This is a genomic window from Corynebacterium sp. H113 (genome assembly GCF_037572315.1).
In the GTDB taxonomy this organism is placed as follows: Bacteria; Actinomycetota; Actinomycetes; order Mycobacteriales; family Mycobacteriaceae; genus Corynebacterium.
This window is the reverse complement of record NZ_JBBHKZ010000003.1, coordinates 171724-229394: the sequence shown is the minus strand read 5'-3', so window position 1 is coordinate 229394 and position 57671 is coordinate 171724. Positions and strand designations below refer to the sequence as shown.

55 protein-coding genes and 2 tRNA genes (2 of these 57 only partly in view) are annotated in these 57671 nt (G+C 56.5%); 30 read left to right on the top strand and 27 right to left on the bottom strand.

Going from position 1 to position 57671, the window contains the following annotated elements:
• The 6 genes from WG938_RS07735 to WG938_RS07710 form a co-directional block, all read left to right on the top strand.
• Nucleotides 1-959, top strand: partial view of a sodium-dependent transporter gene (locus tag WG938_RS07735; RefSeq protein ID WP_339979410.1) — the 3' portion only. The gene continues 706 nt to the left of window position 1, outside the view; only the last 959 of its 1665 coding nucleotides appear in the window; its start codon lies off the left edge, out of view; it ends in the stop codon at nt 957-959.
• A gap of 3 nt (nt 960-962) precedes the next feature.
• Nucleotides 963-1130 (top strand): methionine/alanine import NSS transporter subunit MetS, encoded by a 168-nt coding sequence (metS, locus tag WG938_RS07730; protein ID WP_339979408.1) that lies wholly within the window; start codon nt 963-965, stop codon nt 1128-1130.
• Between the two features lie 50 nt (nt 1131-1180).
• On the top strand, nt 1181-2731 hold the full coding sequence (locus WG938_RS07725) for an AI-2E family transporter (protein WP_445292904.1): 1551 nt from the start codon (nt 1181-1183) through the stop codon (nt 2729-2731).
• 109 nt (nt 2732-2840) lie between these two features.
• Nucleotides 2841-4199, top strand: coding sequence for a DUF6542 domain-containing protein (locus WG938_RS07720; RefSeq protein WP_339979404.1), 1359 nt, complete (start codon nt 2841-2843; stop codon nt 4197-4199).
• 27 nt (nt 4200-4226) lie between these two features.
• The gene (gene xseA / locus WG938_RS07715; RefSeq protein ID WP_339979402.1) at nt 4227-5462 is read left to right on the top strand and encodes an exodeoxyribonuclease VII large subunit; all 1236 of its coding nucleotides are present in this window, start codon (nt 4227-4229) and stop codon (nt 5460-5462) included.
• Between the two features lie 77 nt (nt 5463-5539).
• Nucleotides 5540-5818, top strand: coding sequence for an exodeoxyribonuclease VII small subunit (locus WG938_RS07710; protein ID WP_339979400.1), 279 nt, complete (start codon nt 5540-5542; stop codon nt 5816-5818).
• 20 nt (nt 5819-5838) lie between these two features.
• Here the strand turns inward: WG938_RS07710 and WG938_RS07705 are convergent, their stop codons facing one another.
• Complete coding sequence (locus tag WG938_RS07705; protein WP_339979397.1) at nt 5839-6477, bottom strand: DUF4245 domain-containing protein; 639 nt, start codon at nt 6475-6477, stop codon at nt 5839-5841.
• Nucleotides 6478-6737: 260 nt separating this feature from the next.
• Here WG938_RS07705 and glpX point away from each other — a divergent pair, with 260 nt between their 5' ends.
• The 5 genes from glpX to WG938_RS07680 all read left to right on the top strand — a co-directional run bounded on the left by glpX (nt 6738) and on the right by WG938_RS07680 (nt 13978).
• Nucleotides 6738-7763, top strand: coding sequence for a class II fructose-bisphosphatase (glpX, locus tag WG938_RS07700; RefSeq protein WP_339979395.1), 1026 nt, complete (start codon nt 6738-6740; stop codon nt 7761-7763).
• A 156-nt stretch (nt 7764-7919) separates the two neighbouring features.
• Nucleotides 7920-9320 carry a class II fumarate hydratase gene (locus WG938_RS07695; protein ID WP_339979393.1) on the top strand — a complete coding sequence of 467 codons (1401 nt, stop codon included), beginning with the start codon at nt 7920-7922 and terminating at the stop codon, nt 9318-9320.
• A 188-nt stretch (nt 9321-9508) separates the two neighbouring features.
• Nucleotides 9509-11629 carry an MMPL family transporter gene (locus WG938_RS07690; RefSeq protein WP_339979390.1) on the top strand — a complete coding sequence of 707 codons (2121 nt, stop codon included), beginning with the start codon at nt 9509-9511 and terminating at the stop codon, nt 11627-11629.
• 115 nt (nt 11630-11744) lie between these two features.
• Nucleotides 11745-12407: a TetR/AcrR family transcriptional regulator gene (locus WG938_RS07685; protein WP_339979387.1), complete on the top strand. Its 663-nt coding sequence runs from the start codon at nt 11745-11747 to the stop codon at nt 12405-12407.
• Nucleotides 12401-13978: an MDR family MFS transporter gene (locus WG938_RS07680; protein ID WP_339979384.1), complete on the top strand. Its 1578-nt coding sequence runs from the start codon at nt 12401-12403 to the stop codon at nt 13976-13978. The genes WG938_RS07685 and WG938_RS07680 overlap by 7 nt, the downstream gene beginning before the upstream one ends.
• A gap of 93 nt (nt 13979-14071) precedes the next feature.
• On the opposite strand, the gene WG938_RS07675 is transcribed toward WG938_RS07680, so the two are convergent.
• The gene (locus WG938_RS07675) at nt 14072-14704 is read right to left on the bottom strand and encodes a GNAT family N-acetyltransferase (RefSeq protein WP_339979381.1); all 633 of its coding nucleotides are present in this window, start codon (nt 14702-14704) and stop codon (nt 14072-14074) included.
• Nucleotides 14705-14773: 69 nt separating this feature from the next.
• Complete coding sequence (locus WG938_RS07670) at nt 14774-15562, bottom strand: LysR family transcriptional regulator substrate-binding protein (RefSeq protein WP_339979379.1); 789 nt, start codon at nt 15560-15562, stop codon at nt 14774-14776.
• A gap of 37 nt (nt 15563-15599) precedes the next feature.
• Here WG938_RS07670 and WG938_RS07665 point away from each other — a divergent pair, with 37 nt between their 5' ends.
• The 5 genes from WG938_RS07665 (at nt 15600) to WG938_RS07645 (ending at nt 19541) form a co-directional block, all read left to right on the top strand.
• Complete coding sequence (locus tag WG938_RS07665) at nt 15600-15953, top strand: DUF5997 family protein (protein ID WP_339979376.1); 354 nt, start codon at nt 15600-15602, stop codon at nt 15951-15953.
• Nucleotides 15954-15992: 39 nt separating this feature from the next.
• Entirely contained in the window at nt 15993-16814 is an 822-nt protein-coding gene (pcaD, locus tag WG938_RS07660; RefSeq protein WP_339979373.1) for a 3-oxoadipate enol-lactonase, read from the top strand.
• Nucleotides 16815-17279: 465 nt separating this feature from the next.
• Complete coding sequence (locus WG938_RS07655; RefSeq protein WP_339979371.1) at nt 17280-18452, top strand: acyl-CoA dehydrogenase family protein; 1173 nt, start codon at nt 17280-17282, stop codon at nt 18450-18452.
• Nucleotides 18453-18563: 111 nt separating this feature from the next.
• Nucleotides 18564-18914, top strand: a complete 351-nt coding sequence (locus WG938_RS07650) for a DUF2200 domain-containing protein (RefSeq protein ID WP_339979369.1) — start codon at nt 18564-18566, stop codon at nt 18912-18914.
• 135 nt (nt 18915-19049) lie between these two features.
• Entirely contained in the window at nt 19050-19541 is a 492-nt protein-coding gene (locus WG938_RS07645) for a DUF1877 family protein (protein WP_339979645.1), read from the top strand.
• On the opposite strand, the gene WG938_RS07640 is transcribed toward WG938_RS07645, so the two are convergent.
• Together WG938_RS07640 and WG938_RS07635 are read right to left on the bottom strand one after the other, a co-directional pair.
• Entirely contained in the window at nt 19528-20178 is a 651-nt protein-coding gene (locus tag WG938_RS07640) for a YczE/YyaS/YitT family protein (RefSeq protein WP_339979366.1), read from the bottom strand. The two genes, WG938_RS07645 and WG938_RS07640, sit on opposite strands and share 14 nt — an antisense overlap.
• A gap of 58 nt (nt 20179-20236) precedes the next feature.
• Nucleotides 20237-21013, bottom strand: a complete 777-nt coding sequence (locus WG938_RS07635; RefSeq protein ID WP_339979363.1) for an enoyl-CoA hydratase/isomerase family protein — start codon at nt 21011-21013, stop codon at nt 20237-20239.
• A gap of 74 nt (nt 21014-21087) precedes the next feature.
• Between WG938_RS07635 and WG938_RS07630 the strand changes: the two genes are divergently transcribed.
• Complete coding sequence (locus WG938_RS07630) at nt 21088-21621, top strand: GNAT family N-acetyltransferase (RefSeq protein ID WP_339979361.1); 534 nt, start codon at nt 21088-21090, stop codon at nt 21619-21621.
• A 173-nt stretch (nt 21622-21794) separates the two neighbouring features.
• Here WG938_RS07630 and WG938_RS07625 read toward each other — a convergent pair whose 3' ends face one another.
• The 4 genes from WG938_RS07625 to chrA all read right to left on the bottom strand — a co-directional run bounded on the left by WG938_RS07625 (nt 21795) and on the right by chrA (nt 27376).
• The gene (locus tag WG938_RS07625; RefSeq protein ID WP_339979359.1) at nt 21795-22691 is read right to left on the bottom strand and encodes an anaerobic ribonucleoside-triphosphate reductase activating protein; all 897 of its coding nucleotides are present in this window, start codon (nt 22689-22691) and stop codon (nt 21795-21797) included.
• Entirely contained in the window at nt 22675-24474 is a 1800-nt protein-coding gene (locus WG938_RS07620; protein ID WP_339979357.1) for a ribonucleoside triphosphate reductase, read from the bottom strand. Before WG938_RS07620 ends, WG938_RS07625 begins: the two co-directional genes overlap by 17 nt.
• Nucleotides 24475-24789: 315 nt before the next feature.
• On the bottom strand, nt 24790-26091 hold the full coding sequence (glyA, locus tag WG938_RS07615; protein WP_339979354.1) for a serine hydroxymethyltransferase: 1302 nt from the start codon (nt 26089-26091) through the stop codon (nt 24790-24792).
• A 70-nt stretch (nt 26092-26161) separates the two neighbouring features.
• Nucleotides 26162-27376 (bottom strand): chromate efflux transporter, encoded by a 1215-nt coding sequence (chrA, locus tag WG938_RS07610; protein WP_339979351.1) that lies wholly within the window; start codon nt 27374-27376, stop codon nt 26162-26164.
• Between the two features lie 116 nt (nt 27377-27492).
• On the opposite strand from chrA, the gene coaA reads away from it, so the two are divergent.
• Nucleotides 27493-28419 carry a type I pantothenate kinase gene (coaA, locus tag WG938_RS07605; RefSeq protein WP_339979349.1) on the top strand — a complete coding sequence of 309 codons (927 nt, stop codon included), beginning with the start codon at nt 27493-27495 and terminating at the stop codon, nt 28417-28419.
• 15 nt (nt 28420-28434) lie between these two features.
• Here the strand turns inward: coaA and WG938_RS07600 are convergent, their stop codons facing one another.
• The 5 genes from WG938_RS07600 to mca all read right to left on the bottom strand — a co-directional run bounded on the left by WG938_RS07600 (nt 28435) and on the right by mca (nt 32498).
• On the bottom strand, nt 28435-28977 hold the full coding sequence (locus tag WG938_RS07600; protein ID WP_339979347.1) for a flavodoxin domain-containing protein: 543 nt from the start codon (nt 28975-28977) through the stop codon (nt 28435-28437).
• Nucleotides 28978-29070: 93 nt separating this feature from the next.
• Nucleotides 29071-29856: an isoprenyl transferase gene (locus WG938_RS07595; protein WP_339979345.1), complete on the bottom strand. Its 786-nt coding sequence runs from the start codon at nt 29854-29856 to the stop codon at nt 29071-29073.
• Nucleotides 29857-29927: 71 nt separating this feature from the next.
• Nucleotides 29928-31010, bottom strand: a complete 1083-nt coding sequence (locus WG938_RS07590) for a 3-deoxy-7-phosphoheptulonate synthase (RefSeq protein ID WP_339979343.1) — start codon at nt 31008-31010, stop codon at nt 29928-29930.
• 239 nt (nt 31011-31249) lie between these two features.
• A complete protein-coding gene (locus WG938_RS07585; protein ID WP_339979341.1) occupies nt 31250-31531 on the bottom strand; it encodes a hypothetical protein in 282 nt (93 codons plus the stop codon).
• Between the two features lie 103 nt (nt 31532-31634).
• Nucleotides 31635-32498 (bottom strand): mycothiol conjugate amidase Mca, encoded by an 864-nt coding sequence (gene mca / locus WG938_RS07580; protein ID WP_339979339.1) that lies wholly within the window; start codon nt 32496-32498, stop codon nt 31635-31637.
• Nucleotides 32499-32649: 151 nt separating this feature from the next.
• On the opposite strand from mca, the gene WG938_RS07575 reads away from it, so the two are divergent.
• The gene (locus WG938_RS07575) at nt 32650-33093 is read left to right on the top strand and encodes a DUF4307 domain-containing protein (protein WP_339979337.1); all 444 of its coding nucleotides are present in this window, start codon (nt 32650-32652) and stop codon (nt 33091-33093) included.
• A gap of 155 nt (nt 33094-33248) precedes the next feature.
• A complete protein-coding gene (gene greA / locus WG938_RS07570; protein ID WP_339979335.1) occupies nt 33249-33755 on the top strand; it encodes a transcription elongation factor GreA in 507 nt (168 codons plus the stop codon).
• Nucleotides 33756-33915: 160 nt separating this feature from the next.
• On the opposite strand, the gene WG938_RS07565 is transcribed toward greA, so the two are convergent.
• The 3 genes from WG938_RS07565 to WG938_RS07555 form a co-directional block, all read right to left on the bottom strand.
• Entirely contained in the window at nt 33916-34092 is a 177-nt protein-coding gene (locus WG938_RS07565; protein WP_339979332.1) for a hypothetical protein, read from the bottom strand.
• Between the two features lie 34 nt (nt 34093-34126).
• On the bottom strand, nt 34127-35602 hold the full coding sequence (locus tag WG938_RS07560) for an NAD(P)/FAD-dependent oxidoreductase (protein ID WP_339979329.1): 1476 nt from the start codon (nt 35600-35602) through the stop codon (nt 34127-34129).
• A 307-nt stretch (nt 35603-35909) separates the two neighbouring features.
• The gene (locus WG938_RS07555) at nt 35910-36740 is read right to left on the bottom strand and encodes a Bax inhibitor-1/YccA family protein (protein WP_339979326.1); all 831 of its coding nucleotides are present in this window, start codon (nt 36738-36740) and stop codon (nt 35910-35912) included.
• 362 nt (nt 36741-37102) lie between these two features.
• Here WG938_RS07555 and WG938_RS07550 point away from each other — a divergent pair, with 362 nt between their 5' ends.
• Nucleotides 37103-37426, top strand: coding sequence for a hypothetical protein (locus WG938_RS07550; protein ID WP_339979323.1), 324 nt, complete (start codon nt 37103-37105; stop codon nt 37424-37426).
• A gap of 72 nt (nt 37427-37498) precedes the next feature.
• The gene (locus WG938_RS07545; RefSeq protein ID WP_339979320.1) at nt 37499-39115 is read left to right on the top strand and encodes a succinic semialdehyde dehydrogenase; all 1617 of its coding nucleotides are present in this window, start codon (nt 37499-37501) and stop codon (nt 39113-39115) included.
• Between the two features lie 365 nt (nt 39116-39480).
• On the opposite strand, the gene WG938_RS07540 is transcribed toward WG938_RS07545, so the two are convergent.
• The 9 genes from WG938_RS07540 to WG938_RS07500 all read right to left on the bottom strand — a co-directional run bounded on the left by WG938_RS07540 (nt 39481) and on the right by WG938_RS07500 (nt 50242).
• A tRNA-Leu gene (locus WG938_RS07540) sits at nt 39481-39554 on the bottom strand.
• A 115-nt stretch (nt 39555-39669) separates the two neighbouring features.
• Entirely contained in the window at nt 39670-40665 is a 996-nt protein-coding gene (locus tag WG938_RS07535) for a Ppx/GppA phosphatase family protein (RefSeq protein ID WP_339979318.1), read from the bottom strand.
• Nucleotides 40658-41305 (bottom strand): DUF501 domain-containing protein, encoded by a 648-nt coding sequence (locus tag WG938_RS07530; RefSeq protein ID WP_445292903.1) that lies wholly within the window; start codon nt 41303-41305, stop codon nt 40658-40660. The genes WG938_RS07535 and WG938_RS07530 overlap by 8 nt, the downstream gene beginning before the upstream one ends.
• A gap of 126 nt (nt 41306-41431) precedes the next feature.
• Nucleotides 41432-42073 carry an FtsB family cell division protein gene (locus tag WG938_RS07525; protein ID WP_339979316.1) on the bottom strand — a complete coding sequence of 214 codons (642 nt, stop codon included), beginning with the start codon at nt 42071-42073 and terminating at the stop codon, nt 41432-41434.
• Nucleotides 42074-42232: 159 nt separating this feature from the next.
• Nucleotides 42233-43507: a phosphopyruvate hydratase gene (gene eno, locus WG938_RS07520; RefSeq protein WP_339979314.1), complete on the bottom strand. Its 1275-nt coding sequence runs from the start codon at nt 43505-43507 to the stop codon at nt 42233-42235.
• Between the two features lie 123 nt (nt 43508-43630).
• A complete protein-coding gene (locus WG938_RS07515; protein WP_445292902.1) occupies nt 43631-44473 on the bottom strand; it encodes a lytic transglycosylase domain-containing protein in 843 nt (280 codons plus the stop codon).
• Nucleotides 44474-44667: 194 nt separating this feature from the next.
• Nucleotides 44668-45825 (bottom strand): MazG nucleotide pyrophosphohydrolase domain-containing protein, encoded by a 1158-nt coding sequence (locus WG938_RS07510; protein WP_339979312.1) that lies wholly within the window; start codon nt 45823-45825, stop codon nt 44668-44670.
• A gap of 29 nt (nt 45826-45854) precedes the next feature.
• Nucleotides 45855-49472 carry a transcription-repair coupling factor gene (mfd, locus tag WG938_RS07505; protein WP_339979309.1) on the bottom strand — a complete coding sequence of 1206 codons (3618 nt, stop codon included), beginning with the start codon at nt 49470-49472 and terminating at the stop codon, nt 45855-45857.
• A gap of 71 nt (nt 49473-49543) precedes the next feature.
• Entirely contained in the window at nt 49544-50242 is a 699-nt protein-coding gene (locus WG938_RS07500) for a TetR/AcrR family transcriptional regulator (protein WP_339979305.1), read from the bottom strand.
• Nucleotides 50243-50300: 58 nt separating this feature from the next.
• Here WG938_RS07500 and WG938_RS07495 point away from each other — a divergent pair.
• The 6 genes from WG938_RS07495 (at nt 50301) to pth (ending at nt 54861) form a co-directional block, all read left to right on the top strand.
• A tRNA-Gln gene (locus tag WG938_RS07495) sits at nt 50301-50371 on the top strand.
• A gap of 86 nt (nt 50372-50457) precedes the next feature.
• Nucleotides 50458-51927, top strand: coding sequence for a bifunctional UDP-N-acetylglucosamine diphosphorylase/glucosamine-1-phosphate N-acetyltransferase GlmU (gene glmU, locus WG938_RS07490; RefSeq protein ID WP_339979303.1), 1470 nt, complete (start codon nt 50458-50460; stop codon nt 51925-51927).
• An 8-nt stretch (nt 51928-51935) separates the two neighbouring features.
• Nucleotides 51936-52913 carry a ribose-phosphate diphosphokinase gene (locus WG938_RS07485; RefSeq protein ID WP_339979300.1) on the top strand — a complete coding sequence of 326 codons (978 nt, stop codon included), beginning with the start codon at nt 51936-51938 and terminating at the stop codon, nt 52911-52913.
• A 377-nt stretch (nt 52914-53290) separates the two neighbouring features.
• Nucleotides 53291-53440: a hypothetical protein gene (locus WG938_RS07480; protein ID WP_339979297.1), complete on the top strand. Its 150-nt coding sequence runs from the start codon at nt 53291-53293 to the stop codon at nt 53438-53440.
• 13 nt (nt 53441-53453) lie between these two features.
• Nucleotides 53454-54086 (top strand): 50S ribosomal protein L25/general stress protein Ctc, encoded by a 633-nt coding sequence (locus tag WG938_RS07475; RefSeq protein ID WP_339979295.1) that lies wholly within the window; start codon nt 53454-53456, stop codon nt 54084-54086.
• Nucleotides 54087-54240: 154 nt separating this feature from the next.
• Nucleotides 54241-54861 carry an aminoacyl-tRNA hydrolase gene (gene pth / locus WG938_RS07470; RefSeq protein ID WP_339979293.1) on the top strand — a complete coding sequence of 207 codons (621 nt, stop codon included), beginning with the start codon at nt 54241-54243 and terminating at the stop codon, nt 54859-54861.
• Nucleotides 54862-54995: 134 nt separating this feature from the next.
• Here the strand turns inward: pth and WG938_RS07465 are convergent, their stop codons facing one another.
• Nucleotides 54996-56447, bottom strand: a complete 1452-nt coding sequence (locus WG938_RS07465) for a glyceraldehyde-3-phosphate dehydrogenase (protein ID WP_339979290.1) — start codon at nt 56445-56447, stop codon at nt 54996-54998.
• A gap of 243 nt (nt 56448-56690) precedes the next feature.
• Between WG938_RS07465 and WG938_RS07460 the strand changes: the two genes are divergently transcribed.
• Nucleotides 56691-57590 carry an HAD-IIB family hydrolase gene (locus tag WG938_RS07460; protein WP_339979288.1) on the top strand — a complete coding sequence of 300 codons (900 nt, stop codon included), beginning with the start codon at nt 56691-56693 and terminating at the stop codon, nt 57588-57590.
• A 9-nt stretch (nt 57591-57599) separates the two neighbouring features.
• On the top strand, nt 57600-57671 hold the start of the coding sequence (locus WG938_RS07455) for an SDR family NAD(P)-dependent oxidoreductase (RefSeq protein ID WP_339979285.1). It continues 864 nt past the right edge of the window; 72 of the gene's 936 nt are visible here — the first part of the coding sequence; its start codon is at nt 57600-57602; its stop codon lies beyond the right edge, outside the window.

Genomic DNA, 57671 nt, shown 5'->3' with positions numbered 1-57671 from the left:
GGATCGCCGCATACGGCCAGATCTTCTTCTCGCTGTCTGTTGCATTCGGCATCATGCTGACCTACGCGTCATACCTGAAGCCACGCACCAACCTGACCGGCTCCGGTCTGGTAACCGCATTCGCTAACTCGTCCTTCGAAGTTCTCGCTGGTATCGGCGTGTTCGCAACTCTCGGTTTTATGGCTGCACAGAAGGGTGTTGCCGTTGACGAAGTTGCCACCTCTGGCATCGGCCTTGCCTTCATCGCATTCCCGGCAGTCATCTCGCAGATGCCAGGTTGGCTTGGCTCGATGTTCGGCATCCTGTTCTTCTTGTCGCTTGCTATCGCTGGCTTCACGTCGTTGATGTCCCTCATCGAGGTCGTCATTTCTGCCGTCCAGGACAAGCTGAATCTCGGTCGCGTCCAAGCAACCATTTCCATCGGTGGCCTCATGGCAGTTGTATCCATGGTTCTATTCCCGACCACGTCGGGTCTGGTCACCCTGGACATCGTGGACAAGTTCACCAACAACATTGGCATCGTGGGCGTTGCCCTGATCACCATCGTCGCCGTCGACTGGATCATGCGCCGCACTGATGAGTTCGCGCTGCACTTGAACGCAGTGTCCTCATTCAAGGTCGGCACGTTGTGGCGCATCTTTGTCACCAACATCACCCCGGTTGTACTGGGCTTCATTCTGCTGCAGGAATTGATTGGCCTGATTTCTGAGAACTACGAGGGCTACTCGAATGCCCAGATCAATACCTTCGGCTGGGGCGTTCTCGCACTCATCGTGTTCGGCGCCCTGTCCATGGCACTGCTGCCATGGCGTGGCCAGCATCGTTTGGAAGGCCCTCCAGGTTCTGACTTCGGTGTCACTCCTGCATACCGTCAGGGCACTCACATTCCACGTAAGTACGACCCATCAGCTGTTCACGATGTCGATGACATTCGTACGACTGAATCTTCGGAGGTGTAACAAATGGACGGAATTGCAATCGTCATGATGGCAATGTTCATCATCGTCATCTGGGGTGGTTTGGCCATCGCTACGGTGAGCTTGATGAAAAACCCTGACGAAGCTGCCGGCGCCCTTGGCACTGGCGACGATGTCTCCAACGAAGTACTCGCTGCGCAAGAGCAGCAATAGTTTCAGTAATCGTCTCACAGCTCTCCCATGAATCCGTTTTGTGTTTCATAATGGGGAGCGTGAACGAAGAGAAACGAACTCCGAATCAGCCAGATCATCCAGATCAGAACGAGAAGGACTTCATCGACAAAGTGATTGGTTCTGACCCTCTGCGGTTGGACCAATCACTTTCTATCCCTTCAGATGAAGTTCGGGAAGAGTCCAGCACTCCGATCCTCCCCGAGCATGGGGAGGAGCTGCAGGAACTTAACCAGGATTCCGAGACTGAAGAACTGGACCGCGCCGATGTCATTGGCGAAGGCGCACGGTGGTTCGCTGGTTGGTGCTTGCGTTTCCTCATTGTGGTTGCCGCCCTTTATGTGGGCTTCCAATTCTTAGGAAAGGTTTGGACGGGACTGCTTCCCATCCTCCTCGCCCTCATCGTTTCCACTGTGCTCTGGCCACCGGCAGGGTGGCTTATGCGCCACAAGGTCCCCTCTGGGCTTGCCTCGATCGGCGTGATTTTGGCTGCCTTCAGCGTTATCGGTGGCACTTTTGCTCTTATGGCTCCTACCGTCAAGGATCAGGTTCCTGAGTTATCCCACCAGTTCGTCAAGGGTATCGAGAAAATTCAGGCGATCATCCAAGCGCCTCCTTTCAATGTTCAGGACGAGCAACTGCTCGATCTTCTCGACGAATCGACAAACTGGCTGAAAAACCAGTCCGGGGATATCGCGTCCACCGTCATGCAAGGTGTTTCAGTCGTATCTAGCGTCGCCGTCACACTCGGTGTGATGTTGGTTTTAACCTTCTTCTTCGTCAAGGACGGCAAGGACTTTCTGCCGTGGCTCCGTGCGATCACAGGTCGCCGTCTTGGCTGGCATCTCACTGAAGTTCTGACTCGATCCTGGAACACTCTTTCTGGTTTCGTACGTACCCAGGCCTTGGTGTCGCTGATCGATGCCATCTTCATTGGCCTCGGCTTGTGGCTATTGAATGTACCGCTGGCCCTGGTATTGGCAGTACTAACATTCTTTGCAGGCTTCATTCCAATCATCGGTGCATTTACCGCGGGCTTTATGGCGGTCGTCGTTGCCCTAGTGGCGGTAGACGTCACGGCAGCTGTCTTGACGTTGGTCCTGGTTATCGCTGTCCAGCAGATCGAGGGCAATATCTTGTCCCCGATGCTGCAGTCACGCGCAATGAACTTGCACGCAGCAATCGTGCTGCTGTCGGTCACGCTTGGTGGCACACTCTTCGGCATTATCGGTGCTTTCCTCGCTGTCCCTGTCGCCGCGGTCATCGCCGTGTGGCTCCGATACTTGGGCGATCTCACGGACTTGCGCACCGGCGACAAGACCGCAGCTGACATTAAGTTCGCTACCGAAGCTGGCTCCATTTCGGGTATCCGAATTGAGGAAGCAAGTCGGGCCATGCGAGACAAGCTTGCACTGCTTCGACTCGGTGGAAACTCTTCCACCGATCCTTCCGGAGAGAAAAGCTCTGACGACGAACTCGACGATCCAGGCAACGCTGTTGCAGCCGGAACCAACAACGAGGGGCCTGCTACCGGCGCATTTGGTCGCCTCACCAATGCGGTAACTAACAAGTTCCGTCGTTAAGCCACTACCGCAGACCAGCGCTTTCTACACTCCATATACCCGCAACGACACGAATTCCGCGTGTCGGCCATGCGGGTTTTTATGGTTTTAGACGGTAACATCGGGAGACGTGTCCGATAGATCAGCTTCAACCCGCGCGAACACCAACCGTCGTTCGCGATCTTTTCGGCTGCCTATCTGGGTTCCGCCACTGCTGCTTGTCATCAGTGGCATAGTCGGCCTGCTGTTCGCTATCCCCGCCGGATCCATTGGACTTCCCTACCTGATCGCATTCGCAATCGCTGCGATCGGTGGCACCATGTTCGTAGTCCCTCGCGGCTTGACTATTACGGTGGCGCAGCAGCCTGTGCTTTTTACAGTCATCACACCTCTGGTGTCATGGTTTACAGCTGAGTTCGCACACCAATCGGTCGGTGGCGCTACCGCGACTACTCCAAGTACGACGCGTTTAATTACTGCCGCGTATCCAGTGGTTCAGTACTTCCCGTGGATGATCATGATTCCGCTGATTTGTACTGCAATCGCTATTTGGCGCTATCTCGACCTCACTCGGGTTAATGCCAAGACTGATCGTCTGCGTCGCAAGGAATCTCGTCGTCGTGCGGAGGTCGACGCCGAAACTACGCGCACAGCTACTGAGGCACATCGCCGTTTGTCGGAGTCGGATAAGCGACGCCGTCGTCGTCCAGCGCATGCTGCGTCGAAGGAACGTGACGACGAGTCAGCAGTCAAGAAGCAGTCTGCAGCCGACTTGATCAAGGCTGCAGAAAAGCGTCGGTTGGCGAAGGCCGCGGAAGCTGAAGAAACTCGTAAGGCAGGCGGACGCCGGGCTGCACAGCCAAAGCGCTCGACCGAGCCACGACGTGGCGCAGATCGCCGTCGTGAGGCTGAACCTCGCCGTGTTGCTGAGCGTCGACGTGAGACTGAACGTCGCGAACCACGCCGTGCAACGGAGCCTCGTCGCGTAGGCACAGTTGGCAGCGTCGGGCCCGCAGCCGCTGCGACTGGTGCAGGTGCAGCAGCTGCGCGTCATGCAGCCACAGGACGTCCACAGCGTCGCGTCACTGATCGTCCGGCCGCTAAACGTCCACGCAATGACGATCGCCTTATCGCCAGTGCACGTCCAGCTGACGGTCCACGGCTGTGGGGTTCCGATACCGACTCATCGACGCCTCGCACACGTCCAGCGCAGTCGTCGCCATACGCTGGCACAGCTCGTCGCCGTTCCTCGGCGGGTCAGGGTGCGCAGCAGGTGCGTCGCGAAGCACAGCGTCGCACCGCGCAGCAGCGACGCCCGTCCGGCCAGTCCACTGCTTATGGGGAGCACGGCGTAACGACGAACCGTCGTGAAGCATCACCTCGCCCTGTTCAACCACGCCGGGTGGAGGAATGGCCGCCACGGTACGAGCGTCCGCGTCACGCTGCGCGGCATTCGCGTGATCGCGATCCGCGTCGACGCGATCGCTAATCCGCCGTATCGGGTAGAAGTAGGCACATGGCAAAGCTTGATTCGTCACCGGAATCTCCGGTGCAGGTACGCAATCTCAATAGTGCGGTAAAGGACTGGATTGAGCGCCTCGGCCAGATTTGGGTCGAGGGTGAGATCGCTCAGATCAGTTCGAAGCCGTCGTGGAAGTTGTCGTACTTAACGTTGCGGGATACGTCGGCGGAAGCGTCGGTGTCGGTGACGTGCTCGACGTCGGCGTTGCGGGCTAATCCTTTACAGACTGGCGATCGCGTTGTGGTCTGCGGCAAGCCCGCCTTCTATGCGGCGCGTGGTCAGTTTTCTTTGTGGGCCACGCAGTGGCGTCCGGTCGGCATTGGTGTGTTGCTCGCTCGCATCGAACATTTGCGGCAAGCACTGGGAGCAGAAGGTCTTTTCGATCCTCGGTTGAAGCGCCCGCTCCCCTTTCTCCCTCGACGTATTGGTTTGATTACCGGTCGTGGTTCGGCCGCAGAGCGTGATGTTTTGGCGGTGGCTCGGGGCCGGTGGCCTGAGGTCGAGTTCGAAGTTGTCAACACCATCGTCCAGGGCGCGAAGGCTGTGCCCGAGATCTTGGAAGCACTGGCTTCTCTCGATGCAAACCCTGATGTCGATGTCATCATTATCGCGCGCGGTGGTGGTTCGGTCGAGGATCTTCTACCTTTTTCGGACGAGGCCTTGGTGCGCGCGGTCAGCGCCGCAAAGACTCCCGTCGTGTCAGCCATCGGCCACGAGCCTGACAACCCTTTGCTCGATAATGTCGCTGATGTTCGCGCAGCAACACCGACGGACGCAGCAAAGCGAACTGTTCCTGATGTCGCTGAGGAACGTCGTCGGATAGCAGAAATGCGTGGTCGTTCTGCCGCTGCTTTGCGACGGTGGGTGGATCGCGAATCACGCATCCTCGCAGATTTGAAGTCTCGTCCTGTCTTGACCGATCCGATGACAGCTATCAGAGCTCATGAAGACGACATCGAGCGTCACCGTGAGCGGTTGGCCGCTCGGTTTACGTGGCTATTAGATCGTGAAGACGCAACGGTGTCCGCGTTGCGTGGCAAGGTGTCCGCACTTGGCCCGGCTGCCACGCTGGCTCGTGGCTACGCCATCGTTCAGGTGCAACAGCGGGATGGTTCGCCGGACGAGGTCGTCATGTCTATCGACCAAACCCAGCCCGGCTCGCAACTACGCATCCGAGTTGGAGATGGTTCGATTACGGCAGCAGCCCTCGGAATCCGGCGAGCAGATTAGACTGCAGCCACAGCAACCAAAAACCACAGGGCGAGTATTCAGCAAAGATTGATCAAGCGAAGAACTGAGAGAGGCCAATGACTACCAACGTGTACGGTTCCGGTGACCCAACTCAGGATGACCAGATTCCTGTAGAGCAGATGGGATACGAGCAAGCTCGCGACGAGCTCGTCGAAACCGTCAAGCTACTCGAACTTGGCCAAATGGGGCTCGACGAATCGCTAGCTCTTTGGGAACGTGGGGAGGCACTCGCCCACCGCTGTGAGCAGCACCTGGCAGGTGCCCGCGCCAAGGTTGAGCAGCGTCTTGCTCAACGTGACGAAAACGACGCCACCGATAACGGCGACGTCGATTAATGCGGGTGCGTGAAACCAAGTTAGTTCGTAGCTGGAGCTTCCGGCTGAGCTGGTTCCCCCGGCTGCTCGGGCTGGCCTGGCTGCGCAGGAGCATCGTCCAGGCCGGGTAACTTCTTCCCTGCCTGCAGTGCCTTGGCCAATGCCGTGTGCTCGTCTTCGTTCGCCGAGCCTTCTAACATTGCCCGAGCATCGCCGAGGTCGCCCACCCAGACCGTACGTTCTTTATTGTCAACAGCTTCATGCTTTGTCCATGTGACACCATCGACAGTGACTTCGCCTTCAGCAATCCGAGCGACTCCATCACCTGGTAGCGCATCCAGTGGCGCATCCGTCTGCGTCACCTGAATGAAATCCTGGTTAGCCGTGACATAACCAAGAACGGTTGCTTGATGCCCACCGGCCATACCGCCCCGCGTCGAATTGGCTGTCCACCCCTGAGGTACCTCTGGCACCCGAATCTTAAACGGCACCCGTCGCGATTCCATATCGAGGAACGATTGCGTATCTACCTGACGAACTGGGCCATTTTCCGGACGCCCCGGATTAAACGAACACAGTCCCGTAAAACCGACAGTAACGACCATCAAGACAGCCATCACCACCAATGTGAAAGTGATATCTCGACTGTCTTCCAGGATTTTTGGCTTCTCCGAACTCACGCGCCTTAGTATGCCAAAAACCGTGGATAATCCCGCATCGTCCCTTGAACTGGGTGAAAACGCTTGCATGACGACGTCGTAAAGCAAGCGAAATCCGCGACGAATTGTTGGTATTTATTCCCCCACAAATGACTTGTGCCACCCCCTATTACTGAAAAAGTGGAACACTAGAAGTTGTATTCCTCGTGGAATCTGTCTGAAGCCACGCGGAGCAGCAGAACGAAATCCAGATCATTAGAAATGACGGAGGCCATCCACCAATGAACGCAGCTAATCCTGAGGCACCAGATCGCAACCTCGCCATGGAACTGGTCCGTGTGACCGAGTCCGCAGCACTCGCAGCTGGCCAGTGGGTCGGACGTGGCCAGAAGGAAAAGGGCGACGGTGCGGCGGTTGATGCAATGCGTAAGCTCATCAACACTGTCCAGATGAACGGTGTCGTCGTTATCGGTGAAGGCGAGAAGGACGAAGCCCCGATGCTGTTCAACGGCGAAGAGGTCGGCACTGGCGAAGGCCCAGCAGTTGACATCGCAGTTGACCCAATTGACGGCACGACCCTGATGGCTGAAGGTCGCCCAAACTCGATCGCTGTTCTCGCGGCTGCGGACCGTGGCTCGATGTACGACCCATCGGCAGTTTTCTACATGGACAAGCTCGCGGTTGGTCCAGAGGCTGCGGGTGTCATCGATATTGAGGCTCCAGTCGAACACAACATCAAGGCTGTGGCAAAGGCTAAGGGCATCCGCAAGGAAGACGTCACCGTTGTTGTTCTGGACCGCCCTCGCCACGAGGACATGATCCGCGACATCCGCGCTGCTGGCGCAAAGATCCGCCTGATCGGTGACGGCGACGTTGCAGGTGCCGTTGCTGCAGCACAGGACACCAACTCCGTCGACATCATGATGGGCGTGGGTGGCACTCCAGAAGGCGTTATCACCGCATGCGCAATGAAGTGCATGGGTGGCGAGATCCAGGGCAAGCTGCACCCACGCGACGAGGCTGAGATCAAGAAGGCACTCGACGCAGGCCACGACCTGTCTCGCGTCCTCACCACCGATGACCTGGTTGCATCCGACAACTGCTACTTCGTCGCAACCGGCGTCACCAACGGCGACATGCTGCGTGGTGTTGCTTACCGTGGCAAGGGCGCTTGGACCCGTTCGCTAGTTATGCGTTCCAAGTCCGGCACCGTCCGCCACATCGAGGCTTTCCACTCGCTGGACAAGCTACGTAAGTACGCCGCGATTGACTACGGCGAGGGCCAGATGGCAGACGAGGACCTGTAAGCCTTAATACCGATGCTCCCCTGGGACTTTGTACAACCCAGGGGAGTTTCCTGAAGGTCGGGGGTAATCCATGGCACACCCTGATTCTTCTTCTCGTACATACTGGACTTGATCAAAATCTCTCGTAGAAAACTCCCCAAAGAAAGAGGATTTCGCATGACCGAGCAGCAGTTCCGCATTGAGCACGACACCATGGGTGAAGTGAAGGTTCCAGTCAACGCTCTGTGGCGTGCACAGACCCAGCGTGCTGTCGAGAACTTCCCAATCTCCGGTCGTCCGCTCGAATCAGCACAGATTCGTGCAATGGGCCTGCTCAAGGCTGCATGTGCACAGGTCAACAAGGATCGTGGCTTGCTCCCAGCTGAGCAGGCAGACGCAATTGTTGCAGCTGCGAAGGAAATTGCAGAGGGCAAGCACGACGCTGAGTTCCCAATTGACGTTTTCCAGACCGGTTCGGGCACCTCGTCCAACATGAACACCAACGAAGTTATTGCTTCGATTGCTAAGGCAAACGGCGTTGAGGTTCACCCAAATGACCACGTCAACATGGGCCAATCCTCCAACGACACCTTCCCAACTGCAACTCACGTTGCTGCAACCGAAGCTGCAATCAAGGATCTGATTCCAGGCCTGAAGGTTCTGCACGCTTCCCTCGCTAAGAAGGCAGAAGAGTGGAAGGACGTTGTTAAGTCCGGTCGCACCCACCTCATGGATGCTGTTCCGGTAACCCTGGGCCAGGAGTTCGGTGGCTACGCTCGTCAGATCGAAGCTGGTATCGAGCGCATCGAGGCAACCTTGCCTCGCCTGGGCGAACTGCCAATCGGTGGTACCGCAGTCGGCACCGGCCTGAACACCCCAGCTGACTTCGGTGCAAAGGTCACCGCGGAGCTGGTCAAGCTGACTGAGGTTTCTGAGCTGAAGGAGTGCGTCAATCACTTCGAAGCACAGGCTAACCGCGACGGCCTCGTCGAGTTCTCTGCTGCAATGCGTGGCGTTGCACTGTCCCTGAACAAGATCGCTAACGACATCCGCTGGATGGGCTCCGGGCCACTGACCGGTCTGGGCGAAATCCACCTGCCAGACCTGCAGCCAGGTTCGTCGATTATGCCAGGCAAGGTCAACCCAGTTCTGTGTGAAACCGCTACCCAGGTTTCCGCACAGGTCATCGGTAACGACGCAGCTGTGGCGTTCGCTGGTGCAAACGGACACTTCGAGCTGAACGTTTTCATTCCCGTGATGGCTCGCAACGTTCTCGAGTCTTCCCAGCTGCTGGCTAACACCGCACGTCAGTTCGCAACCCGCCTCGTCGACGGCATCGAGCCAAACGTCGAGCGCATGCGCACCCTGGCAGAGTCCTCCCCATCCATCGTTACTCCGCTGAACTCTGCAATCGGCTACGAGAACGCAGCAAAGGTTGCTAAGACCGCACTGAAGGAAGGCAAGACCATCCGCCAGACCGTCATCGACATGGGCTTTGTCGACGGCGAGAAGCTGACCGAGGAAGAGCTGGACAAGCGCCTCGACGTTCTTGCTATGGCAAACACCGACCGTGACTAATTCGCAGGTGTCTGTGCACTAGTTGTAAATGCACATCGCATACCTGCTACATGCGCATTAGCGTGACGTTAAAGGGGCTAGACCACGACTGGTCTAGCCCCTTTTTGCGCTTCCCAGTCATAAAATTCTTCGAAGATCTTCGTGAAGTGACTTTTCCCAATTCACATTCCTAATGAGATAATGTTGATATGAGAACATACGCCTTTCCGGTGCAGCATGTAGCAAAGAAATTCGTTGCCTGGATAACGCTGATTATCGGAATTCTCGCCGTTGGCGTTTTCCAAATGCTGACCTCGAGCCTCGAGCCTGGAAACTCGGCTCCAGCCACGCTGCCGCCAGATTCTGACTCCTACCAGGTCAAGGAACTGACTTCACAGTTTGAAGGTGGAGACGCAACACCTGCCATCGCGGTGTTTTCAAAGAATGATGATTCGCCACTGACACCTGCGGATCTTGGCGCGATTAACGAATCAGTCGCCGCCATGTCGGGAATAACCCTCCCAGAAGCTGCTCGCGAACAACTCGACACAGCTGTCGATGGCAGTGGCATCAAGGCAGTGTCACCCGTCATTCCACTGTCTGACAATGCTGCGCAGTCTGTTTTGGCACTTCCGGGCGACATCAACGGCACGGGTCTGTCCAAGACCGTCAAAGAAATGCGCGAATCTGGCAAGGACTCTTTACCAGAAGGCATCACGCTAGAGCTCTCCGGCCCTGCCGGCTTCGCCGCCGATACGGCTGCCGCTTTCGAAGGCGCAAACTTCACCCTGCTGGGCATTTCAGCGTTAGTCGTCGCTGTGTTACTGATTTTCACCTACCGCTCCCCGATCTTGTGGCTTGTGCCTCTGCTTGTCGTTGCCATTGCTGACCGGGTTGCCTCCATGTTCGTTGAGTTCGTCGCTGGCCACACTGCATTGTCGTTCGATGCCTCAACATCGGGAATTATGTCGGTGCTCGTGTTCGGTGCAGGCACTAACTATGCGTTGTTACTGATCAGTCGATACCGGGAAGAACTTCGCACTCACGACGATCACCGTGAAGCGCTTTCCGTCGCGCTCCGTGCATCGGTGCCAGCCATTGTGTCGTCGAACCTGACAGTTGTGTTGGCGCTGTTGGCTCTCATCGTCGCCTTGGTTCCGGCCTACAAATCGCTGGGCATTGCTCTATCCATGGGTTTGCTTGTCGCCCTTGCGTTTTCTCTCTTTGTATTGCCAGCAGCGTTGTCGCTGTGCGGCCGTGGCATCTTTTGGCCAAAGGTTCCGAAGGTCGATCCTTCCGACACAAAGCACGAGAATTCTTCAATCTGGTTCCGCATCGGTGGCCTGGTTTCGAAGGCACCTCGCCGCATTTTGGCCGCCATGCTCGTCGTTCTCTTCGCCCTCGCTTCGGGCATCGCAGGTGCTAACGTCGGATTGTCTACTACGGAACAGTTCCGCACAGAGTCGGAAGCCGTTGACGGTCTGGAGACAATTGCGAAGGCCTCCTCCCCGGGTGCTGCAGCACCATTGACTGTGATTGCTTCCTCGGAGTCGTCGGCACGCGTTCCGGAAGCAGTGGCAAGCGTTCCAGGGGTTTCGGTGCAGGGCCCGCCAACAGCTTCTAAAGACGGATCCCTACAGAAGTTCACCGTGATTGCTGATGCCGCTTCGGCGACTCCGGAATCGTACGAGCAGATTCGTCAGCTTCGAACCGCCGTGGAGAACGTGGATCAGAACGCCCTTGTCGGCGGCCAAAGTGCTGAGGCAATGGATACTCGCGATGCAACCAAGCGCGACACGATTGTGGTTCTGCCAATTATTCTCGTCATCGTCTTCGTGCTGCTGGTAGTGGTGTTGCGCAGCATTGTGGCACCAATTTTGCTGCTCTTTGCGACGTCGTTGTCAGCAGCAGCTGCCCTCGGCGCAGGAGCGTTGGTGTCAGAGCATGTATTTGGTTTCCCAGCGCTTGATGTGTCGGTGCCACTGTATGCCCTGATCTTCCTCGTAGCACTCGGCATCGATTACACGGTGTTCCTCGTGCTGCGTGCAAAAGAAGAGAAGAAGAACCACGGCACTCGTGACGGCATGACCCGAGCGGTTGGCCTCACCGGTGGTGTGATCACGTCAGCGGGCATTGTCCTGGCAGCGGTCTTCGCAGTTCTGGGCGTGCTTCCGCTGATCACGCTTGGTCAGGTCGGCATTGTCGTTGGTCTGGGTATTCTGATCGACACTTTCCTCGTCCGCACGCTGGTCGTCCCGGCATTGTTCGACATTTTCGGTGACCGCATGTGGTGGCCATCGAAGGCCAGGAAACCTCTTCCTAAGAACTAGTGATGTCAGTGGTGGCTACCGGAAGGGAGCCACCATATTTTCCTTTTGAGAGTGTGAAAAACAGCATCCACCTGCCCTATTGCCAAATAGTTGCACTGGGTGTAACTTTGCACTGGTGGAAAAACAACACACCTGCGATTGTGGCCTTCGCGAACTCAAGCGTCGCCGCACTCGCCGCGGAATTGAGGATGCTGCGACGGAGCTCGTCGTGAAGCGTGGCTACGACAATGTCACGCTTGACGATATTTGTGCCGTCGTCAGCATCAGTCGCCGCACCTTTTTTAATTACTTCGATTCAAAAGAGCTCGCAGTCTTTGGACCCGGGCTGCTGATCTTCACAGACGATGACGCGCGCGAGTTCCAGTCAGTTCGCCACGACGACCCGCTTCGTGCCCTTCTGCTCGTGATCGAACAGAATCTGGTCAATGCGCATCGCCGAGATGATGATCTGCCCGATCCAATTGCACGGCTCGAAGAGCTTCGTCGCACTCGTCGGGACATTGTGGACAACGAGCCATTCCTCGTAACGAAGAAGCTCAGCATTTTCGGCCCCGTCTTGCGACGAGTCCACCTGAGCCTCGTCGCAAGTTTTGAGGCATACCCGGACTCGCGTCAGTGCCCTGAACTCACGTTGAGCGAAGAAGCGTCCGTAGGCGCTGGCTTCCTCAGAGAGTGCATTTTGTTCACGGCAACACATATTGAACACCCATTTCATGGCACCCCATTGCAAACAGCAGCTGGTGCCATCAACAATTTCGCAAGGAGGATGTCATGGTAAAGGACACCACCACAACCGTGGAAGATACCTCGACGACAACCGTCGAGAAGAACAAGTCCCACATCACCATCATTTTCGTGGCGCTCATCCTCACAATGCTGATGAGCTCGCTCGGCCAAATGATCTTCGCTACCGCTTTGCCGACCATCGTTGGCGAACTCGGCGGCGTCAACCACATGTCGTGGGTTATTTCTGCATTCCTGTTGGCTCAGACGTGTGCAATGCCGATTATCGGCAAGCTCGGCGACATGATCGGCCGCAAGCACATTTTCCTTGCAGGCATCGCAGCGTTCATGGTCGGCTCGATCCTTGGTGCTATCACGCAGTCGATGGGGCTTCTCATCGCAGCCCGTGCCCTGCAGGGCTTCGCCGCCGGCACCTTGATGGTGTCGTCTCAGGCAATTATCGCTGAGGTTATTCCTGCACGTCAGCGCGGTAAGTACATGGGCATCATGGGTGCTGTATTCGGCCTCAACTCGGTGCTCGGCCCAGTCATTGGTGGCTGGCTCACCGACGGACCCGGCTGGCGTTGGGGCATGTGGATCAACGTTCCACTCGGCTTGATCGCACTGTTCGTGTCCGCACGCTACCTGCGCTTGCCTCGTCGCAGTATGGAGGCTCGTTACGATGTCCTCGGCACAGTCTTCCTGGTCATTGCGGCATCAACGCTGATTCTCACCACCACGTGGGGCGGCACTCAGTACGAGTGGACGTCACCAACCATCATGACGCTCATTGCCGTATCAATTGTTGCGTGGATTTCCCTCTACTTTGTCGAACGCCGCGCGTCTGCACCACTTATCCCAGTTGAGTTGTTCCGCGTCCGTAACTTCAGCTTGACGACGGTCGCAGGTCTGGCCCTCGGCATCGCTATGTTCGGCACGATGGCGTACTTGCCTACTTACCTGCAAATGGTTCATGGCATGACCCCAACGAACGCTGGCCTGATGATGACTCCGATGATGGTTGGTATGTTGCTGACCTCGATCAGCGTGGGCAACCTTATTTCGCGTACCGGCAAGTACCGCTGGTACCCGCCAGTTGGCATGACAATTATGGGCATTGCCTTGTACCTCATGTCCACCTTGCAGGCATCCACGTCGCTGGTCACTGTTGGTATCTACTTGTTCATCATGGGCTTCGGCCTGGGTCTTGGCATGCAGGTCTTGGTGCTAGTTGTGCAGAATTCCTTCCCAGTCGCCATGGTTGGTACTGCAACGGCTGCGAACAACTTCTTCCGCCAGATCGGTGGCGCTGTTGGTTCATCCGTTGTCGGCGCGATCTTCATTCACCGCATGGAGAGCCTTGTTCAGGAACGCCTGCCACAGGCAATGGCGCGAGTGCAGCAATCCGCTCCCTCAGCTGATGCCACGCCAGTCGATCCTTCTGCTCTACACAGCATGACCCCAGCAATTCTGGATAAGTTGCCAGCACCTATCCATGATGTGTTCGTCACCAGCTACAACGATGGCCTCGCGCCCGTTTTCCTCATGCTGGTGCCACTGATGGCCTTCTCGGTGCTTTTGCTGCTCTTCGTTAAGGAAGACGCATTGAAGGAAACCATCGAGTAATCCCCGCTAGAAACTAAAAAGACCGCCACAACCGTGGCGGTCTTTTTCACATCACGACGATCGTCGTCACGCTCTAAACCAGTAATGCTTACGCTAGGCACCAACCTGATCAGCGGCAGAATCGAGCTTCTCAAGCACTGGGCGAATCGGATCTCCTGCGGCCTCGGCTTCTTCCAAAGCACGCTTAATAGCGCGCTCTTCGGGCTTCTCCAAGAGCTTTTCCAAAATGATGATGTCGCGCCACTGCCCGGCCATCGGGCCGTACGTCATCTTCGCCATGTGGTGGTACACACCGACTTCGCGGAAACCGAGCTTCCGGTGCAGGTTCAGGGAACCAACGTTTTCTGGGAATACCCACGAGTGGATAGACCAGCAGCCCTTCTCCATCGCGTCATCCATGAGGCGTCCCAGCAAGGCACCAGCAATACCCATGCCCTGCCCATCAGGATGAACATAAATGGAGTCTTCGATAACACCTGAGAAGATGTCACGCTTCGACACCGCCGACGCCGATGCCCACGCGAGGACTTTCTCTGGGTTGTCCTCGGACACTGCGACATAGCAAAGGTCGAGGCGCTTCAGCGCACTGAAATCTTCCCAATTCGGGGCCGAATGCTCCCACGACGCATGACCGGTATCCAAGCCGATTTCGTAAATCTCTTGGACCTGAGGATAGTCATCCTCGCGCATCAGCCGGATGGAAAAGCGGCGCTTGGTGTCAGACATAAAACCAGTGTCCCCTAAAAACTCTCGTGGGTCGAATAATTGCCGAAATTGTTCTCGAAACATCGCATCCTAACGACGTTTCCCCCTCATCGAACGTCCCCCGCCGTTACTTCTATTCCGATTCTTCCCAACATCTCTCCCACCAGAGCGCCCGCCGGCACGACCTCCACCAGAGCGCCCACCGCCGGTCTGCTTATTCTGTGCTTCCCGACGAGCCTGCTTCGCCAACGTCTTTTCTCTCGCGGAGAGTTTCTTCGTAGGCACCTCGGTGCCCTGTTCGCTGCGTGTCGATCCTGCCCGACGACCCTGCACGATGCCCACGAATTCCTGTCGTACGTCATCGTCTGATTCCTTTGGCCAGACCAACCACATGTGAGTCGACATCGTCGCATCACTGACCGGCCGAACTTCGATGGCTTTCTTTGCCAGCGCACGTAACAATGGCAACGGTCCGGTAGCGATACCTGCCCCCGTAGCAACGACAGGCATCATTTCTCGATGCGCCGTCGCGTCTGTCGATGACAAAAGCAACGTTTCTTCGGCAAGCTCCGCATCGGCAACTTCATCAAGGAGAGACACGACATGTTCCTTCTCGACGGCCACTCCCCACGCCTCTTCGTAGAGACGCACCTTGTGAAAGTCGTCTCCGAACACCTCTGACAACTCAACAACACCGTCGTCGCGGACGAGAGCCATGTCGACGGAGTCGTCGCGAAGCAAATTCCCTGGATCGTCACTAGCGACACCATGGAGAGACAGTCCACTGCGTTCCCGGAAACGGCGGAACCACTTTTCCGGGTTCGCTCCTGTGACGAATGCAATGGACAATCCGGCGCTTGCGGAGTCAGGTCTCGACATACTCAAGACACTAGCTGCCGGTGATACCGTAGTGACCATGAAACCCCTGACTGCAGCGAAGAAGCTGGGCATCTACCTGCCTGCTACGCCGGACGAGTTCCAGAACTCAACCCTGACCCACGATGAATTCGTAGCATTGCAGAACAACCCACCTGAGTGGCTGGCGGAGCTGCGCCGCAATGGACCGCACCCGCGTCCAGAAGTGGCTCGCCGTCTTGGCATCACCATCACCGCTCTCAAGAAGAACGAGATGGATAAGCCTCTCACCACCGATGACATCAAAGCACTCCTCGCCGACCAGCCAGACTGGTTGCGTGCAGCGCGCACCTCTTTGGCGAAGCAGCGTGCAGAAAATGCTGACAAGAGCGAGGACGCTACCGAAGCCGAGTAGCTCTCACCGACATCACAAACTCAGTGAAGGAGTCCCCCCATGTCCGACCTCACCACTGTTGATCTTGCCTACGACATCACCGGCCCCACCCACGTCGACCCTGCGCTGAGCCTGAATTCCACGCCTCACGCTGACACCATCGTGCTTCTTGGTTCTCTCGGCGCGACTCGCGAGATGTGGCAAGCCCAGGTCGATGCGTTGGCCAATGACTTCGCGGTCATCGCTGTCGACCTGCGAGGACATGGCGAATCCCCCGCTCCGGAAGGTGAGTACTCGGTGGAACTGCTTGCCGATGACGTCGTCAAGCTTCTCGATACCGTGCGGGTCGACAAAGCCCATGTTGTTGGCCTGTCATTGGGCGGAGCGGTCGCACAGATGCTTGCGCTGAAGCATGCGGATCGCCTGGAGTCGCTGACGTTGATGTCGACGGCTGCGAAGTTCGGCACCAAGCAGGCATGGCTGGACAAGGCAGCGCTTGTCAAGGAACACGGCACGAAGGCTCTCGCAGAGACTGTGGTGCAAAACTGGTTTACGGAGGATTATTTCCGTACGTCCCCTCAGGTTCCCGATACATATGCGCAGGGAATTTGCGACACACAGGATACTGGATACGTTGGCTGTTGCCACGCCTTGGCGGAGTTCGACTCGCGCAAGGTGCTGGCACAGATTGAACTGCCAACGCTTGTCATGGCTGGCGAGCAGGACACATCGACCGCATTGTCCGTGGTACAGGAGCTGCATCACGGCATTTCCGGTTCTCAGATGGTGACGATTTCACCTGCAAAGCACCTGGTCAATGTTGAACAACCGGATATCGTCAATTCGATGCTCCGGACATTCATTAGCTCCCGCGGCGAGTAGTAGTTCAAAGACTAAAGGCGACACATCCTGTTCCAAGGGATGTGTCGCCTTTAGCGTTTCGAGTGCAATTGGAGGTTGCTATGTGACTGGCATGGCCTAACCACTGCCTTTTACATTAGCCATTGACCAGGACAGTTGTGAATAACGAAACGAAATCCTTTCGTAAATCACCCCCATTCACCACCTTCCGAACGCAACCCCATGTCGACAAAATCCCAGGTCGACTCGAGCATCTATTAGGTAGACCTAACTTCCACCATCGGGGGTAGCGCACGCTAACCCAGGCCGAAAATCGTGATGCGAGTCTCACGTTTGTCAAATTTGGGGGTAACATTCGCAAGAATGTGGCGCCGGACACATTAATCGGCATAATGGGGACATACTCACAATGTCTATTTCTAGCGATATTTTTTCGCTACAAACCTGTTAAGGCATTGAACCGCATTACATACCAAGGAGATTGCGATGAAGGACTTCCTCGCCCGCACCCACTTCGAAGAAGAACACGACATGTTCCGCGATATGGTCCGTGGTTTCGTCGAGAAGGAAATCGCACCGAATGTTGAGCGTTGGCACGATCAGGGCATGCCAGATCGCGAGCTCTTTAAGAAGGCTGGCGAACTTGGTCTGATTGGCATGTCCACGCCGGAGGAATATGGCGGCGGCGGAACGATGGATTTCCGTTACAACCAAATCCTCAACGAGGAGCTGACCCAGGCAGATTCTGGTTCGATCGTTGTTTCTTTCGGCACGTTGAACGACCTCTGTGCACCGTACTTGGCCAAGTTCGCCTCCGAGGAGCTCAAGCAGAAGTACCTCGCTGGCATGAACGCCGGTGATCTCATCGGTTGCCTCGCTATGACCGAACCTGGTGCGGGTTCTGATCTCGCAGGTATGCGCACCTTCGCTAAGAAGGACGGCGACCACTACATTCTTAACGGTTCGAAGACCTTCATTTCTAATGGCATGCTGTCCGACTTCGCACTCGTCGCAGCGGTCACCGACCCATCCAAGGGTCGCGCTGGTGTCTCCATGTTCGTGGTTGATTCAGATCTTGAGGGCTACACCAAGAACGGCCCTCTGAAGAAGGTTGGCCTGAAGGCTCAGGACACTGCAGAGCTCAACTTCGATAATGTCCGTGTTCCAGCAGAGAACCTCGTCGGCGAAGAAGGCGCAGCTTTCGGTTACCTCCGCACCAATCTCGCTCACGAACGTCTCACCCTTGCCTGTGGTTCGGTTGCTACTTCTCGACGCGCGTGGACCCTGGCCTACAACTACGCCAAGGAGCGCGAGACCTTCGGACGTCGCCTCGTCGATCATCAGGTTCACGGCCACTACCTCGCAGACATTGCTACTCGCATTACTGCACTGCAGGCTTTCGTGGATCAGTGCGTCATGCAGCACAACGAGGGCAAGCTAGACGAAACCGCAGCATCGATGGCAAAGTTCTGGACCACTGAGGAGCAGCAGGACATCGTTACTCGCTGTGTTCAGCTGTTCGGTGGCTACGGCTTCATGATGGAGTACCCAATCGCCACGCACTACCTCGACACGAAGGTGCAGACGATCTACGGCGGTACGAACGAGATTATGAAGGAAATCATCTCGCGTCGTATCGCTAAAGGTGATGCCTCCTAGCATCGCAGATTCACGTTAGTTCGCCTGGTCAGCGAACTACGGCTATACACTGTTTGTTTGCAGGCATGTGGGGAGCCATGACATCGACAGTACGCAAGTATTGTCGACGACATGGCTCCCCATCGCATTTTCAGCGTCCCCTTTGCGGACATCTACCCGCTCTATCTCGCCAAGATCGAGCGCAAAGACCGTACTCAAGAAGAACTCGACACCGTCATTTCCTGGCTCACCGGATACGACCAGACTGGGTTGCAAGAAGCGATCGTCGACAAGCGGACGCTGGAGGATTTTTTCGCACAGGCTCCGCAGATGAACCCCAACACAGATCTGATTACGGGCTCGGTGTGTGGTGTGAAGGTGCAGGAAGTCGAGGATCCGGTCATGCGGAATATTCGGTACATGGACAAGCTTGTCGACGAACTCGCCAAAGGCAAGAAGCTCGAACGCATCCTGCGCTCGTGATTGTGAAACGCGAATGAGCTCGCCAGGGCTACGAAGGCTTATGAAAAGCGCCCTCGAACATTAGCGATTCGCGAACCAAGATTGACCACTAAAGTGGTGTGAAAGCTCACTCGACGAAGGGGAACTATCGTGCCAATGGGAATGTGTGCAGAGTATTTGCGACTATCAGAAAGCGACGTCGCTCACTTGCAGGATATTTCTGCCCCTGCTGCAACACGTGAAGGTGGCACGGCCGGACTTGTCGGTGCCGAAGCGAAGTCGATCATTCTGCGCCATTTCGAAAACATTGCCGACGACGATGCCCTCGATATTGACACTGATTGGGAATCCTTGCTCATGGCGCTGACTGGCAAGCCGCTAGACGGTCAGGCACTCGGCGATCCCTTGGGCGAAGCGATCTTGGGCGCGGATCGTGTGTGCCGTGATCCCCTGTCGTCAGTCATTGATGCTGATCGAGTGAAGGTCATCGCGGAGACACTGTCCACGATCGACATTGACACTCGCATTGAGGAGAACGGGACAGGTTCAGACAGTGCCGACACTGTTCGCACCCGCTTTGCCCAGCTTGCAAAGTTTTATGCCGACACTGCCCATTCTGGCGATGCCATGCTGGTCACGATCGAATAGCCAACAATTTACCCAACGCCTTATCGACGGTTGGTGCCACCGCACCAACCACAACACCGGTCAACACCGCTGCGATTGCTGTTCCCTCGCGCAAGCCCCGCACTTCACCGAAGAATACAAACGACATGATGAGCGCGATGGTCACCAGCGTGATGTCATTGGCAATTTTGACCTTATGAAACGGCTTCTTTAGTAGCAGGGCGATCGTCGCAACGAGCCCTTCGCCGGGTACAAAAAGGAAGTTCGGTGATACTTCAATGGCAATGCCGATACCAAGAATGACAAGCCCGAGGATGAGCTGGACAAACTGCTGCCAGTATTCGGTGAAATGAATTTCGCCGAGAATCCACACCCACATATCAAGGGCGGCACTGAATACAAGCATTGCTGGCAACTGCCACCAACTTGATGCGGGGAAATTGCCACGCAGAAGAACGAGCTGCAGAAGAAAGAGCAGTGCGTTCAGGGCCAGAGTCCAGCCACCGAAACTCAGTCCACCGGCGAGCGTTGCTACCCACACTGGTGCTGAGATTGGCGTGGTCCCCAGCCCTGACATTGTTGCGGTGGTGATTCCGAGAGCCATAAAGACCAGGCCAATGGCCGAAAACACCATCTTCTTGAAGTTATTTACCGTCACTCACTCACGCCTTTCCTCCCTAGAGGATATACCTGGCCGTGAGCGGTAGTTGATACAGCTACTTTCCGCGGAACGTAGGTGTTCGCTTTTCGACGAACGCCGATACAGCCTCATGGTGATCAGCGGACTGAGCCAGTCGGGCCTGCGCTCCTGCTTCTGCTTCTGCAGCATCGGAGACTTGCTTGCCCATTTCGCGGCGCAGCAAAGCCTTGATCTCTCGGTAGGCCAGCGTCGGGCCGGAGGCGAGCTTTCGCGCCATGTCCTCGGCTGCTTCCACTGGGTTGTCGACGACGGTGGTAACCAGACCCAGTTCCTTGGCCTCGTCAGCAGTGATCTTCGGATCAAGCATGAGGATTTCGCGAGCCTTCGCATCCCCCACGATTCGAGCCAGAATCGCGGACATGCCACAATCCGGAGCCAAGCTAATGGATGGAAATGCTGCCTTGAATGATGCCTTCGGGCCGGCGATTCGGAAATCACAATGCAGCGCGAGGGACCAACCGGCCCCCGCTGTCGCCCCCTCGATCGCTGCCACGACTGGCGCATCGATGGCTACCAGGGCATCCACCATTGGGTTGTACTCGGTGACAACCTTGTCCATGCCGTTGCCGGTCTGAATATCCGTGATGTGTTCTTTCAAATCCTGACCAGCGCAGAAAGCCTTCGCGCTGCCCTTCAGAAGAACTGCTCGCACATCCGGTTCTGTTGCACGGACAAAAGCGTCGCGAAGTTCGGTTCGCAGCTCTTGATTAATAGAGTTAAAAGCGTCTGGGCGGTTCAAGGTAATGGTCATGAGACCATCAGTAAAATCTGTAAGCACAGCGTTCATGCTCATGACAGTAATATTCGACGCTGTTGATCGTTGTGCTTTCACCGCAAATCAGTAATTAACTCCGAAGACTAGGACTTATGACTTCAGCTTCCTCACATGACTCTCCTGTTCACGGCTCTCCTGTTGGCCGAATCCGTCCTGCTGTCGAAGGTGACGTTCCCGAGATCGTCGACCTGATCACCGAGCTTGCGGTGTATGAAAAGGAACCAGACGCTGTGAAACTCACCTCGGAGCGTCTTCGTGAGCAACTCTTTGGCGAGAATCCTGCGATTTTCGCCTTCGTAGCCGATTCCAGCAGTGATGACCACCGCGTCGATGGTTTCGCATTGTGGTTCCTGAACTACTCCACGTGGGAAGGCACCCACGGTATCTACCTGGAAGACTTGTACGTCCGCCCGTCGAGCCGCGGTTCTGGGTTGGGCAAGGCGCTTCTGCAGGAACTCGCCAAGACTGCCGTCGATCGTGGTTACTCCCGCGTCGAATGGTGCGTATTGAAGTGGAACCAGCCTGCGATCGATTTCTATGACTCTCTCGGAGCTTTCCCTATGTCCGGGTGGGATACCTACCGGTTGACGGGCGATGCGCTAGCCAAGCAGGGGCTTCGTGGGTAGGACCTCGGCCGAAAAACACGCTGTGTAGCTCTACTTTCCTCCCACTGTTCGCACTTATGCACATGCTTTAACCAGTGTTTTTCACGTGTGCACGCCGTTTTTCCAAAATGGGTCGATTGGCATCAATGCCTGGGTTTAGAGCTCATCCTCGACCTTTTCCTACCGAATCATCACTACCGAACCGTGACTGTAGGACAGATCTGGTGTACCTCGGCGATGACGTCGTCCCAGTTCACGTGTGGCCCCACCGAAGTAAAATCACGGAACTCTGCTGTCGTGCCTTGCTCTCGCACCCGCTGAAGCACCCAGCTACCAGCGCCTTCAGCTCCGCCTTCTCCACCAACGACACCGATTCCCCGCTCGGCTAGTTCCTTCGCCAGGGATGGGAGCGATACTCCGATGCGGTAGTCGTCGTAAAGCGTGGTACGTACTTCAAAGTCACAGCCCGGCGCGTTGGTGACCCATTCCTGCACAAGATCTACGCTCTGCCACACGACATCGGCAGCACTGCGGCGACGATGCAGATCAGAACCAGGGTTATTCTCGGCAGAATCATTCGAATCGCACTCGGGACGACCAATCGCAACGTCATAGGCCTCTCGGCCAGCCTTGATGTCTAAACCGACCCAATCCACGACACCCGCTCCCACAACAGAGCGCAGCCGTCCTGGGTACATGCCATTCGTATGCAGCCCGACTGCAAAACCGAACTCCTTCACTTCGGCCATGGCGCTCTCCAAACCTCGATGTCGAGTCGGCTCTCCTCCAGAAAACACCACGCCATCAAGCAAACTCTCGCGAGACTTCAGAAACTCCATCACATCACTCCACGCCATCGCGCCACCCCGACGCACATCCTGCAATTGTGGATTGTGGCAATACGGGCATCTCCATGAACACCCCTGTGTAAACACCGTGGCGACGAGCATGCCTGGCCAGTCGGCCGTCGAGAAGTGAACAAGCCCGGCGATGGGAATAGAATCAGCGTTTCTCAATGGGACAACGTGTCTCGCCGAAGTGACGTTTGGAGCCAACTCGACACCGTCCGACGCACTAAGACGCTTGCGCATGTGTGGACACACGCTCCGTAAAAGGTGTGCGCTCGTGGTACTCGCCAGTTTTGCCGATATTGAAACTGGAAACTGGCCGGAAGTATCCCATCACGCGCGTCCAGACTTCAGCACGTTCCCCGCAGTGCGGGCATTGCCAATGTTCGCCGGAGAGATAGCCGTGTGCTGGGCAGATCGAAAACGTTGGCGTGACGGTGAGATACGGCAGTCGATGAGTCTCCAATGCGCGACGTACCAGCTTCTTGCACGCCTGCCCGTCACTGACTGCTGATCCCATGTACAGGTGCATGACCGTGCCGCCCGTGTATTTCGTCTGCAGTTCATCCTGAGCATCAAGCGCTTCGAACGGATCCTCTGTCATGTCAACTGGCAGCTGGGTTGAGTTAGTGTAATACGGGTTGTCGACCGTTCCTGCCTGCAGAATCTCTGGATACCGCTTCCGATCTTCCTTCGCGAATCGGTAGGTAGCTCCCTCCGCTGGGGTCGCCTCTAGGTTGTATAGATGTCCCGTCTTTTCCTGAGCCTCTACGAGTTTCGCGCGCACATGATCAAGCACTGCGACCGCCATATCGTGCCCGTGCGGTGTGGCTAGATCGGCGGTGTCCGTCGTAAAGTTTCGTACCATTTCGTTGCCACCATTGACACCAATCGTGGAGAAATGATTGTCCAATGTCTCCAACCACCGCTGGGTGTACGGGTAAAGGCCAAGCTCCATGAACTTTGCGACGGCTTTGCGACGTCGTTCCAAAGTGTCAACGCCAATGTCCACGAGATGATCCAGTTCTGCAATGAGTCCGTCCCAGTCGCCCGCATGGAGGTAGCCAAGTCGGGCGAGGTTCACGGTAACGACACCAATCGAGCCAGTTTGCTCAGCTGAACCGAACAAGCCGTTCCCCCGCTTCTCCAGTTCGCGCAGGTCCAGTTGCAAGCGGCAGCACATGGAGCGGATTTGGCCGGGTTCGAGGTCCGAGTTCAAGAAATTCTGGAAGTACGGCAGGCCATACTTGGCGGTCATATCGAAAATCGCGTCCGACAATTCGCTGTCCCAGTCGAAGTCATGGGTGATGTTGTAGGTCGGGATGGGGAAAGTGAAAACCCTCCCATCCAAGTCACCAGCAGTCATGACCGCTACGAAAGCTCGGTTGATAAGTGCCATTTCTTCGCTGAGCTCGCCATAGGTGAAGTCGCAGACTTCGTCGCCGATGAACGGCACATCATTGGCAATGTCAGCTGGGCAGGTGATGTCGAAGGTGAGGTTTGTAAACGGCGTTTGTGATCCCCACCTGCTGGATGCATTCAAAGAGAAGACCATTTCCTGCAGGCATTGATACACCTGCTCGTAGGTCATCGAATCGAGTCGCACGAACGGTGCCATGTACGTGTCGAAGGAGCTGAACGCTTGTGCTCCCGCCCATTCATTCTGGAGCGTGCCCAGGAAGTTTACGATCTGCCCACATGCCGACGACATATGTCGTGGAGGTGCTGAGCTGACAGTGTTGGGAACGTCGCCGAAGCCTTGCTCGAGTAGTTGCCGAAGCGACCATCCAGCGCAGTAGCCACCGAGTACGTCGAGGTCATGAATATGAATGGCACCGGTGCGATGAGCTTGGGCGGCAGCGTCGGAAAATACTGTTCCGAGCCAGTAATTTGCAATGACTTTTCCGGCAACATTAAGCACTAGGCCACCGTAGGAAAAGTCTTGATTAGCGTTTGCGTTGACGCGCCAATCGCTCTTCTGCAAATACTCGTCAACGCTTCCGATGGAATCCACAAAACCCGTCATATTGACTGACGCTAGCCCTGAAATGACAAGTTTGTAAGTCAACCAGTAGATGACATAGACACAACTTATGGAATCTGAAAACAAGCTGAGCACAAGATGTAGTGCCGAGAGGCTCGGATGGTCCGCACGATCTGGCCGGCGACTACTACATATTGACCATCGCTAGTTCGCTTTTGCAGCGAACCTAAGGACTCATCCTTACCTCTAAAGGGGCTACACAGTAGCGAGCATTGAGACATACGAAAACCCGCTACAGCACGCACAAAGCGCACCGTAGCGGGTGAGAAAACTAGCTACTCTAGCCAGAGAAATGGCTTACAGAATCGTCCAGTCCTCAAGGCCTTCGTACAGTGGGAAGTCAGCTGCGATCTTAGCCACGCGAGCACGCAGCGCCTCGGTATCAGCGTTCTTACCAGCAGCCAAAGCGGTACCGATGATGTCGGCAACCTCTTCGAATGCCTTCTCATCCAAACCACGGGTAGCTAGCGCTGGCGTACCAATACGCAGGCCGGAGGTCACCATTGGTGGGCGTGGGTCGAATGGAACAGCGTTACGGTTAACGGTGATGCCGACCTCGTGCAGCAGGTCCTCTGCTTCCTGACCATTCATGTCAGAGTTGCGCAGGTCAGCCAAAACCAGGTGCACGTCGGTGCCACCGGTCAGGACATCGACGCCTGCATCCTTGCAATCCTGTGCAGTCAGACGCTCGGCCAGCAGACGTGCGCCGGTCAGAGTGCGCTCCTGGCGCTCCTTGAACTGTTCGGTTCCTGCGATCTTCAGAGCAACAGCCTTCGCCGCAATTGCGTGCATCAGCGGACCACCCTGCTGTCCTGGGAAAACAGCAGAGTTCAGCTTCTTCGCGTAGTCCTGCTTAGACAGGATCATGCCGGAACGTGGACCACCCAAAGTCTTGTGGACGGTGGTGGACACAACGTCGGAGTAAGGAACTGGGCTTGGGTGCAGACCAGCGGCAACCAGACCAGCGAAGTGTGCCATGTCAGTCCACAGCTTTGCGCCAACCTCGTCCGCAATAGAACGGAACGCTTCAAAGTCGAGGTGACGAGGGTATGCAGACCAGCCAGCGATCAAGACATCTGGCTTCTCTGCCAGAGCTTGCTCGCGAACCTTGTCCATGTCGATGCGCATGGTCTCTGGATCAACACCATATGCAGCAACGTGGTACAGCTTGCCAGAGAAATTTAGCTTCATGCCGTGAGTCAGGTGACCACCATGTGCCAAGTCGAGGCCCATGATCTTGTCACCAGCGTTGATCAGTGCATGCAGAACTGCAGCATTTGCCTGCGCACCGGCGTGTGGCTGAACGTTTGCGAACTCTGCGCCAAACAGTTCCTTAGCGCGGTCACGTGCCAGGTCTTCAACAACGTCTACGTTTTCACAGCCACCGTAGTAACGACGTCCTGGGTAGCCTTCTGCGTACTTGTTCGTCAGTACAGAACCCTGTGCCTGCAGGACAGCGCGTGGCACAAAGTTCTCACTAGCAATCATTTCGAGGGTGTCGCGCTGGCGTGCCAGCTCTCCAGCCATTGCCGTAGCGACATCCGGGTCCAGCTCGGATAGCGACTGGTAACGGACATCCTCATTTGGGGTACCGGTCATGAGTAGGCCATAAACCTTTCAGAGAAGCGTCGATTTCACTCCCCATGCTAGCCTCCCGCCCCGGCCAGAGCTAAAACACGATCCGGCCAAGGGCACCGGCACCCAGCACAACTGCCCACGCAGGCACCTTGAATTTCGTCAGCGCCACAAGTGCTAAACACGTGACGACGAACGTCCCCGGGCTCACCACACCGTGAGTCCACACTGGGTCGTAGAACGCAGCTCCCAAGATTCCCACTACTGCTGCGTTCGCTCCCGCTACCATTCCACGAGCGGACGACAACGCTGCCACCTTTGACCACAACGGCAATACTGCGAGCAATAACAGCATCGAGGGAAGAAAGATGGCCAGGGTGGCGATAAGACTTCCGAGGGCTCCGTTCGTCGACACGCCTAGGTATGAAGCGAAAGTAAATAGCGGACCCGGCACTGCCTGAGCGAGGCCATAGCCTGCGAGGAAGTGGTCAGCGTCGAGGTGTTCAGGCACCAGACCAGATTCGAGCAGTGGCAATACCACATGGCCACCGCCGAAGACGAGCGCACCGGCGCGGAAGTAGGTATCCCAACCAGCTGCGATACCGTTCCATGTCCCTGCCCACCAGGTCATGGCGCCCAACAAACCTACGACGAAGACGGTAGCTGCTAGCGCCTGTGCCCACCGTGGCAACGAGTACGGAATTGTTCGGACACTGCTTTCGTCTACGACGACCTTCTCGTTGCCCTCATCACTACGATCACTACGATCACTACGATCACCGCGAATCGTTAGCCAGCCAACCAAGCCACCTACGACGATTGCAGCAATCTGTGCCCACACCCCCATTCCAGCTGGGGCAAGCAAGACGACGGCCAACGCGAGAAGTGCGATCGCGGTGGTGACGCGCGTCGTCGTCAAGTTCTTCGCCATGCCCCACAAGGCGATGGCGACAACTGCCACGGCAGCAGCCTTGAGACCAGCAATCGGAGCAGTGAGGTCAATGCTCGAACCTGCGGTCGCAATTGCCCACGCAGCCACTCCTAAGGCGATTGCCGACGGCGCAGTGAACGCAACGAACGCAGCAAGCATGCCAGGCAGCCCGGCGCGACGCCACCCCAATGCCATGCCTACCTGGGACGATGCGGGGCCTGGCAAAAACTGACAGAGCGCAACAGTGTCTGCGTATTCCGCATCGGTGAGCCACTTGCGCTTGACGACGAACTCTTCACGGAAATACCCCAAATGGGCGACGGGTCCGCCGAAAGAGGTCAATCCGAGGATGAGAAACGCCTTAAACACTTCGATCATGATTGCTGATCCTATGGTCGATCTATCGAGTTCGCTGTGCAACCGTGGCAGCCGCATGTGCCCTGTAAAACAGACCCGTGAGAACGCGATGGAAGTCACATTGGCACAATGGAGTTATGACGCGCGCCCAAGCTCCAAGCCCGTACATCGAATTCGACAGGCAGCAATGGCGCACGCTTCGTCAATCCATGCCCCAGGTGTTGACCGCTGATGAAGCCGTGCGCCTGTCCGGCATTGGCGAGAACATCGACCTTGATGAAGTAGCCGAAGTCTACCTGCCGTTGTCCCGTTTGATTCACCTGCGGGTTCAGGCTCATCGCGAGTTAAACAAGACAACGTCAACGTTCTTGGGCGAGCAGTACCAGGGAGTGCCGTTCATCATTGGTGTCGCTGGTTCGGTGGCTGTGGGCAAGTCCACCACTGCGCGTCTATTGCAAGTACTGCTCGAGCGGTGGGATACCAATCCACGGGTGGACCTCGTCACTACTGATGGCTTTCTTTATCCATCAGCGGAGCTCAATCGACGCGGGATCATGCACCGCAAGGGTTTCCCCGAATCCTATGATCAGCGTGCGCTGATGCGTTTTGTCGCGTCGGTAAAGTCAGGGGCTCGCAATGTGAAGGCGCCGGTGTATTCACACACTCTCTATGACCGGGTGCCTGATCAGTACGAGATTGTCGACCAACCAGACATTCTCATTATCGAAGGTCTGAATGTTTTGCAGACCGGCCCGATGCTGATGATTTCCGATCTCTTCGACTTCTCCGTCTACGTCGATGCCAGCCGTGCTGACATTGAGCGCTGGTACATCGAACGCTTCCTGCGCCTGCGCCACACCGCGTTCCGTGCTCCGGGTGCGCACTTCTCCAACTACGCAGGACTTGACGACGACTCCGCTGCCAAGGAAGCACGTCGCATCTGGCAGCAAGTCAACTTGCCAAACCTCATGGAGAATATTCTGCCGACTCGCGTTCGTGCATCGCTGGTAATGACGAAGTCTGCGGACCACACCGTCAGCAAGGTTCGAATGCGCAAGCTGTAGCGCATCAACTGAGGATTACTGGTTTGTGCTCAACCATTCAACGATGGCATCCAACTCGGCCTCGTTATACAGGTTGTTATCTGAACCGTACGACTCGATCATTGCCTGCTCGTTTAGCGACGGCTCTGCCTTCTTTTTCAACATCGAGATCATCATCTTCATGACATTCCGGTCGATGAACGACAACTCCGAGTAGTTCAACCTACCTGGCACATAGAACGTAGTGATCTCCGCTGGGATATCCTCCAACTGCTCGCTCAAAATATCCTGTTCACGAGCTTCTTCCACCAAAGTCATACCCACGGAAACTGCTGCTACCCGGCGGCCGTCGAGAAGTGACTTCTTTGCGCGGTCCTTGATGAACTTCACACCCGCATACTTACTGGCGTAGCAGGGCGACAAAACAATCAGTGGCCTAGCGGGATCGGCAAATGCGGAATCGTCAATACTCTTGCACTCCTCCGCCGTGCCACCAACTCGAGCCGCAAGGGCTTCTGCGTAGCGACGGGTAGTGCCGTACTTTGATTCGAAAGCGATGATGGGGGTTGCCGTTGCCACGTCGATACCTCTTCTTGCTCACCCCAGGATCTTCGCGCAGTAGTTTCGAGCGCGTCCTAGGTTGCTGGCTAGCGCTACCACTATTGTGCCTGCTTACTTGCCAAATCGCCTGTTACGTTGAGAAAAATCACGCAACGCACGCATGAAGTCAATACGCCGGAATTCTGGCCAGTAGGTATCAGTGAACCAGATCTCCGAATACGCCGACTGCCACAGCAAGAACCCACTGAGCCGCTGCTCGCCTGACGTTCGGATCACCAAATCCGGATCCGGCTGGCCAGAGGTGTACAAATGCTTTTCGACGGAGTCCATCGTCACCAGCTCCGCCAGTTTTTCTGCCGGAATGCCCTCGTCGACGCCGTTGCTGACAATCGTCCGCACCGCATCGATAATTTCCTGACGTCCGCCGTAGCCCACCGCAATATTGACCATGACGCCGGTGTTGCTTTTCGTCAATTCTTCGTCGTGACGCAAGCGCTGCGCCATCTCCTCTGGAAGCAACTCCAAGTGCCCCACCATGCGCAGCCGAACATTCTTGGTGGATTCGGCGAGCTCATCCACAACATCTCCGATGATGTCGAAGAGCAACGTCAGCTCGTCTGGCTCACGGTTCAAATTCTCCGTGGACAACAAGTAAATGGTGACCAAGTCAATGTCTTGCTCCGCGCACCAGCCCACAAACTCCGCGATCTTGCGCGCCCCCACGCGATGCCCATGAGAGACATCCGTGAATCCCGCTTCCCTTGCCCATCGACGATTGCCATCCGCCATGACCGCAACATGCTGAGGGCGTGGCTTGCCGACGAGCTCGCGAGCTAGCCGATGCTCATAAATCGGGTACGCGAGCCGTCGGAGTCGTGACAATTCAATGGGCTTCACACTAACAACTTTAGCTGTTGGACGATCAGGGCTGTTGATCCACGGGCCTTTATCCGCGTCGCAGGAGCGTCTTACCCACGTCGGGTACGAACCGCTTCAGCGAGTTCCTGGAGCAGGTTCTCAGTAACATCCCAGCCCATGCAGGCGTCAGTGACGGACTGACCGTACATCAATCCTTCGTGGCCGTTGGTAATTTTCTGAGCGCCCGCAACCAAGAAGGACTCCATCATCAAGCCGGTGATGGACTTGTCACCGCGCGCGATAATCGATGCCAACTCGCTAACAACTTCTGCCTGTCGGATCTCCGACTTTCCGGAATTTGCGTGCGACGCATCGACCATGATGCTGTGTGGACGTCCTGCCTTATCCAAACGCTGGCGCGCATCCGCGACTGAGTCAGCATCCCAGTTCGGGCCGTTGGTGCCACCACGCAGAATGATGTGGCAATTCTGATTGCCAGCGGTTTCTACGACAGCTGCACCGCCGTCGTCATTCATGCCAAAGAAGAAGTGCGGGTTCGCTGCAGACACCAAAGAGTCCACTGCGACCTGGACATTGCCGTCCGTGCCGTTCTTGAAGCCGATTGGCATGGACATGCCCGATGCCAACTGGCGGTGTACCTGTGATTCCGTGGTCCGAGCACCAATCGCTCCCCACGACACTGCATCTGCGATGTACTGCGGGCTGTTTGGTTCAAGGAACTCTGCACCAACAGGCAATCCCACATTGAGGATGTCGATGAGCAGCTTCCGCGCCATCGTCAAGCCCTTGGTGATGTGGTACGAGCTATCCAGATCAGGGTCGTTAATCAGACCCTTCCAGCCGACCGTGGTGCGTGGCTTTTCAAAGTAGACGCGCATAACAATCAGCAAGTCATCCGACAGTGAGTCGGACAGCTTCTTCAGTCGACGTGCGTAGTCCAGCGCAGCCTCTGGATCGTGCACAGAGCATGGTCCCACGACGACCAGTAGGCGGTCATCTTCCCGAGCAATTACGTCAGCGATCTTGCGACGGGACTCCTCGACCATCGCTTCTAATTCATCATTCATTGGCACGTCGCTCAGCAGGGAGCGAGGCGACGGCAGATCGTGGAATGCAACTACCCGACGATTTGATGTCGAGGCTGGGCTTTCGAGGGAAGTTGGGGGCGTCATGGAGATCCTCTTTCAAAGTTGGTGTGTGAAGTGCAATTCAGGTTGTGTGTCCGACTTCCACCTGAGCTTGGATGCCGCCCCGGCAAAGCCACCGGATACGACAAAAGGCAGCTGCCCTGGTGGGGGCTGCTGCCTTGGCTCCGGTGTGCGAAATGGGTCGATTACATCACGAGGTCACTACCGGAGCCCCGTGAAAATAAAATCGCCAGTTACGCATGGTCGCGATTCTAAACTATGGGCTACTGATCCCGCAATTCGGGATGGGCTGCCATGGCTTTGTCGATCGCAGCGACATCAAACGGATCCATACCGTGTTCTTCTGCAAAGGCACGGCGAGCACGCATGCGCTTCAATCGGCGCGTGAGATCCCAGCCGATCAACAGAATAATGACCAGCAACAACACAATAATGAGCAGGCCGATCGGTGATGCCTTACCAAAGTCCGCACCCCTCGGCCCAACAGGATTCTGTGCCAGGAAGCCGACGACATCAACATTCAGGGGCAAATTCCCTGCCAGCATGTTTGTTGCCTTCCATCTCAATGACTAACTACATTGCAAGCTTAGCCTGTTTGCCGAATCGAACCATCATCAGTCCGGCCTCGCTGCAACCGTCGGTCGCTGTCTACTTTTCGACGCAGCCAGCAAACAAATCGTCCTCAGGAAGCTCAACCTGCACGCGGGTTCGAGCAAGCTCAAACTCTTCGGTTGGCCAAATCTGACGCTGAATATCGGTAGGGACCGCGAAGAACGGCCCATTGGGATCGATCTGGGTTGCGTGCGCCCGCAGTGCGTCGTCACGTGCGTCGAAGAAGTCTGCGCATGGCACCTGCGTGGTGACACGTTCCATAATGTCGCCCTTTTCGCGAACCCATCGCTTCAGCGCTTCTTCCAGTGGCGATGACAGGCCTCGGCTGAGGTAGTAGTCATTCATCATCAGCAACCGGCGACGAACAAAACCGTGGGTGTAGTACATCTTCTGAATTTCCCACGGCTCACCAAGCTCCGGGTATTTATCAGATGCAGCATCGGTCCAGGAGCGCAGCGAAATGATGTGCGTCATGATGTGATCCGGGTGCGGATAGCCACCATTCTCGTCATACGTAATGAGCACGTGTGGCCGGAATTCGCGAATCGCCTTGATCAGTGGCTTGGTCGCAACTTCGACATTCTCACGAGCGAAGCACCCATCCGGGAGTACCGGCTTCGGTGAACCTTCGGGAAGACCCGAGTCGACAAAACCCAACCACTGATGCCGTACCCCCAAAATGCGTGCTGCTTCAGCCATTTCTGCGACCCGCACTTCCGAGAGGTTGTTCACTACCTCTGGGCGATCCATGGCCGGGTTCAGAATGCTCCCGGCTTCACCACCGGTACACGTCACAACCATGACATCATGACCCTCCGACGCATACCGAGCCATCGTCGCAGCTCCCTTGCTGGACTCATCGTCCGGGTGCGCGTGTACTGCCATGAGTCGAAATGCCATGACGCCTCCTGTCGAAACTGCCACTATTACTGTTGATCCGTACACATCTTACGACTTCACACCCCATTCGCCCCAGGCCACCCAAAACGCCACGTCTGTTCACCTGTTGGCACTTTCCTGCTTCCCGACGCGTTCAGATAGGCTGGGTGACATGTCAGAGGTATCCGCTCGCCCGCAGTCTCGTTATGCAGCCAAGTCCCGTACTCCCTCAGGGAAGCTTATCGTTATTGGCATCATTGGCTTGCTGCTGATCAGTGGCGCATACATCTTCGTTCAGATGAACCGAGTCAGCACCTCGTCGGAGGTCACAGCATCGGCCGCTGGTTGGGCTCGCGAAGAGGGCCGAGAGGATGACGTGTTCATCTTTACCCTCGATGTCACTCGTGAAGATCCGGCGAAGGATTCCTACTGCATTATTTATGCACTCGACTACAACCATGCTGAGGTTGGCCGTCGTAACGTAGTTGTTCCTGGCAGCAAGGAAAAAACTGTTCGGATGGACGTACCTATCGAAACGCGTGCGAAGGCAGTCGCCGGAAATGTGTACGGCTGCTCGACTAATTTCCCAGAGTTCTTGGATACTGACACGAAATAAAACGCCCTATGCCGGGGCGGTTAACTGTTTCCAACATCACGGTGCTATCCTGTCTGCGTTAACGGCTCCACTGGGGCCGATTTTTCGTAAATACTGTGCAGTGCACTAGTCCGACCGTGAGTTGGCCCTGCATGACAGTTCCCCTAGGAGGCACAATGACGGAGTCCACCAACCCGTGGCTCACCGAAGAGTCGTACAGCAAGTTGAAGGCTGAGCTGGACGCTCTCTACGAGAACCGCCCAATCATCGCGGCTGAGATCAATGAGCGTCGCGAAGAGGGAGACCTCAAGGAGAACGCAGGCTACGACGCCGCTCGTGAGCAGCAGGGCCAGGAAGAAGCTCGTATTCGCTACCTCGAGGATCTCTTGCAGCGTGCAACCGTTGGTGAGACCCCACAGGAATCTGGCATCGCGTTGGTCGGCACCGTTGTCCACGTTTACTACGACGGCGACGAGGACGATAAGGAAACCTTCCTCATCGGTACCCGTGGTGCAGACAACTCGAATCCAAACTTGGAAACCTACTCCACGGATTCCCCATTGGGTAAGGCCATCATCGGCGCTAAGGAAGGCGAAACGCGTTCGTACGTTTCCCCATCGGGAGACGAGGTTTCCGTCACCCTGATTAAGGCTGAGCCTTACAACCCAGCTATGGACGACTAGTCCGCAAGCTTCAGCACAAAAGCACCCACCGCTTCCCCTAGGGAATTGGTGGGTGCTTTTGTATTTCTGGAGGTCTAACAGTAGGCACGCATCAGCGAACCAAGTTGCCACGCTTGGTAGGCAGGCTAGGTGGCCGGGCTAGTGCCCGGCTCACGCTGGACTAGTGTCCGGATGCCAACACCCGGATGATGCCATAACTAAACTTCGCAGCCTTGAAGATCTGATTTGGGATCGACTGACGACGTCGCAAAGTACCTTGAGTTGGCAGTGGCGCGCGAGAAATACGGTCCCGCACCTCGATTGAAGGTGCATCAGTAGGTTGGAATGCGTTCGACATGAGATGAACTCCTCTCTTTATCGGATGGTGCGGTTTACTCAGGGATCAGGAACCAGAATGGGCGGCTGCGTGCCTTCCAAATGAACATGAAGTGCAGCATCAGCTTGATCCAGTGACCGGACAGACCAACGTCACCAGTGGTGAACTTGGATCGACCAGTTTCTGGGTACAGCTCGTAGTTTGGCACCACTGGGTGCATCAACATCGATGCTGCGGAACCAGCCTTCAAACCAACACCGGTCGAAGCCACACATGCTGCACCCATGCGAGTCAGCGAAGCACGGTGTGGTTCTGCTGTCTCCGGATTCTTGATGCGATCGATAATCGTCTCTGCAACAATTCGGCCCATGGTGCCTGATGGCATGCCGGTGCGTGGTGGAGCTGGCGCAATAGGCACACCATTAGGCGACGCATTCGGGATGGAAATTGGGTGTGGTGGTGCGAATGCGATACCTACTGCCCAAATGTTGTCGTATACCGGATTCTGGTAAGTCTCTGGCCAGTCGGCAGCGACCCAATCGTCTGGATTGGTCTTGCCATAGGTGGCATCAACCTTCATCATGCCGTTCGGCGCAAACAGCTTCTCTCCGATGTCTTCGCCCTTCGGGCCAACACCCTTCAGTGGCACACCGGAAAATGGAGGCAACAGCATGGCGAAGTCAAAGTCCAACTCGTGGCCGGAGCCGTCAAGAGTCTCGTAATAAATTTTGCCTTCTTCGATCTTGGTGGCACAGGCACCAACAACCGCATGAACTCCTCGTTCACGGAAGATGGATTCAGTCCACAGGCGAGAATCGGTGAGGTAACCATTGTCCTTGAACTGCATCCCACCGACGCCGAAGTCGCCCAACGTCACCTCATTAGTGAAGTAGATCAATTCAGCCTTGTCGCGTACACCGTTCTTACGCAGCATGTCATCGACATTGAACGCGTACTCAAAGGCTGCACCTTCACAGGTGCACGTGCCGTGACCCATACCGACGACGAGAGTCTTCTTCTCCCCCGTCGCCTTCAGCTCGCGAATGATCTTCTGCAGTTCTTCAGCAGCTTCGACCGCATGGTCCTTGGTACAGACAGACAGAGAGTAACCGTCCGGCCCAAGACCAGGGGTCTTTTCGAAATTCAACTGCGGACCAGTGGCATTGATGAGGTAGTCATAGTCAATCTGGTCAACCTGACCTTCCTTGCCCTTCTCAGTGCGCTCGAATACGACGTACGGCTTCGTACCCTCGCCATCACCTTCAGGGTGGATTTCGGTTGCCTTTGCCTGATGGAATACTGCACCCATCTTCCGATACACAGGCGGAAGATCGAAGACAACCTTCTTACCTGGCATAGCCCCGGTGCCGACCCAAATATTCGATGGAATCCAATTCCACTGCTTATTGGGCGAAATGACAACAACTTCAACGGGGGAACCCTTGAACTCACGGGTGAGATACTGGGCGGCTGTATGGCCGCTCACGCCCGCTCCAAGAATGACAACTCTCTTTGCATCTAGCGCAGCCATGTGTGGCTCCTTTCTCAAACCCCGGCTCATACCCTCCGGGGCATACGCACATAATCCAGCGTAAGCCCCTAACTCCACATCTTCAATGTGAATTAACAATTGACACACTTTCAGCCAATCGCCTGGGCAAACACTGTTACCCATACACCCTTTCAGGGTGGTGAACTACTGGCCATAAGTACTGATAGACATGAAAAAACCCGGAAGGCGTAAGCCCTCCGGGTTTAGATCTGCTCCTGCGCTCGAGCCGTCGCCAATACCGACGTATCAGCTCAGCACAGCATCGCCTCGAGTGCACACACTCCAACTAGTCCCTGAAGTAGGACAGCAGGCGCAGGATTTCGATGTACAGCCAGACCAACGTAACGGCGAGACCCAGCGCTACGCCCCATGCATAGTTTGCAGGAGCGCCAGCGCGAACCAGCTTGTCAGCCTGATCAAAGTCAAGCAAGAAGCTAAACGCAGCCAGACCAATGCAGACCAGGGAGAAGATAATGGAAATCATGCCGCCGTCACGCAGTGGCGAACCAATGCCGAAGACAGACAGAAGCAAGTTGCCCAGGGCAAGTACCAGCACGCCGACCAACGCTGCAGTCATGAATCGCTGGAACTTCGGCGTGACCTTGACCGCACCAGACTTGTACACCCACAGCATGCCGATAAACACACCGATAGTGGCGATAACCGCCTGCATAATCAAGCCAACACCATTGGCACCAGCTACCTCGAAGCCGGCAAACATGAAGCTAATGCCACCGACAAACAGGCCTTCGAACGCTGCGTACAGCAACGTAATAACTGGCGATCCGTACTTCTTACCGAAGGTCGAGATCAAAACGGTAACCAGACCACCGATAGCGCCGACAATGGCCAGCAGCATAGACATCTGGGTGCTGACAAACGCAGCAATACCAAAGTTCACAACCGCGAACGCCACGATAACGCCGAGCGTGATTCCGGTCTTCGACACAACATCATCCACCGTCATCGGACGGTAGTTCTGCTGCTGTGCGGCATATGGATCAACACCGTAACCCTGCTGGGAGTACTGGTTCTGACCGTACTGGTGCATCCCGGCCTGGCCGCGCGCAACGGTCTTCGTCAACGAACTGAATGCGGGATTGCTACTCTGTCGCACGTTGTCCTTCCTTTCGGCCACTGCTAACAGCGACCACTTTTGTTTTGGCTTTCACGGGGTTCAACGGGCGAGCTGCCCCGATTGTTCCCAGAACTTAAATTCTTCTTAAAACCGTAGTTCACGCAACTGGACACGCCACATCACAAGCCTTGTTCCCCACTGCTATTTGGCGATACGATGAATACACAGCGGAATTTCCGCCACAACCCATTTCTCATCTTTATTTCTCTGAATTTCCCGCAACTACTTGTACTTATTTCGAAGTAGATAGTGTTTTGCAGAATTCGCTTTACGACGAGTCGTCGTAAAGCACAATGAGACGTGCCGAAGTATGGCGCGAGATAGATGAAGGACTGATGGTCATGGCTGACGACTACGATGCTGACACCACTGGCGATTTCGACGAAACCACGCTTGATGGCGCAGAGGGCCTGGATGGCGATGTCATTTCCTCAGATGGCGAAAACTACGTGATGGATCCGCCGGATGAGTGGCGAGGTGCTGATCCGCACGATTCGCTGGATAAGCGCTTGGCGGAGGAAAAGCCGGACACGAATCCGGACGATGATCCGGATTATGACCCAGAAGGTCGTTACGGCGATGTCGATGGACACGAGCCTTTCGAATTCGAACGTGATCCACTGGATCCGGACTACAACCGTCGTTTGGGTTGGTCGGCGAACTAGCTACACAAAATTCGCCGGCTAAATATATATGTTTTGCCACGAAAGCCGGCGTGGTTGCGTATCATCACCGCCATGAACGCAACTACCGATGTCCATACAAAAGTTGAAGCTGACGCAACCACGGGCATCCCGGAGACCGTGTTTCGCAATCCTCTGACTCCGGACGTTGTCGAGCGTCTGCTTGCCCGGGCAACTGTCGCAGACAAGTCCACTACTCGGGAAATTCGCGCACCCTTTACCGGCGATCTCCTCGCTGAGATTCCGGTTGGCACCGACGCTGATGTTGACGTGGCTTTTGAGAAGGCACGCGCAGCACAGCAGGTTTGGCTGAACATGTCGGCGCGGGAACGTCGTGAAGTGTTGCACCGCTTCCACGACCTCCTGTTCACCCATGAAAAGCAGATGCTGGATCTGCTGCAGGCCGAGACGGGAAAGAACCGCGCTAGTGCTCATGAAGAGCTGATTCACACCGCGATTACCGCCCGCTACTACGGCAATACCGCGGAGAAGGCACTCCGGCCTCGGAAGGCTCACGGCGCACTTCCGGTACTGAGCCAGACCACGGTGTACCACCACCCCAAGGGCGTTGTTGGTGTCATTGCACCGTGGAATTACCCGCTGACTTTGGCTGTTTCGGATGCTCTCGCAGCGCTGATGGCAGGCAACGCAGTCGTGTTGAAGCCCGACTCGACCACCCCGTTCACCGCGCTGTTTGCTGTCGATCTGCTGTACCGCGCTGGTCTTCCCGACGACCTTTTCCAGGTCATCCCCGGCCCTGGCTCCGTGGTTGGTCAGGGCATCGTCGCTAAGGCTGACTACGTGATGTTCACCGGCTCCTCCGAGACTGGCCGCTCGTTGGCTGCTCAGTGTGGCGAGCGTTTGATCGACTTTTCTGCGGAACTCGGTGGCAAGAACCCGCTGATCGTGGCAGAAGACGCGAACATCGACAAGGCTGTCGAGGGCGCGCGCATTGCATGCTTTACCAACTCTGGCCACCTGTGCGTGTCCATCGAGCGCATCTACGTCGCCGACAGTGTCTGGGACGAATTCGTTCCAGCTTTTGCAGACCGCGTCAAGGCCATGAGTCTCGGCCCTGGCAACGACTGGGAAGTCGAAATGGGTTGTCTGCAGTCCCAGGGGCAGTTCGACATCGTCGCGAAAATGGTAGACGAAGCGGTTTCCGCCGGTGCCACCGTCCTCGCGGGCGGTCGCGCACGCCCGGATCTTGGACCTCTCTTCTACGAACCAACCGTGCTTTGCGACGTCCCCGAGGGAACACCTCTCCTCAACGAAGAGGTCTTCGGCCCGGTAGTGGTCCTTCATAGGGTTCAAAATGCCGAGGAAGGCATCTCTGCAGCTAACGATTCGCGCTACGGCTTGAACGCTTCACTGTGGACGTCACCTTCACGGGCCCGCGACCTGGCTCCGCTCATCGAAGCTGGTTCAGTCAACGTGAACGATGGTTTTGCTGCCAGCTTCGCCTCCGTCGATGCTCCAATGGGTGGGTTTAAGGATTCGGGAGTGGGCCGTCGTCAAGCTGAAGGCGGTTTGTTGAAGTACACGAACCCACAAACGGTGACCGTGCAGCGGGTGACGCCGATTGCGATGCCGAGCATGTCGCGCGAAACCTACTCAAAGGTGTTTAACACTGCGTTGCAGTTGGGCAAGAAGTTCAACGTGTTGCCGTAGTGCTTGGGCGCGGTGCGTGGGTCAGGCTAGCGGTTGAGCTTGGCGGTGGTTAGGCGTAACGCTGGTCAGCCGTAACGCTGCTCAGTCGCGACCGCCTATAACCGCCCACGGCCACCATTGTGCGCCTGAAATTTCCAACCGGCTCGGTAGCTCCTGTGCATCCCTGACCATTTGTACAAAAGCCCAGGTCGGCACATTTTTGGACGGGCTGCACAGGAGCTACCGAGCCGATTTGATGCGCCAGACGGCACTATTAGGTCGTTTTCGTGACCGCTCTCCTGGACACTTTGTGGACACTTTTCGGACGCTTTGACCAGAAAACGTAAGACCAGGCCGGAGCTCATCTGCTCTGACCTGGTCTTTTGTGCCCCCAGTCGGACTCGAACCGACACTTGATGGATTTTAAGTCCACTGCCTCTGCCGATTGGGCTATAGGGGCTTCTGCTGAAGCGATTCGCACTACAGCTTTTCTAAACTTAACCTATTCCCCTGGCTCCGAAGAAACCGGGGCATGGTCACGGTAAAGCAACCATGCGCGCGATGAACCTCGCTGCCTAGTGAGGCATGTGCTTGTCAACCAGACCAGCAACAATGCCGTCCAAGATATCCTTTTCGCTGATATGGAACGTCAACGCTGTTGAATCATCTGCCCGACCGTTCGCCTTTGCGCTCTCCGTGAACATGTCAATCAACCCATCGACGATGGTAACGCCACCAGCAAAAACATCCGCACGCCCAGGATGCATCACTGGATTCGATGCCAACGACTGCGCATCCGTCTGCAACACCGACGAGTTCAACGCCCGCAGCGCGGCGAAATGCAAGGTCGACAAGTGGATTGCCGTCGGATCGTACGTTTCCAGACCCTGTGCCAATGCTGACAACGTCGTAAAGGTCCCCGCACAACCAACAATGGTGCGTGCAGCTGCCACTGGCACGTGTTCCGACACCTCACGCAGCTGCTTTGCGACGTACTCCCGTGCAGCCGACACCTGCTCCTCCGTAGGAGGTGAGTCGTGCAAGAAACGTTCGGTCAGGCGTACGCTGCCCATCGGTACCGACGCAGCGCCGGCAACTTCGCCATCGTGGTTTCCGATAATGACCTCGGTGGATCCACCTCCGACGTCAATCACACAGTACGGTTCGAGTTCCGGGTCTAGATCATCGACTGCTCCACGGAAGCTAAGTGCAGCCTCCTCCGCACCCGAGATAACCTCGGTTTCGACGTTCCACTGCTGCAGCACCCGCCGGGTCATGCTGAAGAACGCTTCGCGATTAGACGCATCGCGGGTAGCAGAGGTTGCAACCATACGAACCGCTTCGACTTTTTCGCGCTCCATGAGTTCGGCGTACCGAGTCAGCGCAGCCTCAACGCGCTCAAGAGCAGCGTCACTAAGTCGGCCAGTTGCGTCGACGCCTTCGCCGAGGCGGACGATCTCCATGACGCGGTGTAGCTCGGTGATCTCCAAGAAGCCATCGGCATCCTGGATATCGCTGATGAGCAACCGAATTGAGTTAGTGCCACAATCGACAGCCGCGAACCTAGTCATTCGCACCTGCCTCGGCCTGGCCAGCTGCAGTATCAGCCTGGTCAGCAGCATCAGCAGCAGCATTTGCTTCTTCGTCAGAGGCGCGGTCAGTGACCTTCTCGGGATAGAAGGCAGCGTCGAGTCGGTTAATGCCAAGTTCCTCGCATGTTGGCCAATCCTGTGGGATTGCCGTGCCACGTAGATCGGTACCGTCCGTAGCCAGTGCCACGGCCTCCGTGCCTAGTCGGAACCGTTCTGGCCCCTCAGCCAATGCATACGCGATGAGTACATGCAAGCACTTCACGCGATCCGGCATGCCGCCACCTGAGAAATCAGTTCCCAAGTCTTCGATAGCATTGCGCTCCGCCAGGTAATGGTCGTGAGCAGCCTGGTAGTCCGCAGCCAGCGCGGCATCTTCTTTCAGTCGCGCCGACATCGTCTTCATGACACCTTCGACCTCGAGACGTGAAGCTTCAGCTGTCAGACGAGGATCCGTCAAGTAGTACAACGTTGGAAACGGCGTGCCATCGTCCAGTCGTGGACGAGTCTTTACAACACCCGGCAATCCATCTGGGCAGCGGTAAGAAATCTCCATCACGCCACGAGGAGTGCGCTTAAGCTGCCTAGCTACTGCCTCGATATCTGCAGCGTCAACGGTCATGTCGATTCCTTTCTTCACACCGGCGTTTACTGGGGTAACTTCCCCCGGCCATACCGGAACACAGGCGAAATCTTACTTAATAACCTGGAGGCTGCGCGCTATAGCCCGCACCCAGACATCCTCGTGCTACTGCGCAGCAGGAACTTCGTTACCCTCTGCGCCCGCATCGCCTTCGGTATCTCCGGCGCCGTTAGCTGCGCCTTCGGGGATGGCGGTTTCCTCTGGGACTGTCGGCAAGCGATCTGGTTTGGTGGCTTCTTCCCTACCCGGATTAACAGGCTCGGGCATTTCCGGCATTACGGAAATCGACTTCCACAGCAATTCGTACCATTCACCATTCGGGACCTCGACATCTGGCTGAACCGTATCGATCGTGGTTTCGCCGATCTGCGGATCAATCAACCGGAATGGAGTTTCGCCCTCTTCTACCAAGCCAAGGCGAATACGCGCCTGCTCCTTGATATACGCCGGGTCCGAGTACTTTTCTTTATCCGCTTCCAGCTCAGCGACTCGGGCTTCCATACGCGCGATATTCTCGCGAGTTTCCGCCAGATCAGCGCGTTGTTGCGCATAGGTTCGCAACGGCATGGCCAGCGTCAACACCAAAAACACCAACAAAAGGCCCATGGTGAGAGTCTGTCCAGTGGTCAGCGACCCCATTCCTTGCGCCAACCGCGCTGCACCGCGTGACGACGACACCGCACCAGCATCACTGCCTGCGGTTCCGTTCCGGCGCGATCGAGCGCCTCGCCGTGCTGTATTTCCCATAGAGGCAACCATACCGCAGGAGCAGGCCACCCCGATGTCACACAGGGCCCACCAACCCCAAGAATTACATGAAAAAGACCGGCCTCCTGTTAAGGGAAACCGGCCTTCTTTACACAGCCACGTTCACTGTCATGGCGCAGCTGGAGTTTTCTTTTCGAGTTACTTCATACGTGGGAACGCGGAACGACCAGCGTAGACAGCCGCGGAGCCAAGGAGCTCCTCGATACGCAGCAGCTGGTTGTACTTAGCCACGCGCTCGGAACGAGCAGGTGCACCAGTCTTGATCTGACCACAGTTCAGGCCAACAGCCAGGTCAGCGATGGTGACATCCTCGGTCTCACCGGAGCGGTGCGACATCATGGTCTTGTAGTTGGCGTTGTGTGCCATTGCTACAGCCTCGAAGGTCTCGGACAGAGTACCGATCTGGTTGACCTTAACCAGCAGTGCGTTAGCAGCCTTCTTCTCGATGCCCTCAGCCAGACGAGCTGGGTTGGTAACGAAGAAGTCGTCGCCCACGATCTGAGTCTTGTCACCGATCTGCTTGGTCAGCTCGACGTAGCCATCCCAGTCGTCTTCCTGCAGTGGATCCTCGATGGAAACGATGTTGTACGCATCGACCAGGTCAGCGTAGACAGCAGCCATTTCCTCAGCGGTGTGCTCGCCACCCTCGAAGTGGTACTTGCCATCCTTGAAGAACTCGGACGAAGCAACGTCCAGTGCCAGAGCAACTTCCTCGCCCAGCTTGTAGCCAGCAGCCTCGATTGCCTCGACGATCAGGTCAAGAGCAGCCTTGGTGGATTCAACAGAAGGTGCGAAACCACCCTCGTCGCCCAGGCCGGTGGACAGGCCCTTGTCCTTAATGACCTTCTTCAGTGCGTGGTAAACCTCAGCACCAATACGAAGTGCCTCGCGGAAAGTTTCTGCACCAACTGGAGCGATCATGAACTCCTGTACGTCCACGCCGGAGTCAGCGTGTGCGCCACCATTGAGGATGTTCATCATTGGTACTGGCAGAACGTGTGCGTTCGGGCCACCAACGTAGCGGAACAGTGGCAGACCAGCGGACTCTGCAGCTGCGTGAGCGACAGCCATGGAAACACCCAGCAGTGCGTTTGCACCCAGGCGAGACTTGTTCTCAGTGCCGTCCAGCTCAATCATGGTCTGGTCAATCAGGCGCTGGTCGTCTGCTTCCATGCCCAGGATGGCATCTTCGATTTCCTCGAGTACTGCAGCAACAGCCTTCTCGACGCCCTTACCCAAGTAACGCTCTCCACCATCGCGAAGCTCGTGTGCCTCGTGGACACCCGTCGATGCGCCGGATGGGACAGCAGCACGGCCCATAGAGCCGTCTTCAAGAAGGACCTCAACCTCTACGGTTGGGTTACCTCGGGAGTCCAGGATTTCACGTGCGTTCAACTCGATGATTGCAGCCATAGGTCACCTTTCCGCCGGAACGGTTCCGGCACATAAAACAATTGTGACACGTTTTCGACTGACGCGCTGTGGGCAATAACCCCAACTTGTTTCAGCAAACCTACCTACGTGTGCTTCGCTCCTCTACGCAGGCTGCTTCAAGGCGTAGTTAGCTGCAGCATCGCGAACATCGCGTACATACTTCTCGGACTGGTTGTAGGCGCGGATCGCCTCCGTCCAACCTTCAGGGGTAGACAGATCCCGGTCATTAGCGCACAGCAGCTTGGCTGACGTCGCGGCAGCATCTTCGATGTTGTGCGGGTCAAGGACCCCGTCCCCGGACGCGTCAACGCCATAACGATGCCAGGTCTCTGGAATGAACTGCAAAGGGCCTACTGCCCTGTCGAATTCCGTATCTCCATCGAGCACGCCACCATCCGTATCGACGACCTTCGCGAAACCTCCCTCGCCATCGAGAGGTGGCCCAACGATGCTTGGCCGGGCGACACCGTCCGCGTCGATACGCGCTGGATTGAGCCAATCGCCGGTGTAAGTACCGTGACGAGTTTCCACCTGTCCTAAACCAGCCAGAGTGCCCCACGACAGGTTGCACTGAGGATACGAATCGGTGGCAATCAACTCTGCATTGGCATACGCACGCAGGGCGACCAACGGAATACGAGTACTTTCACTGATTGGCTGCGCCCACTGTGTTAGCTGTTCAGCAGTTCGTCCCGGAGCATGCACGTCAATCTGCAACGGCTTCTCAGCGACTGCTGGCGGTACATCATCTGGAATTGGCTGCCGCGTAAAGGGAACATTGACGGGCCCCACAAACATGCTCGCCGCGCCAACGAGACCGATCACCAGCAAGACTGCGAGCGTCGTAAAGCCAAGGCAGCCGCAACCGCGCGATGAGCGCTGGGCGCGCGCGTCGCGTCGGGGTTGCTGGTAGCCGTAGGTGGCATCGTGAGGCTCTGGGAACACGATTGACCATCCTACGGATATGGAGGCGAAAAGGGGAAAGCGCTGGGAGCATAACTGTGGACTCACAAGTAATTCTCAGCGCGAACTACGAAAGCGGCCCTTAAAGGACCGCTTTCCTAAAAACTTGATGAAGAAGTGGGGCTAGTAACGGTGCCGCCGGTGCCTTGACCTGCCAACACCCAAGCACCTCAGAATTAGTTAACGGTGCCCCACAACTCCGCATCGCCAGAGTCCGTACCAAACTCCGGTCCGGTTTCCCGCGCCCGCAGCTCCGCCAAGAACGTGCGTGCCACGTAGCGTGTACGTGCCTCCGCTCCGGACTCCAATTCCAGACCAGGCGTTGGGCACATGAGCTCGACTGGAATTTCCGAATCTGGAATCCCCAAACCACGTGCCCGGCGGATCGTCTCCTCGGCCAACGCGAGTGCTGGCAACTGCTCCGCCGGATCCGACTTCGCGGTGCCACGACCAGTCGCCCACGACTCTTCCTGCTTTGCGACGGGAACCATCTCGCCGTCTCGAACAGAACCGTCAAAGAGATAAGGCTGACGCGTGCGCATCTTCTCCACGAAAGCGTCTGCTACATCATTCAAATCAAAGTCTTCAGCGATTTCTGCATGGAACAGAACCTGCAGCAGAAGATCTGACAATTCACCACGAATGTCACCACCTTCGTTGACAGCATCGACGAATTCGTAGGCTTCTTCAATGAGATACGGCAGCAGGCTAGCGTGGGTTTGGCTGGCTTCCCATTCTCCGGTCGCGCGGGCAGCAGCCATGACGTCAACTGCTTCTTCGACCCGTGGCAGCTTCGAATCTGCATACACGACTTCAGTGTTGGCAGTTCCGGCTCCCTCGGTCGCGGTTGCTGGGGATGGCTCAGCTAGCTGGGCGCTTTGACCTCCCTGGCCAGTATTGCCCGATCCTGCAGCTGCAAACATGCCACCAGGCAGACCTGCGCCTTCGAGTTCGTTGTCCTCTGTGTCCTCCGCGGCGCCTACCGCACCAGCTGCCGGCTGGCCTGACAGTGGAGGCATTGGCCCATCGGATACGAAGGCACGCGCAGCGGCCTCGTTCTCGATAGCCGCTGCCGGAAGCGGATCTGGGGCTTCATCAAGGCCAACTCGAATATGGCGGTCGCCGGATTCAAGGCGTGCCAGGACTTCCTCGTTGTTGGGGTTAGTTGTTACCAATACGTCGGCGTCGGGGACAGAACGGCCGCCACCGTCGGCGATTGCCCACCGAACCCGAATGGGAACTTCTTCGGTGTAGCTCACGTCGCCAGTTAACAGGCTCGCCGCGTCCAGCGGAATAATCGTTGGAAACCGCGGGTCGAGCTCGATGACAGCCATGTAAATCCCTTTCCTAATTCAACGCCGGTTTAGCCGGACTGCTTTATGCCACCCGAGATATCCATCACGGGTATTCCTGCCATTCCGGTGAGGAAATCCGCAACCCACTGAACCAGGGCAATATCGCGCACAGGTTTTGCCCGCAATCCCCGGCCTTCCTTCGGCACCGCCACTGAGACAGTGCGTGTTGCGGCTCGGTATGTTGACTGCGGATGCAAACGCTTTAGGCGAACTTGCTTAGAATCAGCGAGTTCCATAGGCCCAATCTTAATGTGTTGACCCATCGCTTGAACTTCATGCACGCCGAATTCACGACAAATAATTCGCAATCGTGAAATAACTGCCAGCCTTTGCACCTCTATTGGAGGTTGGCCATAACGATCGACGAGTTCTTCAAGGACAACGTCAATGTCTTCGAATTGCTGTGCCGACGCGAATTTGCGATAGGCCTCAAGCCGCAATCGTTCGGCGGAAACGTATTCCGCTGGAATATTCGCATCGACAGGAAGATCAATTCGAACCTCTTTTGGTTCCTGGTCAGATGCATCGACAGTGGTGCCATCTGCTACCGCTTTGAGCGCTTGTACGGCTTCACCAACCAGGCGGACATACATGTCGAAACCAACGCCGGCGATATGGCCAGACTGCTCGGCGCCCAACACATTTCCGGCTCCACGCATTTCCAGGTCCTTCATTGCGACGGCCATGCCCGCGCCGAGGTCGTTGTTTTGCGCGATCGTCGCTAAGCGATCGTAGGAAGTCTCGGTGAGCGTGTGATCCGCCGGATACAGGAAGTATGCGTACGCGCGCTCGCGTGAACGACCAACGCGACCACGGAGCTGGTGGAGCTGACTGAGCCCCATATGGTGGGCATTTTCAACAATCAGGGTGTTCGCATTTGCGATGTCGAGGCCAGTTTCCACGATCGTCGTACAGACGAGCACATCGAATTCTCGGTTCCAGAAACCATTGACGGTGCGCTCCAACTGCTCTTCGCCCATCTGCCCATGCGCAACGACGACACGCGCCTCTGGCACCAAGTTTCGAATGTTCTGGGCAGCTTTGTCGATGGTGCTGACTTTGTTGTGGAGGTAGAAGACCTGGCCATCGCGGAGCAACTCTCGGCGAATCGCCGCCGCAATCTGCTTGTCGGACTGGGCACCAACGTAGGTCAATACTGGGTGCCGGTCTTCTGGAGGCGTGAGAATCTGACTCATTTCGCGAATACCTGCGATCGACATTTCCAGGGTTCGCGGAATTGGGGTTGCAGACATGGTCAAGACGTCGACGTGGTGACGAAGCGCCTTGATGTGCTCCTTGTGTTCCACACCAAAGCGCTGCTCCTCGTCCACGATGACTAGACCCAGGTTCTTCCAGGAAACACCGGTTTGCAGCAAACGGTGCGTGCCGATCACGATATCGACTGTGCCGTCCTTCAGGCCTTCCAGAACCTGCTTCGATTCCTTTGGCGTGGTGAAGCGCGACAACGCCTTAATCGTGACTGGGAAACCCTCCATACGTTCCGTGAACGTCGCAATGTGCTGCTGGGCGAGCAAAGTTGTCGGCACGAGTACTGCAACCTGACGGCCGTCTTGCACTGCCTTGAACGCAGCTCGGACAGCTACTTCGGTCTTGCCGTAGCCTACGTCACCGATGAGCACCCGGTCCATCGGCACGGGCTTTTCCATGTCCGATTTGATCTCGTCGATGGCAGTGAGCTGGTCTTCTGTCTCCGTGAATGGGAAGTTGTCTTCCATCTCGTGCTGCCATGGAGAGTCCGGCGCGAAGGCGTGGCCCGGCGCGGCCTGCCGTTCTGCATATAGCTTCACTAGCTCTTCAGCGATTTCGCGAACAGCACCTCTCGCCTTGCGCTTGGTGGACTTCCAATCAGAGCCGCCCATCTTGGATAGGCTCGGCTTCTCGCCACCGACATATCGCGACAGCAGATCGAGGCTTTCCATCGGCACATACAGCTGATCGGCCGGACCGCCACGCTTGCTTGGCGCGTATTCAAGCACTACATATTCCCGTCGCGCCTGGTCATCGCCGGTACCGATGGTGCGTTCGGTCAACTTCACAAATCGACCAATGCCATGCGTATCGTGCACCACATAGTCGCCTGCCTGCAGAGCCAACGGATCTACTCGGTTGCGTCGCTTGGCTGGCTTGCGTCGTCCCGCACCGATATCGGCGACGCGGTTACCTGTCAAGTCCGACTCTGTAATCAGAGTCAGCGCCCCGCCCTTCATACGCGGGAATTCCAGACCACCGTGCAGTACACCCTGATAGACGGTTACGCGCGCTGGTTCTGGCTCCTCCGGGCCGGTGGCAACTCGACACGCAATTCCAGCTTCCCGGAACTTCTCTGCTTGACGACGAACCCCCGCCGGCGTCGCCGCCACATATGCGACGCGTTCGCCCGCCACAGTTGCTGCTCGGATTCTTGCCATCATGGCGCCGATTTCTTTGAGATCACCGCGTGGTTCCGGACCTGGCTCGTAGGTCAGTGGCAACACGTCGTCTTCGCTGACTCCGGCCTCCAACATGCCTGGAGGCGAGAACGTCCAGCACGGTTCCATCCGCACGCTGTCGAGACTCCGGTATGCCGTCGCTTCCAACCCGTCGGTTGGAATAGGCGCAGAGCCACCCATCGCTGCGGTTTCCCACGCAGCGGCCATGAATTCTTCGCCAGTAGTGATTAGATCGGCAGCACGCGAACGAATACGCTCGGGCCCACACAACACGGTGTGCGTTCCATCGGGCATGAGTTCGGGCAGTGGGCGCATTGGGCGCTTCGTCAGCAGCGGAATGAGAGCTTCCATGCCATCGACCCACTGCCCTTCTCCAATGCGCGTCAGCATTTCTTGCACTCCACCGGAGCGCTGTGCTGCAAGTTTCTGTGCTTGCGTGACGACGTCATCGTCGAGAAGCAGTGCCCTACACGCAAAGACCTCTACTTCAGCGATGTCGACTTCGGCGATCGTGCGTTGATCGCCGACGGAGAAGGCGCGAATGTCGGTGACTTCATCGCCCCAGAACTCGACGCGAATAGGTAGTTCAACTGTCGCAGGGAACACGTCGACGATGCCGCCACGGACGGCGAACTGACCACGGCGACCCACCATATCGACGTGCGAATAGCCATGTGCGACCAGCCGTTCTGGCAGATTCTCGCAGTCAGTATCGACCTTGATCAGAATGGGGGCGGCGTTGGGATCATGGGTGTCGTCAAGAATCGGCTGCACCAGGGATCGCACCGCAGCGACCACAACACGAACCTGACCCGAGCGGACATGGTGCAAGACTTCACGACGTCGCGCTACTGTGTCCACCGCTGGCGACAACCGCTCATGTGGAAGCGTTTCCCACGAAGGAAAGTATGCGGCCTTGTGTCCCAACATGGAACGAAGTTCAGCAGCGAGGTCTTCTGCTTCGCGACCAGTCGCGGTTACCGCGAGTACCGGAGCCTTAGCTGCCATCGCAGCAACGAGATGCGGACGGACGCGGTCAAGGCCGGAAAGCGCCAGGTCATCCTGCCCGATTCGAGTGAGCACTCCCGACAGCTGAGGATCAGTGCGTACGAGATGTGCAAGACCAGACAACGGTGCCACAGGTTGTGTGGTGGATCCTGGAGCGGAAGAAGACATGGGCTAAAGCTTAACGCGTGTGATCAGAGTGCGCTTTGAGCATCAGTGAGTTGCGTGGCTAGCCGTGAGAACTACCGCACTCCATGCGCTGGATCTGCCTCTTCGCCAGCACCCAAACGCGCACCCTGCGCTGCAATTAGGCCGTCAACTTCATCCAGCAGCTTTGGGTCTGACTCCATGCCAGCCAGGCCATTCCAACAGAGGTTCACGATATGAGCAGCGACTGTTTCCTTGTCCAGCTCAGCTAATTGATCCCTTCTCTCCATCCACCACTGCGCAGTCTGCGACACCATGCCGACAAGTGAGTTTGCGTAGAGCACTGCGAAACGACGGTCGAAGCCAGCGCGTTCAAACGCTGCACCAAGAATGGGGCTGACCGATTCTGTCGCATTGCCAAGCAACGTGGCATAGCCACCGCTCGCGCCCGGGTCGCGGGCGAGAATGGTGAAACCCTCTGGGTTTTCTTCAACGTAAGTCAGAATTGCCAGCACAGCCTGCTCGATGCGAACTCGCGATCGCCCCAAAGAAATGGCGCTGGTGATGGCATCTTCCAGGGCAGCCTTTTCTTCTTCAACGACTGCCTTGTACAGATTTTCTTTACTGCCGAAGTGTTCGTACACAACAGGCTTCGACACACCTGCAGCCGCCGCTATTTCTTCCATCGCCGCCGATTCCATGCCCCTGGCTGCAAAAACGGCACGGCCGATAGTTATCAGCTGTGCGCGACGCTGAAGCCGAGTCATCCGACGCCGAGTGGTGTTACTACCCATATTTGTGAGCCTAGCGGTTAGTCTTGGTATCGTGTTCCAGTGGCCTTCTGAAGGCCAGTCCCCCATGGTGTAATGGCAACACTCTGGTTTTTGGTACCAGCATTCTAGGTTCGAGTCCTGGTGGGGGAGCTTCCGAAGGGTTAGCGCTTTTGGCCCGCGGAGTCTGTGTTGCACCACAGTTGCAAGAGATGCACCCGATCTAGGAGTAGCAACGTATGACTGACGGTTCAGCCACCGCAGTAGTCATCTTGGCAGCAGGCCAAGGCACCCGTATGAAGTCCGCTACACCAAAGATGCTGCACGGCATCGGCGGTCGCACCATGTTGGAGCATGCTCTCTACGCTGCTCACGGACTCAATCCAGAACAGATTGCTGTGGTCGTTGGCCATCAGCGCGAAAAGGTCATCACCGCCATCGGCGAGTGGGTGGAAAAGTCCGGTCGCACCGAAGGCGTCGGCATCGCCCACCAAGACGAGCAGAACGGCACCGGCCACGCGGTACAGTGCGCATTCACCAATGCTGACCTGGCAGAGTTCGAAGGCACCATTTTGGTGACCACTTCGGATGTCCCGCTCCTCGACGCCGAAACTCTTCAGGCGCTCCTTACCGAGCACAACCGCAAGCCACGCGCTGCTGTCACCGTCCTCACCTCCACCGCGGACAACCCAACTGGCTACGGTCGCATCATTCGCAACTCTGACGGCGAAGTTCTGCGCATCGTGGAAGAAAAAGATGCTAACGACGACGAACGTCAGGTCACCGAAGTCAACTCCGGTGTCTATGCCTTTGATGCAGCAACACTTCGCGACGCACTGACAAAGCTCAACACTGACAACGCTCAGGGCGAGCTGTACTTGACCGATGTCATTGGCATCGCGCGTGAGGCGAACCGTTCCGTCCGCGGCCACCGCCTTTCGGACCCAATGGTTGTCGCTGGTGCCAATGACCGTGTCCAGCTGGCAGCTCTCGGCAAGGAACTGAACCGCCGCATCTGCGAAAAGCACATGCGCAATGGCGCTTCCATCATCGACCCTGCTTCCACGTGGATCGATGTTGACGTTGCTATCGAACGCGATGTCACCATCTACCCGGGAACACAGCTGTATGGAAAGACCGTCGTCAAGGAAGGCGCCGAGGTTGGCCCGGATACGACGCTGACCAACATGGTTATCGGTGAAGGTGCAACTGTCGTTCGCGCGCACGGTTCTGATTCGGAGATCGGCGCTAATGCGAATGTAGGACCGTTCACGTACATCCGCCCGAACACGAAGCTCGGCGAGGATGGCAAGCTGGGTGGCTTTGTGGAAACCAAGAATGCGCAGATCGGACGCGGTTCCAAGGTGCCACATCTCACCTACGTTGGCGATGCCGAAATTGGCGAACAGTCCAATATTGGCGCGTCGAGTGTCTTCGTCAATTACGACGGTGTGAACAAGCACCGCACCAAGATCGGTAATCATGTTCGTACCGGTTCGGACACGATGTTCATCGCACCAGTAGAGGTTGGCGATGGAGCGTACTCGGGAGCGGGTACTGTAATTAAAGACAATGTTCCTCCGGGAGCGCTTGCAGTCAGTGGTGGCCGTCAGCGCAACATTGAGGGATGGGTTGAGCAGAAGCGCCCGGGCACCCCGGCTGCCAATGCCGCCAAAGCAGCACAAGAGAAGAATGACCAGGAAGGCTAGAGCAGCTTATGACCGGCCAATGGATCGATAGTCAGAAGAACCTAATGCTTTTCTCCGGGCGCGCGCACCCGGAGTTGGGCGAGGCAGTCGCCAAGGAGCTGGGTGTCGAACTGACCCCAATGACCGCCCGCGACTTCGCGAACGGTGAGATTTTCGTTCGCTTCGAGGAGTCCGTACGTGGTTCCGATGCTTTCGTGCTGCAGGCTCACCCAGCGCCACTGAACAAGTGGCTGATGGAACAGCTCATCATGATTGACGCGCTGAAGCGTGGTTCGGCAAAGCGCATTACCGCGATTCTGCCGTTCTTCCCTTATGCACGTCAGGACAAGAAGCACCGTGGCCGCGAGCCTATCTCCGCTCGCCTGGTTGCAGATTTGCTGAAGGCAGCAGGCGCAGACCGCATCGTTTCGGTCGACCTGCACACCGATCAGATTCAGGGCTTCTTCGACGGTCCGGTCGATCACATGCATGCGATGCCAATCCTCGCTGATCACATCAAGACGAACTACACCCTGGAAAACCTGGTTGTGGTCTCCCCTGATGCTGGTCGTGTGAAGGCTTCCGAGAAGTGGGCGAACACCCTGGGCGATGTCCCAATGGCGTTCATTCACAAGACTCGTTCGGTCGATGTTGCAAACGAGATTGTTGCTAACCGCGTTGTTGGCGACGTTTCCGGCAAGACCTGCCTGCTTATCGACGACATGATCGACACTGGTGGAACTATCGCCGGTGCAGTCCAGGTTCTTCGTGAGGCTGGCGCGCAGGATGTCATCATCGCCACTACCCATGGTGTTTTCTCGGGCCCAGCTCGTGAACGCCTGTCTGCTTGTGGCGCGCGCGAGATCTTGACCACCGACACTCTGCCACAGAGCACCGAGGGCTGGGACAACCTGACTGTGCTGCCGATCGCTCCGCTGTTGGCTCAGACTATTCACGAGATCTTCGAGAACGGTTCTGTCACCACCTTGTTTGAGGGCCAGGCCTAGTTTCGACACTGCTGTAGGCGCTTCGTCCTACCGCCCCACACCGATGACATCTGATCGGTGTGGGGCTTTCTGTGTTTTTGGGCTAGGGTACGTGACCTCGCCACGCGTGAAGGCTCAGATCGTGCGTCTGCCATTTCCAATCGGCTCGGTAGCTCCTCTGCAGCCCCAAATCCAAATTTCTGACCTGGGCTTATGCAAAATTGCGTGAGCTGCAGAGGAGCTACCGAGCCGATTCAAAAGCGCAGACCCTATCCAGGCAGCATTTCCCGACGCTCAACGCCAAAGGTCAGTCCCTCAACCCCTGGGGCCCTTCCCTACCCGAGATTTCCTTTTCTGACCGCAGACCGGTAGCATCTTCCCGGTAAGTCTCGGCGAGGGTGGCCCTGATCGGCCCCGTTATCGACGCGACGCAGCAACCAGTAGCGAGATTGCTTGAGGGCAATCGTCGTGAAGCACTGTGTGACGCACATAATGCACTGGACGCGGCACGTGCTCGACTCCCGGATAACGCAACCATTTACGTTTAGGAGTCCTCAGACTATGGCTAAGCCAAATATCGTGAAGCTTGAAGCTCGCAACCGCACCGAGTTCGGCAAGGGTGCCGCTCGCCGTGCACGTCGCGCAGGCGACATCCCAGTGGTTATCTACGGTGCAGACCTGGATGCCCCAATGCACGTTCTCGTTGATTCCATCGAGTTCCACGCAGTTCTGCGTAACTACGGCATCAACGCTGTCATCGACCTGGACATTGAGGGCGAGTCCCAGCTGTCCATGGTTAAGGCAGTTGACCAGAACGCGCTGACCCTCGACGTTGACCACGCTGACCTGCTGGCTATTCACCGCGGCGAAAAGGTCGAGGTTGAGGTCCCAGTTGTTCACTCCGGTGAAGTTGCTCCAGGCGCACTGCTCATGCAGGACGCAGAGACCATCCTCGTTGTTGCACCAGTACTCTCCATTCCAGAAGAGATCGTCGTCGATCTCGAGGGCGCAGAGGTTGGCACCCAGGTTCACGCTGGTGGCGTCAAGCTGCCAGAAGGCCTCGAGCTTGCTGACGACGCTGAACTGCTCATCTTCAACGTTGTTGAGCCAGAGGAGCAGCCAGCTGAGGACGAAGAAACCGAAGAAGGCGAGGCAGCTGAGGGCGAAGCACCAGCAGCTGAGGGTGAAGAGTAATTCTTCGCTAGTCGCTTAGCACGCTAGTTGCGTGCTCTAGAAACGCGCCACTTCCCGATTGTCGGGTTGTGGCGCGTTTTGTGGTTTTCGGGGTCGTTTCTCATCAGTTCGCCTCAAAGACTCACTCCCGACTGGGTGTGCCAAGATGATAGGTATGAATTCGTCGCAAAGCTCAAACACGGATCCGATTTTGGTAGTTGGCCTTGGCAACCCTGGACCGAAATATGCGGACACTCGGCATAACGTCGGCCATATGGTGTTGGATGAGCTCGCGTCGCGGACGGTTCCGATGGCATCGACGTTTAGCGTGCACAAGCGATCAAATGCAGAGATTGTGCAGACCCGGTGGAGCAACCCGGATGGGTCGGAACGACAGATCATTTTGGCTAAATGCCGGTGTTTTATGAATCTGTCGGGAGGTCCGATTGCGGCGCTGACGAAGTTCTTCAACGTCGCTCCGACGAATGTCATCGTTGTTCACGACGAACTTGATGTCGAGCCCGGCAGCATTCGTCTCAAGCGTGGCGGTGGCGAGGGCGGCCACAACGGATTGCGCTCCACCACGAAATCCCTGGGCACCAAAGATTACCTGCGCGTGCGCGTCGGTATCGGCCGCCCACCGGGCCGACAGGATCCGGCGGATTATGTGCTCCGCAGCTTTTCGACGACCGAACGCAAGGAACTGCCCTTCATTATTCAGGACGCTGCCGATGCCGTGGAGCTTATCGCCAAGCATGGTCTTGAGGTGGCGCAGAACCACGTGCATGGGAAATAGCTGAGGGCACTTCGAAGCCTAAAAGCTGCTCCCTCCCCAAATAATGGGAAAGGAGCAGCTTTCGCTATCTAACGCTGTCTAGCAACCGCCCTCCAACCGCCCTGCGGCTGCTGGGTGGCATCGCCGACAACCTCTTACAGCTCGTCGAGGTGCTTTCGCTTCGGGTACACGACTGGGCGTGCGCCTGCGATTTCCTCAACGATACGAATGACCTGGTTCGAGTAACCGAACTCGTTGTCGTACCAGACGTAAAGAACCAGCTGCTTGCCGTTGGCGATGGTAGCCAAACCATCGACGATGCCAGCGTGGGTGGAACCAACGAAGTCGGTCGAAACAACCTCTGGCGAGTGGATGTAGTTGATCTGCTGGCGCAGAACCGAACGCAGAGAAACGTCGCGCAGGTAGTCGTTGACTTCGTCGCGGGTGACGTCGTTCTCCATGGTCAGGTTCAGAACAGCCATCGAGACATCTGGGGTTGGTACGCGAATTGCGTTACCGGTCAGCTTGCCTTCGAACTCTGGCAGTGCCTTCGCAACAGCCTTTGCAGCACCCGTGGAGGTCAGCACCATGTTGAGGGTTGCTGCGCGACCACGACGATCACCCTTGTGGAAGTTGTCGATCAGGTTCTGGTCGTTGGTGAAGGAGTGAACCGTCTCGACGTGACCGTGGTTGACGCCCCACTTGTCGTTCAGAACCTTCAGCACTGGAGTAATGCCGTTGGTGGTACAAGAAGCAGCCGACAGAATCTTGTCGGAGTCGTCGATGTCCTTGTGGTTGATTCCGTAAACAATGTTCTTGATGTCGCCCTTGCCTGGAGCGGTCAGCAGAACGCGAGCAACACCCTTCGACTTCAAGTGCTGCGACAGACCATCGCGGTCACGCCATGCACCGGTGTTGTCAACGACGATTGCATTGTCGATGCCGTACTCGGTGTAGTCAATCGCCGATGGGTCACCAGCGTAAATCATCTGAATTGGGGTGCCGTTAGCCCAGATGATGTTCTTTTCCTTATCGACGGTGATCGTGCCGTCGAATGCGCCGTGTACGGAGTCACGGCGGAGCAGGGATGCACGCTTCTCAATGTCGATGTCACCCTTGCTACGTACGACGATTGCGCGCAAGCGTGGACCGTTGAACAGTGCTTCACGAGACAGCAGGATGCGAGCCAACAGGCGGCCGATGCGGCCGAAACCGTACAGAACTACGTCTGTCTTTGGAGTGTCGTTGCCGGTGCCGATAACGTCTGCGAGCTCCTTGTTCAGGAACTCCTGCAGGTCGCCTCCCTGCTCTTCGTAGCGAGTCGCGAGGGTACCGAGGTCGATCGACGAGGTGCCCAAGTCCATCTCGACCAGTCGCTCGAGGATTGGCAGGGTCTGCGTCAGTGGCAGCTCCTGATCAATGACGCGGCGAGCGAATCGATGCGACTTCACAATGTCAATCTCGGTGACATTCTCCAGTCGACGACCGAAAATAGAGGTAACCACGTTCTTGTTGCGACGGAGCTGACCGAGCAGCGGGATCATCTTCTCCGCAATCTCGATACGTTCGTTCCAGTCGTTGTGGTTATTCGAGGCCGACTCCGGCATTTGTCCTCCTGAGGATTCAGAATCAGATAATTCAGAACAAGGGAATCATGGGTAACCAAGCGTCAATTCGGCCCAACTATGCCGTGTAGGCAAAACTGTCTCGTGACTGTTTCGTGGCCTGTCAGCTGAGATTATGAGTCCACGTTCAAATTTACCTAGGAATTGCTTCCTCGTGTTCTCGAGCTAACCCAGGCGTAAGTTTCGGGGGTAATGATTATTAGACTGTGGCCTAAACTTGACAGCATGCATTCCGCACCTGCCGTCCCACCCACAGATCCCTCTCCCGTTTCCTTGCCACGTCTGGTAGTCACCGATATGGATGGAACACTTCTCGACGGCGACGGCAACATTCCAGATTCCTTCTGGCCAACCATCTCTGAACTTTTGGATCGGGGCGTGTTCTTCGCTCCTGCATCGGGTCGACAGTTCGCTCGCTTGGTGACGCAGTTTGCCAGCATTTCCGACCGCATTTCCTTCATTTGCGAGAACGGCAATTTCGTCGTCCATCAAGGCAACGTGGTCTCTGCGACCGTCTTAACCCGCGATGCTGTTCGGGCCACGGCCACAGCGGTCAACGATTTCAATCTTCAGAGTGCCAATAACGATGAGCCAGTTCTTGGCCTCGTCGTGTGTGGACACAAGAGCGCATACATTGAGCGCTACCCCGCCACTGATCCAGCTACCACCGATCGGCTCACGTCCTTTTTCAACGAAGCGAACAAGTATTACGCCGAGCTAGCGCTCGTCGACGACCTGGAGACGGTATTGGCGAATGACAACGTCGTAAAGCTTGCTATTTATGCATTCGGTGATGTGGAAGATCTCGGTGTAGCACCGTTCCTGGGAGCTCGGGTAGCAGGTTTACGACCAGTGGTGTCGGGTGCACGGTGGGTGGACCTGATCGATCCGAAAGTGAACAAGGGCACAGCACTGCGCGATTTACAGGAAGCGCTCGGGGTTAGCCAAGAAGACACGGTCTGCTTCGTCGATTACCTGAATGACCTGGAACTTCTTGACTTTTCGGGGAAGTCCTACGCAATGGCAAATGCGCACCCCCTGATTGCCGAACGGGCAACGAACCACGCTCCAGCGAACACCCAGAATGGTGTAGTGACAATCCTGAGGCAATTCTTAGAGTCGTAGCCTAGGCGTATGTCACGGCCCGAAGAAGAGACCCCAGAAGCAACTCAAAAGGCAACGCCTGAAGCAACGACCGAAGGGCTG

Excerpts from the sequence above, each read along its gene's own strand:
- metS (WP_339979408.1), top strand. The coding sequence starts at position 963 with ATGGACGGAATTGCAATCGTCATGATGGCAATGTTCATCATCGTCATC.
- WG938_RS07725 (WP_445292904.1), top strand. The coding sequence starts at position 1,181 with ATGGGGAGCGTGAACGAAGAGAAACGAACTCCGAATCAGCCAGATCAT.
- xseA (WP_339979402.1), top strand. The coding sequence starts at position 4,227 with ATGGCAAAGCTTGATTCGTCACCGGAATCTCCGGTGCAGGTACGCAAT.
- WG938_RS07710 (WP_339979400.1), top strand. The coding sequence starts at position 5,540 with ATGACTACCAACGTGTACGGTTCCGGTGACCCAACTCAGGATGACCAG.
- glpX (WP_339979395.1), top strand. The coding sequence starts at position 6,738 with ATGAACGCAGCTAATCCTGAGGCACCAGATCGCAACCTCGCCATGGAA.
- WG938_RS07695 (WP_339979393.1), top strand. The coding sequence starts at position 7,920 with ATGACCGAGCAGCAGTTCCGCATTGAGCACGACACCATGGGTGAAGTG.
- WG938_RS07690 (WP_339979390.1), top strand. The coding sequence starts at position 9,509 with ATGAGAACATACGCCTTTCCGGTGCAGCATGTAGCAAAGAAATTCGTT.
- WG938_RS07680 (WP_339979384.1), top strand. The coding sequence starts at position 12,401 with ATGGTAAAGGACACCACCACAACCGTGGAAGATACCTCGACGACAACC.
- WG938_RS07675 (WP_339979381.1), bottom strand. The coding sequence starts at position 14,704 with ATGTCTGACACCAAGCGCCGCTTTTCCATCCGGCTGATGCGCGAGGAT.
- WG938_RS07670 (WP_339979379.1), bottom strand. The coding sequence starts at position 15,562 with ATGTCGAGACCTGACTCCGCAAGCGCCGGATTGTCCATTGCATTCGTC.
- WG938_RS07665 (WP_339979376.1), top strand. The coding sequence starts at position 15,600 with ATGAAACCCCTGACTGCAGCGAAGAAGCTGGGCATCTACCTGCCTGCT.
- pcaD (WP_339979373.1), top strand. The coding sequence starts at position 15,993 with ATGTCCGACCTCACCACTGTTGATCTTGCCTACGACATCACCGGCCCC.
- WG938_RS07655 (WP_339979371.1), top strand. The coding sequence starts at position 17,280 with ATGAAGGACTTCCTCGCCCGCACCCACTTCGAAGAAGAACACGACATG.
- WG938_RS07650 (WP_339979369.1), top strand. The coding sequence starts at position 18,564 with ATGGCTCCCCATCGCATTTTCAGCGTCCCCTTTGCGGACATCTACCCG.
- WG938_RS07645 (WP_339979645.1), top strand. The coding sequence starts at position 19,050 with ATGGGAATGTGTGCAGAGTATTTGCGACTATCAGAAAGCGACGTCGCT.
- WG938_RS07635 (WP_339979363.1), bottom strand. The coding sequence starts at position 21,013 with ATGAGCATGAACGCTGTGCTTACAGATTTTACTGATGGTCTCATGACC.
- WG938_RS07630 (WP_339979361.1), top strand. The coding sequence starts at position 21,088 with ATGACTTCAGCTTCCTCACATGACTCTCCTGTTCACGGCTCTCCTGTT.
- WG938_RS07625 (WP_339979359.1), bottom strand. The coding sequence starts at position 22,691 with ATGCGCAAGCGTCTTAGTGCGTCGGACGGTGTCGAGTTGGCTCCAAAC.
- WG938_RS07620 (WP_339979357.1), bottom strand. The coding sequence starts at position 24,474 with ATGACGGGTTTTGTGGATTCCATCGGAAGCGTTGACGAGTATTTGCAG.
- glyA (WP_339979354.1), bottom strand. The coding sequence starts at position 26,091 with ATGACCGGTACCCCAAATGAGGATGTCCGTTACCAGTCGCTATCCGAG.
- chrA (WP_339979351.1), bottom strand. The coding sequence starts at position 27,376 with ATGATCGAAGTGTTTAAGGCGTTTCTCATCCTCGGATTGACCTCTTTC.
- coaA (WP_339979349.1), top strand. The coding sequence starts at position 27,493 with ATGACGCGCGCCCAAGCTCCAAGCCCGTACATCGAATTCGACAGGCAG.
- WG938_RS07590 (WP_339979343.1), bottom strand. The coding sequence starts at position 31,010 with ATGACGCCCCCAACTTCCCTCGAAAGCCCAGCCTCGACATCAAATCGT.
- WG938_RS07585 (WP_339979341.1), bottom strand. The coding sequence starts at position 31,531 with ATGCTGGCAGGGAATTTGCCCCTGAATGTTGATGTCGTCGGCTTCCTG.
- mca (WP_339979339.1), bottom strand. The coding sequence starts at position 32,498 with ATGGCATTTCGACTCATGGCAGTACACGCGCACCCGGACGATGAGTCC.
- WG938_RS07575 (WP_339979337.1), top strand. The coding sequence starts at position 32,650 with ATGTCAGAGGTATCCGCTCGCCCGCAGTCTCGTTATGCAGCCAAGTCC.
- greA (WP_339979335.1), top strand. The coding sequence starts at position 33,249 with ATGACGGAGTCCACCAACCCGTGGCTCACCGAAGAGTCGTACAGCAAG.
- WG938_RS07565 (WP_339979332.1), bottom strand. The coding sequence starts at position 34,092 with ATGTCGAACGCATTCCAACCTACTGATGCACCTTCAATCGAGGTGCGG.
- WG938_RS07560 (WP_339979329.1), bottom strand. The coding sequence starts at position 35,602 with ATGGCTGCGCTAGATGCAAAGAGAGTTGTCATTCTTGGAGCGGGCGTG.
- WG938_RS07550 (WP_339979323.1), top strand. The coding sequence starts at position 37,103 with ATGGCTGACGACTACGATGCTGACACCACTGGCGATTTCGACGAAACC.
- WG938_RS07545 (WP_339979320.1), top strand. The coding sequence starts at position 37,499 with ATGAACGCAACTACCGATGTCCATACAAAAGTTGAAGCTGACGCAACC.
- WG938_RS07535 (WP_339979318.1), bottom strand. The coding sequence starts at position 40,665 with ATGACTAGGTTCGCGGCTGTCGATTGTGGCACTAACTCAATTCGGTTG.
- WG938_RS07530 (WP_445292903.1), bottom strand. The coding sequence starts at position 41,305 with ATGACCGTTGACGCTGCAGATATCGAGGCAGTAGCTAGGCAGCTTAAG.
- WG938_RS07525 (WP_339979316.1), bottom strand. The coding sequence starts at position 42,073 with ATGGGAAATACAGCACGGCGAGGCGCTCGATCGCGCCGGAACGGAACC.
- eno (WP_339979314.1), bottom strand. The coding sequence starts at position 43,507 with ATGGCTGCAATCATCGAGTTGAACGCACGTGAAATCCTGGACTCCCGA.
- WG938_RS07510 (WP_339979312.1), bottom strand. The coding sequence starts at position 45,825 with ATGGCTGTCATCGAGCTCGACCCGCGGTTTCCAACGATTATTCCGCTG.
- mfd (WP_339979309.1), bottom strand. The coding sequence starts at position 49,472 with ATGTCTTCTTCCGCTCCAGGATCCACCACACAACCTGTGGCACCGTTG.
- WG938_RS07500 (WP_339979305.1), bottom strand. The coding sequence starts at position 50,242 with ATGGGTAGTAACACCACTCGGCGTCGGATGACTCGGCTTCAGCGTCGC.
- glmU (WP_339979303.1), top strand. The coding sequence starts at position 50,458 with ATGACTGACGGTTCAGCCACCGCAGTAGTCATCTTGGCAGCAGGCCAA.
- WG938_RS07485 (WP_339979300.1), top strand. The coding sequence starts at position 51,936 with ATGACCGGCCAATGGATCGATAGTCAGAAGAACCTAATGCTTTTCTCC.
- WG938_RS07475 (WP_339979295.1), top strand. The coding sequence starts at position 53,454 with ATGGCTAAGCCAAATATCGTGAAGCTTGAAGCTCGCAACCGCACCGAG.
- pth (WP_339979293.1), top strand. The coding sequence starts at position 54,241 with ATGAATTCGTCGCAAAGCTCAAACACGGATCCGATTTTGGTAGTTGGC.
- WG938_RS07465 (WP_339979290.1), bottom strand. The coding sequence starts at position 56,447 with ATGCCGGAGTCGGCCTCGAATAACCACAACGACTGGAACGAACGTATC.
- WG938_RS07460 (WP_339979288.1), top strand. The coding sequence starts at position 56,691 with ATGCATTCCGCACCTGCCGTCCCACCCACAGATCCCTCTCCCGTTTCC.